A 57,239-nucleotide genomic window follows, 5' to 3' on the forward strand; every position below is an offset into this window, starting at 1 on the left:
GGAGTGGTTCAAACATGGGTCAAATCTCAGTGAAAATTTATGCCGCTACCGGGTCACTTCTCAGCGACAATCAACAGACTATGTCGGGCGGCCCACGAAATATAATACCCTCACGGGAAATACGTGGGGCGCGGTTCCCAGTGTTCACGCGTGATCAACCGTCCCGGCGCCAGTCGCCGGACGGTCGGAGGCAGGCAATGAACACTGTAACAAGCGACACCAAGGAATGCGGCTGGTGGGGCTGGCTCTGCCGTCCGCGAGGCCGCCGAATCACGACTACAGAACGAGCAGTCATTGCCGCCCACGGCAAGGCGCTGGCGGTCCTCACAACGGCGCTTCAGGGAGGAGGGCATCTCGACGCGGGGCGCTTCGCCGAAATGCTGGCGCTGTTCGGCGTCGTCGTAAGCGAAGACGACGGCCTTCAGGGTGCGATCCTCGCCAAGTGGGCGGAAACGATAGAGGAAAGCGTGGCGGCGGTCTCCGGGCCGACTGATCGTCGATAGGGCGAAGGATCGCTGCGCGCGCAGGCAAATGCTGGCGAATGCGTGGTGGCTAGGTGGTGTCTACGGTAATTCCGTCTCGCGTCCGAAGAGACTGCACCACAGACAAGCCACTGAATTCACAAGGAAAACTGGAGCGGGCGAAGGGATTCGAACCCTCGACCCCAACCTTGGCAAAATTGCAAAGCCCTACGCCAGAGTTTTCGATTCTTGTATAAACCACTATAAATCAAGAGTTTACGCCATTGCACTCCGCTGCTATTCTCCATAAATACCCGCCTCTTTTCGTGCGCGGTGGTGAATGGGTGGTGAACTGAAAATGCTCCAAAACACGCTAGAAACTGCCAAAATTTCCCTTACAAAGCGGACTGTAGATGCAGCTTCTCCCCGCGCCCAGCGGTATCATATTTGGGATAGTGAACTGGCCGGCTTCGGCCTTCGCGTAGAGCCGAGCGGCGTCAAATCCTTCATCGCGAAGTATCGCGCTGAAGGCGGCGGTCGGCGGGCACCCGAACGCCGCATCACCATCGGTCGTTACGGCACGCTGACCCCCGAACTGGCGCGCAAGGAGGCAAAGAAGATCCTTGGTGGCGCCGCGACCGGCGCCGATCCGGCCGCACTACTCCAGTCCAAGCGGAGGGAGATGCGGATCAGCGACCTGATCGATCTCTACGAGAAGGAAGGCTGCTACATTCAGCGCGGGAAGCGCCAAGGCGAGCCGATGAAGGCGGTGACCAAACAATACACTATTGCCCGACTGCGACACCACGTTGTGCCCCTGCTCGGCAATCGGCGAGCATCGGATGTCACTGCCGGGGACATTGAGCGATTCTTCCGAGACGTCGAAGCGGGCAAAACCGCTTGCGACAACAAGGTCGGCCCGCGGAAACGTATCATCGTTCGCGGCGGCGAAGGCGCCGCCCGCAAGGTCTTTCGTGACTTGTCCGCCGTGTTCAGCTTCGCCCGGCGGCGAGAGATCGTCACGCGGAATCCGTGCGAAACGGCTGCAGTTCGGAAGACCGACAACCACAAGGAACGCTATCTCACGTTGGAGGAGATCAAGCGCTTCGGCGACGCCTTGCGCGAACTGGAGGCGGAAGGAACAAACCGAAAAGCTCTCGACATTATGCGTTTATGGATGCTCACGGGCTGCCGACGGGAGGAAATTGCAAGCCTCAAATGGCAGGAGGTCGACTTCGACCATGGCTGTCTACGTCTCAGCGACACGAAAACGGGCAAAAGTGTGCGACCGATCGGCCAGGCGGTGATCGCGGTGCTGAAGAACATCGAACGTGACGACGCGTTCGAGTACGTTTTTCCGGCGGATCACGGTGAGGGCTACTTCCTTGGTTACAAGACTCCGTGGAAGAGGGTAGTCGAAAGAGCGGAGCTACCCGGCGTGACCCCGCACACGTTGCGGCATACGATGGGATCAACCGCGATATCTTCCGGAGAAGCCATTGCTTTCACCGGTGCAATCCTTGGACATTCCAATCCCCGATCCACGGCTATCTATGCCCATGTCCAGCATAGCCCGGCCCGCGACGCCGCAGATCGCGTAGCAGAGCGGATCGCCGCTGCACTCGACGGTATGACCGGTGCGGAAGCGGCCACACCACCAGCCGATGAGGATGAACTGTTGCTTCGCAGGGTGGCGGAAACCTTGATGCAAGGTGGTGCGGAAGCGGAGCGGCTGCGCATCGTCATCAACGCTCTCGCTCCAGCATAGAGGGCGGCGTGCTGATACGGGTGGGATCGTCGTCCTACCACTATGATTGCATTCGACCGGAGCAGCCTTCGCGAGCCGCCGAAGTTTCAGTTGCTGTTCGAATAAAACCTCAATCTGCTTCACGAGCGAGCGCCACCCAGCGGAATGGCATTCATTTGGCCCCGACCGATAGCGGAAGCGGCGTTACGCTGGATCGGCTTGCATCATGATGTCGGCACCCCGCGCGGGGATGCCGCACGTGGCGCAAGGGGGCCGATGATCACATGATCGATCGCTGGGCGGGCGCGTCCCGGTGATATGAAGGATCGAGGTTCGTGAACGATATTTGCCCAACAATGAGACGAGATCGTGTCATGCCGGTCGGACTTCCGCGATCCCGACATTGAAGCTCAAGGGAACGAGTATGGTGGAGATCAGTCTCGCCTGGCTTGCGTGCATGGAATCTCCTGGGGCTTTCACCTCGACGAAGCGTATCTCGCCATCCCGCCACAGCGTGAGGTCCGGCCAGCCCGCGCGCAGGTCATAGGGGGCCTGGGCAAACAGTTCGGCAACATCCCGTAAGCGGCGCGGCCCGAGTTGATCAAAAAGCGCGAAGACATGCTCTGCACGCACAGCGGGGTAGAAGGCGGGTGTTTCGCCCGCCGTGGCGGCGATAATCTTCCAGTTATGTTCGATCTGCGCGCGTGATGCACGAGAAACGGACCGCAGCAGGGTGCCGTGTTCGAACCGATCCTCGGGAAATGCGACATTTTGTGCATAGAGCGCCTCGATGAACGTGTCTGCATGACGTGCCGGCAGCGCATCGAACGATGCGGCCTTGAGCAGCGTCAGCATGAGCCCACCCTCCGCAGCGGCACCAGACCATCCCTGAGTGGCATAGTGATCGAGCGCGGCCATCTCGACGGGACCCATGGTACCACTCGGCAGCATTCGCCATTCCTTGCCGCTTCCTCGTTCCAGAGGGACGAGTTCGTGCTCGATGCCCAACCTGCGGGCTTGCTGTTCGAACCGGCTGACTTTCGCCGCAGGGGCCTTGCCTGTTTTCAGGCTCCTGACCTTTTGCAGTTTGGCCAGCCGTCGCGACACACCCACCTGCGGGTCGATCGTCAGCGCCTTCTCGTAGGAATCGATCGCTGCATCGACGTCGCCGGTCTGCTCCTGCATCTCGCCTTGGAGGCGAATCGCCCGAGCCTGCTTCCAAACTTCACCGCTCGCGATCGCTACGGAAAGACCGGCGAGGATCGCTTCGCGGAGCTGCGGGGCCAGCGCTGCCCCATCGACATCGATAGTCGGCCGAATAACATCGAGGTCACCCGCTGCGATTCGCTTGGCCTGCCATCCTCGCCGGTCGACCATTATGCCCTCGAAAGTATATCCAACGCGCTCGCCGTCCGTTCCGGTGAGGTACACGCACCGGTTTTCGGTATCGAAATCATAGGACTCCGCCCACCCCCGTTTCCTGGACCCAGCTGGCGATTTCCTGCCCCAGCGAAAGGTCGAAGAGAAAATAACGGCAACTGTCCGTGCTGCCGGGGGCGTTGGCCGTTTGGCAGACGGCATAGCCGCCATCGCGGGATAGACTTGTGCTTGCCATGTTCGCGCTGAATTCACGCTGGACCAGTTGCTGGCCATCCACGCCGTAGGCAATCAGGCGGCTCTTGAGACCATCGCCAAACAACCAGTCACTCAGGATAAACGTACCATCATCGGCAACATGGCCGTCTTGGGGGCGCTCCAGCCGGCCCTCGGCGAGCCTTTCACCGCCGTTCCCCATGAGAGCCCAGCTACCATGCCCCTCCTGGCGGTGCCCTCCAATCGTACCTTCCGGATTTCTGTCCAGCCAAATGAGATGGTATTGGCCATTCGGAGACGCTGCATGGGGACCAAAGAAATCGAGCTGCGGGATCCTGACAAGATTGTGACTGAAAGGTTCGATCACCAATCCGCCCGGCACGTAGACTGGCCGCCTTTTTTCGGAATCCGAATGTGTCCCGAGCAGCCTCTCGAAAAATCGCTTCATTCGCCCCCCTTATCCATCGACCTGTTTTAAGCGCCGTGGCCAAAACCACCGAGCTTCCGTTCATTGTTTGAGCCGCACGCGCTCGTCCATCAGCCAATCGAAACATTGGGCCGCATCCCAGCTCGGAAGGCTACCAGAAGCAGTCAGATCGGCGATCGCCTGTTGGTGCGCATCAGCTGGAGGGAGACCTCGGCCGTCGATCAACTGAGCCAGCTTCAGGGCGGCTTCGGATACGTGATCGCGGTGCTTCCAGAAATCGGCGGCAGCTTCCGACCAGTGCCGGCTTGCTGCGATCGCGGCCCGCAACTGTTCGTCGGAGACACGATGCCGCGCATGAGGCACTGCATTTCCGACAAGGGATCGAAGATGATCGGGCGAGAGATGGTCTTCGCTTCTGCCCTTACCCGAACGAAGCTTGCCGGCGTCGGTGAGAAGCAGTCGGCAATCCTGACAGATTGTCACTTGCCGCGCCGAGCGGAAGATCGGGGCCTCCTCACGATAAATCGAGCGGAATCGCAACGCCGTTGAGTCGCGTTCCACTTCATAATCGCTGATCTCGTGGATTTGTCCCGTCCATTTCCCTTTGCTCGAGATCCGCATGATTTCCCGCTTGCTGCGAAAACAGCAGGCGCATTGCCAATTGGCGCCAGCGCGGCGCCATGGCCCCGGCTTCTGCATCGCCTCATCATGAGCCGCGAACTCTTGCAGTGACGGCGCGCGCGCAGACGAGGTCGGTTTACTGGATTGCACCGAGCGATGGCCGTCAGCCGCGCAGGAACGCGCCCTGAGAGCTTCGGCCAAGTGGGGCAGCTCTCCACGAGCACCGACCTGTTCGCGCGCCAGATCGAGAAACATACGGGCATCCTCATCGCCCCGGACGAAATGCGAGCCGTTATGTTGCTCCCGGTCATGCAGACCGGCCCCCAGTCTTTCAGCCATCTGTTCGACAAAGCGCAGGCGTTCCCTGAATTCCGCATCCGCCTTCGCCCAGATTTCGCGGCCACGTACCAAATCCCGCTCGTGAGGACTGTGTGGCCGAGGTCTGACGAATGCCCCAATTTCGAGCGGACTGAAGCTGAAATCGCGATGCGCGCACGGCCCGAGTTCGGCCTTCATGGCGGCATCAGCCGCATTGCAGTCCACACAAACGAGCGTCTCGGCAAACCTCTCGATGAGGGGCAATACCGCGGCGCATGCGCGTTTGCGCTGACTTAACTGCGCATCGGGTACACCGTGCCATGCGCGCTCGCGCAATATTCTCATGGCGGCGTCGCCAAGGTGATCGTGATGCCACTCAAGCTGGCAAAGGACAAGCCCGCTGCCGGTCTTCCGTGCGATGTCTATTTTCGGACGCCGACAGGCGGGGCACATCCACTCGAGCGGCGTGTTCGCCCATGCCTCGTTTAAGTTCAGGCGATCGGTTTCGAAATGCTTGATCAGATACTGGGACAGGGCGCTCCAACGACCATCCCGTCGCCGAGCGATGGAATGCGCTTGCATCGCCTCGTCGTCCATTTTGAGAAACTCGGGCACGCGAAGAGTGATCTCAGGCATGTCACATCCGTGAGCCAACTATCTTATCAATTCAACCTGCTGGGGTGTGGTAGCCACTTTGCTTCGTTTCTATAAAATGACCGATATATCATCCACGGATGCCGCTGATGCCTGCCCTTGCGGTCATTTCAACTGGGCCAGGCGTCAGCCTGTAACCGTTTGAGCTTGGAAACAGGCAGAGTGCGGAACCTGCGCCACTCACCAGTCATTAATGTCCGGTGCCTATAAGAAGGATATAACCCGTGTGCAGAGGCCATGCGTGTCCGGAGATATCTTGAAACCGGCGCGCATATCGCGTACATGGGAATTGCAGGGAGACCTGTAAGGCGACTTTCCCGACCGCGTGTTTGGCGAGCGCCGTGGCTACCCAGGGCCGCAAATCCCTGGTTGCCGGCCACCATTCTCCCTCACCAGTTCCATGAGCCGCCCTTCGGGGCGGCTCTTTCTTTTAGAGAAGCTCGATCCCGAAACGATCGCGCAATCCCTGCGCATTGAGGTCCTCTGCGACAATCCATTTCCGCGCATAGGCAACGACATCCGCCAGTTGCAGCAACCGGGATGCCGCCGAATCCAGACGCGCGATCCGATTGACGCCCTTGAAGCGACCATCATCGTGGCGCGCTCGGTCCAGCTCCGTCTGAAACGCGGGATGGTCATTGTGGTGATTAACGTCGGTGATGACGTCGATATTGGCAATCGTGTTCTGGCCCAGAACCGTACGGAACCGCTTCAGCCCGATTTTCACCGTTTCCACGACAGCTTGCGCATAGAGGATCGGCGGATCGCCATCCTGCATGGCGAACTTCTGGTTGAGCAGGATGATGCGGTCCTGCGGCGCCTCGTTCCAGAGGCGATGCAGCAATCCCTGCAGATAGCCGTCGCTCATATTCGCCGCGTGGACCTCGTTGACATTGGCTTCGAGCAGATCGCTGAAGCATTTGTCGATCCGGCCCGCCTCACTGGCGAGCACGAACACCGCGCCGAGATGGAAGGGCGCTGTTCCCGCCGTTCCAAACTCGTCGATAAAGCAAAGCACCTTCTTGTTGAGACGAACCGCCACTCAGCCCTCTTCTGCCGACGTTGCAGCGATTTTCGTCCGGCGGCGAACGCCGGGGCGCGCTACGGCCTTGCGGACCGCGCGGGCTTCTTCAGCGGCTTCACGGAAGTCGGGTTCGATCTCGGCGAGGCGCTTTACAAGCCCCTGTAGGTCATATTCGTTTGAGATCTTGCCCCGGTGCGATGCGCGCCGTTCGATACGCTGGACGAAACCAGCTTCCTCCAGTTCAGCGATATAACGCTGGACTTGCCTCTCGCTGAGGCCAAGGCGCTGGGCCAGATCAGCCTTTTTGGGGAAAGGCTTGCGACCGGCGTCCCACCAGAAGTCCGCGAGCTGGATCAACACGGCGAGCTGTGTAGGGCTGAGGCCGAGGCGGCGCTGCGCACGGAGCAGCAGCGAGGGCAAAATGCAGAAGCCCAAGGCGATTACCTTGGCTCCCCATTTTTTCTCGGACGCTGCATTGCGCGCCGATTTTTTCGCAGCGGTCGCATTCACTTCGGATTGGGTCTTGTCAGTCACTGGCGTTCTCCATATCCTGCACATGCGGCGGAAAGAGCGCCAAAACAAGATCAGGCGATCGGACATATTCATCCGGTAGGGACTAGTCAATACCGACTGGTGGGTGGAGGCCTGAATGTCCTATCTTAATAAGGACCCAAGGAAACCGGATAAGTTGGGAAGCGGATTAACCGAGTAACAGGAACCACCCGTCCTGGATGTCCGGTCGGTTTTGACAAAATTGCTCCGAATCGGCGACCTCCGTCGTCGATCTGCACAGAACCCGCTAGCGGCAAAGGCGCAGGTACGCGTTCCATTGGCAGCAACCGCCCTCGCTATCGTTCAGAATGGGATGACGCCGGCGCGATACAAGGCAAGCACCTCATCCCGGTCGACGAAATCCCGTTGGGTTTCAACCGACCAATCGGCATATTCATCACGCAGAAACGTATCGACCAGCCCGCCGATCACGGGTTCACGATCCGGGAATTGATGGGCGGTCAGATCATAGACCAGATCCTCGACCATGACCCATAGATGATGCCCGTACTGGCGATTGGTGCCCTTGATGATCCTGACATTCTCAAGGCCGTACTTTTCTTCCAGCAGGATGGTGAGAATGAGTGACACGCTCTCGCAGCTATTCTGCGGGAACAGGCCGCAAAATGGGTAGCGCAAAAGCCGTTCGCTTCGATTCCGCTCAAGGAAGCCGAGCAGCGCCATGGCGGAACGATCAAGCTCCGCCTTCTTCGGCCGTCCGCGCTTTATCATCTCGCACATCGATCCCGCCTACGAGAGAATGACCTTGGGCGCTTTGCCGGCAGAGAGCGAAAAACGGCGTAATTCGATTGGCAGCGATTCCAAGGCTTTCTCCAGATCCGGCGGTAACGGCCCTTCCGGCAGAACCAATGTCCGCCTGATGCCTGTTGGCGCATCGGTGGAATGGCTGATCAGTTGGCCGATCGCGGTATAGATCGACTGCCTGTCAGTGCGTGTCTTGACCTCGTAGATTTCGGTCATGGTCTCGCCCTTGCGGACGTACAGATCGATTAGTTTGCTGTTGAGGACCCGCTCGCCATCGGCAGAGCGAGCCTTGCGCTCTTCGAACAAGCGTTCGACCACATCGCCGTGATAAGAGATATAATCGATCTCGGAACGCCGTTGCCCCCGCCGCCGCCCGGAGCCTTCGCTATTGAAATTCTCCCACTCCGCAATCGCTTGCCGCACGGCCGGGTCATCCAGATCCCCACGGGCGACGGCATCCTTGAAGCCTTTGACGAGTTGGACGAAATGCCAGAGGCGGCCAGCGATATCCTCAGAGTCGACACGGCCTATAATGATTCCAGCCCTGTCGCTACCATCGGCGGACCTGACATCCTCAAGCGATGCCTTGGACCAGGCAAGAAAAGCACTGCGGCCAACACCGGCTTTGCCGCCACCGATGCTGCCATCGTGCAAGAGATAGATTTCGCCGGTTGCCGCATCACGCGCGAAAAACCCGGCGACCCGTGCGGAGTTGGACGTGGTGGGGATATTGATTTCGACCGTTATGATCTGGGCATGTCGCTTCGGCTCGAAGACGCCAAAGGCATTCCAGCGACGGGGAACGGCGGCCTCGTCTGCTTTGCTGAAGGCCGCCCACAAGGAGCCCGAGCCGTTAGCGTAGAGGCGTTCATCGACATTCCCGCTCGGAAATCCGATATTCCGAACTCCCTGATCCCCGAGGTGCTGGCGAACGGACGTCTCCATCGCTTTTTGCGCATCGCGTTTTTCGCGTACATCCTCGACCATCAACAGCATTGCGCATCCCCTCCCTTTGGCGGGGATCGCGGTCCCCAATATGCCTTCACAATTCGGCGCGCTTTACGCAATGATGGAATCACCATGGACAATCTGAGCGTAATCATCCGAACCGCACCGGCGAGTTGCTGGTCATGCGGTGCCGACACAAGGATTGTTTCGTCGCTTCTTCTGACGTGCGCCCACGAAAACACCGAGTGCTCGGTCGCGGATTTTACGGACTATCCGGCGTTGGTTGGCGAATTGGACGAAGCCATCGCCGAAGTGCAGCATTTGGGAAAGATCAAGGCCCGGTTCAGTAAGACGCTGGCGCGAGCCTATATGAGCAATGGCTGCGCTCATTGCGATGCTCTGTTCGGCCAGCATTTCGAAATCCAGACCCGTTATGCCGAACAGGATTCAGCACAGCTCATCGTGCCCGTGTCAGGTGATTGGGCGGCATTATTCCGCAGCCTCCTCGCCGCCGAGGATGGTCATCTCTTCCATTTCTAACGGCGAAAGATCATCATTCGCGCGATGGACTGCGAATTCCGAGCTTAGGTTTTGCGGCCCGTGCCGGTGGCGCGGTCTCCAGCACAGGCGCCGCCTGCCGATGGACGATCTCAATAGGAGAGAATGCTGCGCGCAGCTTCGCATCGTTGAAGAATGGGCGAATGGCGTCGATATCGCGTTCGCTGACGGCCGGCTTGCGGTTACTGAGCGCAACATAGATCGACTGGACCGGCAGGGACACCGTATGCTCGGGATTATCGAGATCGCTTTCGAAGCCATCGGGCATCACGCCCATGGCGTCATCGTGCATCCGTGAGAGATCGATCGTCAGCGTAAGGACATCGGCGTCGTTACGCTCCACCCGCCATGACCTCAAAAGGCTCCACAGCAGGTAATCTTCATTATAGCGGACGATCTGCCGCTCCGATTTTTTGGCAGCTGCTTCGCCAACAAGAGCCTTGAGTTGCTCGACCGGGAGATGGGCGGAAACCGCAAGGGCCACGTTCCCGTCCTGCCCCCGGCGTGCGTGAAACAATGTACGCGACAGCGCATAGAGAATTGCAGCCTGCACTTCGCGATCCGCGTTGCGCGCACCGATGAGCATATCTGCAAGGATATTGAAGGTGTTCCGTCCCCGGTGCGCAAAATCCTTTGCACCCGTCCGCAGGAAGAAAGCCAACCACACCAGCCAGGGCGAGTCAGGAACCGCAGGCAATTTCCCATCAACTGCCTTGGCCAGTTGAATGAACAGATCGAAGCCGGCGAGCGGTACGCGGTATGCGCGAGCGCCGGACAAGGCATCGAACCATTTGAGGGCGCGTTCCCGCCGTTCCGCGTTCACATTCGCACCGGCGACCACAAACTCGATGACCTCGGGTGTCACTGCAGAGGTCAGGGTCTGGAGCCAATTGGCACCATAACCGCCGCGCTGGAGAAGGTCGGTTTCGATCAGATGCTCGGCCGCGAGAAACTCCTGGATCGAACGATGAAAATAGATCGTCTGCGCGCCTTTTTCGATGAGGCACCCTTGGATCAATTCCCGGCGCATTTCCTCCTTCTGGAGCGAATGGCTGATGTCGCGAGTCGCTTCGTCGCATAGCGATTGGGGGATGTCGTTCAGGGTCGTCGTCGATGCTCCCCCGCGTTCCCACAGCCACCAGGCAAGGCTCGCGTTGAACCGGCGCCTGACCTTGATTGGAAAATCCTTGTCACGCCCGCGTTTCTCCAGTTCGCGCAGCAGGAGATAATGCACGAAGCTGTCGAACAGCTCATAGACCGACATATCGGTGCGGAGCTGGGCGGGGTGCGCGGCGATCTCGCACAGCATCTGCGCATGGACAGGTCGTTCGAGAAGCTGGTCAAACCGGCCTGAGACGAGTTCGGCAACGCGCTGCTCGACCCATTTGGGATCGGTCGCGGGACCATCCTGTTCCTCCGCCGCTCGGATCGGGAAGTAGCGCTCGACATAAGACCGCGCTTCATCAGGTGTGAAGCCGCGAATCTCGACATGTCGATAGGCCCGCCGCCCCGGCGTCGGAATCGATCGACCTGCTGGAGTGGTCTGGACGCCATCTATGACGGCCTTGAATTCCACATCGTCATGAAAGGCGGTGTCGCGGCCGAGCACGAGGATGCGGGCGTCGCCCTGATCCAGCTTCATGAGTTCGGCGAGGACAGTCTGAAACTTCGATGGGGTCAGACCATGCTTCATCTCGTCGAAGCCATCGTAAATGACGAGAAAACGGCCGTTGCGATTGAGGGCGGCGAAGGTGTCGAAATGATAGCCAGGGACGCGGTGCTGGCTGGCGAATACCTTGCCCAGCAGGCCCTCCAGGGATTGCTCATCTGCAATCTCGCCGAGACGCACCAATATGGGGACGCGCGCCGTTGGATCTTCCAGTGCTCGTGCGGCCATAGTGGCAGCCAGATAGTTGGCGAATGTCGATTTGCCTTTGCCATAAGGGCCAAGGACGAAAAGCGGCGGTGCGTCCTGCTCGGCCTGCCATGCCTCGACATAGGCGGCCAGGTCCTCACCGGTGGCGGTCTCCGGCGGGACATAATATTCGGCAAGCCGGCTGCGCTGGTGCGCTTCGACAAGTGCCTTTAGATAAGGGTCGAGCCGCATCAGACGCCGCTGTAGTTCGGCGAACGTCATCGCCTGAAGCCCGCGTTGGCTCTGTGCGGCCTTCCGGCCTTCCGGCGTGATCGGGCCTTGCGAGACGAGCCATGCCTGATCGATCGTGTCGTTCGAGATCAACGGCCCATAATCATAGGCAAACTGGCTGCACTCCCCGAGCGTCAGACTGCCGGAATAGGCTTTCGTCTCGAAGGCGTAGCGCTGTTCGCCCGCTACCTCGTCGCGCAGCCAGACGGCGGATACGTCGGCATTCTTGTAGCCGAGTTGGACTTCCGTTTCCGTGTGCGAGAAGCCGGCAGCGCGCAGGAGTTGGGCAACGGCATCGCGAAATGCATTTCCCTTTTGCGTCGCACTCATCGCCGCGCCTCGCTCACAACCGCCACCAGGGATAAACGGGCCGACCATCGCGCGTGGACCGCATGGTAACGATCTCTTCTGAAATCCGGTCGTCGATCTGCGACAGCAATTCCTGCTCGCGGCCCAGAATATTCTGTCGCTGCTCGACACCGTGCTCCCACTGCAACTGCTCTCGGCAGTCCATGAGCGCGGCCCGTTCAACCATCACTGTCGGATGGTGGTAGAGCCAGTGCAGAAACGGCAGTGCATCGCCTGTAGCATGCCAGAGTTTTCCATAGTCTCGCGCATAGTCGTGTGCGACCTCGGGCATGGCGTGATTGGAGCCATGCCATATCGACAGCGGCTCAGGATCGGGATGTCCGCAGAGAATGTCGGCGATATAGAAGTTCGCGGTAAATGCCCGGCGTAACTGGGTGGCGGCAGCAACATATTTGTTTTGCCTGAAGCGCAAGAGGCCCAGATCATACGCGCAGGGCGGATAGTGTTCGGCCCAGCTTTCCAGCAGGAAACCGGCCCTTTCCGGTTCGCGGTTACGCAGATATTCCGATCCCAACAGGTAACGGACGCCCTGATTATCATCGGGATTGAGCGACAGCATGCGCTCCATCAGGGTAAGGCCCGCTTTGCGCTTCTTGAGGCGAAGCTGCGCCAGCGCCGCACCGTGCAGCGCGCGAAGGAAAGGCCGGTTGTCCAGTTCGTACCAGGAGAGAGTGCCGGAATAATCTACGGGAATAGCGGCTTCACCCACCGCGATCCCGCGCTCATAGGAGGATAAGGCGGCTCTGGTTTTCCCCGATGCGAGCAAGGCATGCCCCAAATGAGCATGGCCGTCGATATATTCGGGACTATCCGTCACGATCGCCTTGAGTTCGGCGATGTAGGCCGGATCAGAGAGCATCCTGGCGCTGTGCCGATCAAGCACATCGTCCAGCCGCTTTTCTGCCTGGTGGAGAAGGTCATCGACTGAGAAGCGGCCAACACCGTCTATGATCTGAAATCCAATCCCCATCCGTGTTCGGCCTCCTTGCGCATCAGTTCGCGATTCAACTGCCTGTCATATTCATCGAAGCGATTTTGACGATGTTGCCGTTCTCTGGCGATCTACTTCAAAACCGTCGTACCGACAGCGCGCTAGAGGCCACCAATGTGCGTCATTCGGCAATGGCCGTGTCGACCTTCTTGGGCGGTTAGCCAGTTTCATTATTCAATGATCTACTTCTCGCCCGAGATCGGCTGTCGAAAGCGGATCGGCACGACCCTCTGGTCGAGATAGCCTTCGGAGAGGCCAGCGATCGCTTCGACATCTCGCAAATTGAGGCCGAGAGAGGCTTCGATCTGGGCACGTGTATGCACGCCATGCTCTACCAGCATGCGCAGGCCTTCCGCGAGAACACCCGGCTGGTTAACCGGGAAAGCATCATCCAGCGGCTCAACTTTCCGAATGCGCTGAGCATTCATTTGACGAAACAGGTAAGAGAACTGGTTCTCGGATAGTATTCCGAGATCCCGGCTTCGGTAAGCCATCGCCGCAATGGCCACACCCCACCGCGCTTTGAGAGATTTGAAGAAGGCGAGGGAACTGCCGAGCACTTCCTGGCTGAAAGACTCGCGTGGAAGCAAGAACGCGCTCGCGAACCGGTTCGCCTGCTTTTCGATCATATCCAGGTTCGTGCCGTTTACCTCGACATCCGGATGGAGAACGAGGTGGCCTAGTTCATGAGCGAGATTAAACAGATCACGTGGCCCGCTAGTTATCTCCTTGGACAGGAGGACAATCGCGCGACCACCGATCCAACAGCTAACAGCATCCATATCCTGACAGCGGACAGGTTCACGAACGAGAAGAATCCCATTCGCTTCCATAACCGCTCCCAGGCTGCGAATTGGTCCCCGGCCCAGCCCCCAATGATCGCGCAATTTTTCGGCGGCACGCTCGATGTCATCTTCATCGCCGTTATCCGCGTCAAACTCGAACTCGGGGAAGTCCACCGCTGGCAAGTCGATGAACCGCTCCAGCAGCATGCCGATGTCCCCGGCCCACTGCATCCGCCGGACGATACGGCGACGGTGGTGCTGCTCCATGCGTTTCAGGCTTCGGAAAAATGGTGAACGTAGTTCGCCCGGTCGAACCGGCATGCTGGTGAAAAAGGAAATCGGCTGCCCGGTTTCCGCGATGATCTTACTCATCGTCTCGCCACCCGGTGATGCCTGGCCAGTTTCGAACTGGGCAACCGCCTGTCGGCTGACGCCTATGATCTCCGCAAGATTTTCTCCAGAAAGACCACGGGCTTCTCGGGCTTCCCTGATCCGCTCGGGAATCGGCTTGGCTCCCGCCGAGGCGGGAGCGTCTCGATCATTACTCATGTCGTCACCAATAATCAGGCGCTGTGATCGGAATCCGACTCTATATCGTCCTTCCGCAGCGCTTCCTCGATATGATCGCGAAAACGCAGAACGACAGCGGGCGTCGGAGTTTCCGACACTATTGTTTCGATCGCCGATCCCAGCCGGTTGATGATGTTCGTCCGGGCAAGCCAACTGTTACGGCCAGCTTCCGGCATACCCCAGCAAAGATGCGTCAGCTCGCGACCAGTCGCGCCAAAGGTGAGCCAGGCATACATTTCGGGAGTCGGGTCAGGGCGAATCGGGACTACGACCGGATCTCGCATGAACAAGTCCAGTTGGTTGCTCAAGCGCTGGTCTTGACGCGTCGGCGTTTCCTCCGGAAACGCGATAGGGTTGTCGGTGCGGCAGATATGGGCGCGGTAAGCTCCGGAGCGCAACTCAACCCAGTGACCGCCGCCAAGCGGCATTCTGGTCATTTCGGAGGCAAAGGGGAGATTGCCGGCCTGACAGCTTTCATGGACACTGAAGAGAACGGCGGCGCGGCGGATATGGCCACGGATATCGCCGCCGATCAGGGATGCAAGGAAGGACTCGTGATCCATTACGTCACTCGCCAGGATAATTGCCTGCGATATGATTCGGACGAGTGCGGCATCCGTGTTGGGCGGGAATGCCTCGTCCAGTTGGTCCTGAAAAATTGCCATGCCTTGCGCCTCGAAAAATTCTGCAAGTGCATTCCCGATTTATCGACCTCACGTCAAGTGAATTGTTGAAATCTTCATACGGTAGTCGACATGAAAGGACTGGAATGAAGATCGGGCTCGCCAATCTCGGTTAGCTTGCTCCGTGAAGGGGCGAACATACGCCGCACCGCTAGGCATCGCCACGCAGATGTGCCGAGACCAGCGAAACAGGGTTTGGTCGGAGCGCATGGGAGATAAAACGCCGGTTCCGAAGGGAAGCGCTTATACCCCAATGGAGAATGCAACATTAGGGTAGGTATTTAACATCACTGATGTGAGAATTCAGCGAGGAGAAGTATCGGTGATGCCGCTAGGATGGAAGAAGGCCGCCACGCCGGGGGAAGCGTGACGGCCTTTCCCGCCTGGCGGCGGTGAGCCGGGGGCTGCGGCCACCGCCGCAGCGGATCAGCGCAGGGAAGCGATCGACGTGACCGCGCTGTTCCCCACGGCCGATGCGGAGACACTGTTTCCGGTGATGCCAAGCCTGCTGGCGGTGAGAGGACCGGATACAGCCTGGAAGGTGGCGCCGCTCACCTGGGCGATGATCTGTCCGCTATTTGCCTGCACCGATCCGACCGCCGCCGGAGGCAAGGCGCCGAGCGACGCCAGCCTCATGCTGTTGGTCGCGCTGTTGCCAACCGCAGAGGCCAAAACATTATTGCCGTTGAGCACCAGTTGACTGCCATCGGCACCGATGCAGTTGAGCGCCACCTCATGGACGCTGTTCTCGCTGAGCGCTGTCACATCGCCGGTATTAAGCTGGCTGTTGGCCATCGCCGCCGCTGCCGAGACCATCCCGGAAGCCGTCAGCGAGGCGCTGGCCATGGGCCCGTCGAAGGCAGGCGTGCCAGCGAGAGTCAGGCTGTTCGAAGCGACATTGCCGCGCGCCCTCGCACTGGTCGTATTGCTGTCGATACGCGTCTGCGCATCGGACAAGGCGTCGCCAGCATATCCAAGCTGGGTCGCGGCGGTGGCCAGCACGCCGGCATGGCTTTCCTGGGTATTGGCCAGACCTGCGCTCGCGGCCCCACCCGATGCTGCAACCGCCGACAGGTCGTTGATCGCCTGGTTCGCTACCGCCTCAGCCACTGTGCTGTTGCCGTTCAGCACATAGCGCGAGCGGGCCAGGACGGCAGCATCATCGGGATTGCCAGCGAGGGTCAGCGCCGTCGCGGCGACGCGACCATCGGCCAACTGGTTGTTGGCCAGCACATGATCGCCAACAGCGAGGCCCGGCACGTCCGGATCGGTGAACAGCTCCGCATTGGCGCCGCTCAGTTCCCCGATCTGAACAGCATTGATGGCCATCTGGTTTGCGGCGTCGTTCATATGGGCAAGCGCCGTGTTACTGTTGCTCCCCACCCTGACCGAGCCGTCGACGACATAGCCGGTGGCGTCGATCACGAGATCGGAGGTGGCCGACAGGTCCGCGACGCCGATCTGGGTCGAGGACAGTGCCGATCCCGGCGCCCTGTCCATTGCGCCGCCCAGCGACGTCGCCTCGATGATCAGATCGTTCGACGCGAGATTGGCGAGCGCGGTCGCGGCCTGACTGTTTCCCTCGATATCGACTGACGAGCGGATGATGCTGTCGCCGACGCCGGCCAGGTGGCCGGCGATATCGGAGGAAATCTGCTGGATGCCGCCTTCTTCGCCTTCACCCGAACCTGTGCCCGAGCCTGCGCTCTGGTAATTCGCGAGCGCATAATCGGCCGAAGCAACGAGATCGTCATAGGGAAGGCCTGCCTCCGCATCATAGTGACCGCTGGCGCTGATGAGTTGATTGCCGGTCACGCCAAGGCTGTTCGAGACGCTGTTCGCGATCGCGACGCCTTGCGTGTCATTGCGCGCCACCGTCAGGCGGGATCCGACCACATCACCCTGCGCGAGGATGTAAGCCCCGGCCACGTCATCGACGTCGGCAATTGTCACCCGAACGTCACCGTCTCCGATCTGAGCGGAATTGAGGTCGGCGGCGGTAGCGATAGTGTTGGCGTCGAGCCAAAGGCCATTGTTGCCGCTGTTGCCCGTCGTCGCGACCCTGGTGGCATTGTCGAGCAGCGCAACGCTGGAATCGACGATCGCCGCCTCGGTCGTGACGCCTGTAGCATTCTCGAATGCCGTGGCTTCGACGGGCGCGGTGAACGTCTGGGCATTCTGGACGCTGAAGGGCGCCGTAACCGTCATCTCGCCATAGGGGGTATATCGCGCTGTTCCGACATATTCAGGCCATTCACCGCCTTCTTCGCCTCCGTAGCCATCGGGAGCGCTGATCGCGGTCGCTTCGACGGACAGGAGATTGGCGTCCGAACGGTTGGCAATCGCCGTCACCTGGACGCTGTTGCCGGCCACCGAGGGGCTCGAGCCCACCAGGTCGCTCGACAGATTCAGGGTCGTGCCGCCCAGCGCGTCGGCACTGGTCGCGCCGCCGGCAGCCTGGACGTTCGTCACATTGACGACGGCGCCATAGCCGGCGTCGATGCTGTTGGCCGTGAGCGCCACGGCATTCTTCGCATCGTTGCCATAGGCCGCCGCGGCAAGCGCGTTACCGTCGGCGCTCATGGAGGAGTCGACCACGGAATCAACCGCGACCGTTCGGAATCCTCCATCGGCATTCGCTCGCACGTCGCTGTCGGCCCGCTGATCGGAGAGAACGGCATAGGCCGCGTTCACCTCAGTGCCGCCATAGGGCGTGATGATCGATGGTGTTCCGCTGGCCGAGGCGTTCTCGATGCCCAGCACATCGGTCGAGAGCGCATTGTCCACTCTGTTCCCCGTGGCGATGGCCCGCTGGAGATTGCCGTCGATCGCGATGTCGCTGTCCACCACTTCCTGCGTGATGATGCGCGACAGCCCCGCCATATCGGCCGAGACATCCGATCCATAGCCAATCGATTGCCGGCTCGCGATGCCCGCGCCCGTGCTTCCGTCATTGCCCGACAGGCTGAGCGTACTGGCCGCATTATTACCGGCGGCGAGCGCTTCTTGTCGGTTATCGGCGATGGCCAGGCTGCTGTCCACGACACCATCGGCGGTCAGGCCGACATAGGTGAAGTCGGCATCGGCCATGACGGGTGCATAATCGGTGGTCTGCTGTGCGGCGATCACTGCGGGCGCATAGGCGGTGACGCCATTCGCATCTACGGCAAGATGGGTGTCGACCCAAACCGTAGAGAGGTCGAGTGTATCCGGCGCGAGCGTATTGTCTTGCCGGTTTGCGGTTGCGGATGCAGCGATGCTGTTGCCGGACAGGCTTGCACTCGCCTGCGTCGGCTCGACGACGGCCTCGATCACCGGATCGACGGCGGTTGCCTCGACGGCCCAATCGGTCGTCGACTGGTTGTTCGCGATGATCTGCGCACCTTCGGCATCGATCTCCGGCGACGAAGGGGAAACGGCCAGCGCCGGGGCGGCGAGAGCGGCGGAAAGCGCGGCGAAAGCGCTGCCGAAGAAGAGACGGCGCGAACGATGCGCGGTAGAACGATCATGTGTCATGGAATGAACCTTTCGTGAGAAAAATGGATGTGGTCAGGGGGCTGTGTCCGGTGGGCGCCTCCTCTTGGCTGGAGAGAAGCGTCAGCGACCGAGCCGCAGCACCGCGAGGCGTTGCAGACCGGGGCTATCGGGCACGATCGCGGGATCGGCAGGGCCAGGACGCCAGGACGTAGCAACCGTTTCTTGCGCGATACCGCGCCGCACGAGCGCCGCGACCAGCGTGGCTATTCGCCGATCGATCAGGGCATCGCGCGCGCCAGGGTCGAGATTTTCCGTGTCGCGAGCGACGATCGTCACCGTGGTGGAACCGCGAGCTGTCGCGGCAGCGATCCGATCGAGGAGAGCGGCGGCCGAACCGGAGAGATCGGCCGAGCCTATCTCGAAGGGAAGCCGGATGCTGTTGCCGCCAGCCGATTCACTTACCGTGCTCGGTCCGTTGAAGGCCGCCGATGTGCCGGCCGGACGTGCTGGCGCGGGCTGCGGCTCCACGGCAGGCAGTTCCGCCTGTCCCGTCTCGGCCTTCCAGGATGCCTGCGCCATACAGGGCGCCGGATTGATCCGTGCGACCGTGCTCACCAGTCGCAGGGTCGCTTCTTCCAGTGCCGTGCGTATCCCGAGCTGAAGCGGTTCCTGGCCTTTGGCGCCGACATTGATGTCGAACAGATTGGAACCGAAAAAGCGGAAGACGCCGAACCCGGTCTCGTAGCCGGTAAACTGCTTGGTGAGGCTGATCGTCCGCACCACCAGCAGCGAACGCGTATCGACGATGCGCAGGTCGATCGCGACGCTCTGAGTGTAGGTGCGAACCTTTGGGCCGACGCTGCCGACCGCTGCCTCCGCACCACCCGAGCGGATATCGTAATTGAGTTCGGTGATGCCCCCGACGATGTAATAATCGGAGGCCTGGATGCTGCCGCCGAAATAGGGAAGCCATGGCACGCTCTGCCGTCCCGACGAGGCGGGAATGTCATGCGCGTCACCGTCGCCGAGCTGGCGACGATCGAGATAGCCGAGTTCACGTTCGGCGATGGTCGGATCGAAGCGTTCGGCCAGGCGCACCGCGCCGCCCAGCTTGCCAAGCGCCGAGGACACCATGAGTGCGCCGCCCTGGGTGATGGCGTTGCCCTCGTTGACCGAATATTTGCCGGTATAGTCGCGCACGTCGCCAACCGCGACCACGAGGGGCGTTCCCCCGCGGCCCGCGATCTGGTGTGCAAGACAGGCGAGTGGCGCGTCCATTGGCGTCCGGTTGTCTCGCACCGCAGGCCCAAGAAGCACCGGCTCCTCCCCAGACGCGAGCCGTTGCTGCTGCATCGAGACGCAGCCAGGCAGAGCAAGTGCCGCAAGGGACACGCCGGCCAGCCGTCCCCAGCCGCCCACTCCCTTTCCGGTCCAAACCCGGGCGGTTGCACCGGCGCCCATCAGTTGAGCATCCCGAACATGCAGGCGGTCGACGCGTTGACGCTTGCCGACTGATCGCCGCTGTTGGTCTGAGTAGAATTGAGCGCCTGGGTGACAGTGCCCGAACCGGTGGCGGAGGTGTCGCCCCGGACGGAAGCGCTGACCATGCCGCTATTGGCCTGGTCGATGCCCGCTGATGCCCCCGAGCCGGTCGAAACATCGGTCTCGCTCAGATTTCCATTGGCGGTGGAGGTGGCGCCGGTGACCGTGGGCGAATTGGCCAGAGCCGTTTGCGAATCCGCGTTACCGGTCGCCGACGAGGTGATGTCGCAATTATACTGCCGTTGGATCGTCGTGTTATAGACGGGCGCCTGATAATAGCCCGACCGCCGTTTCGCGATGAGATCGGCGATCGCCGCCAGATTGACCCGGTCGGCCGAGGTGCGGAATTGCCAGGCGTAGCTTTCACCGTAATTGTTGGCATGGGCCGGCGTGAGCGTCATGCCGGACAGCAGCGCGATCGTAGCCGCTCCGGCACGCAGGAATCGACTTGTCATGAACATCATCCCCGTTGCCTCGGCACAGCGCCGGGGCTTCGGGGGCAATCAAGAGACGCACAAAATCACGGAGGGCAACAAGGATTTGATGCCCTCGCAGGCTGGCGAAGCAAGACAGGGAATAGCGTAAGCGGATCAGTGGCGGTGTATAGGGTTGCCGTGCCGATGGCATCCAGCACCGACCAACCACGGTGATCTCTTGCGTCAACCATGCGCAAGCATTATGTTCAACGGAAATAAAATTTGTTGGACAGAGCGTATGGGCAAACATCATTTGATCAGCGGCGCGAAGAGCGGAAGAACGGTACGTGGTGGCGCTGCCCGCGTCGTAAGGAGCGGCCAGATCGCCACCGTCAATGCCGGGCGTGTTGAGGCGGTAATGGCGGCTGCCGAGCGCTCCGGGCTTCTGGAAGAAAAGAGTGGTCGAATCGGCGGCCGGGTGAGCCAGACTCTTGTAAAGCGCGCCAAGGCGCTGACGGGCATTGAGACGGATACCGACCTTATAGAATTTGCGCTTGCCAATGTTGCGTTGGAAGATGGTTTCGCCGAACGTTTCAAGGCGGCGCGCGGCAAGGTGGAACCGGATATCGACCTCGGATTCTGACATGCCCGCTTTTGATATCCGCGCGGCCCTGCGCTGGTCGCGTTTCGACCCGCGCCGAACCCTCGCGCGCCGGCCGGATGATGCGCTTCCCTTTGCAAGCGTGGAGGAATTGGCGGGGCAACCGCTGCTGCTCGATACATGCGTCTATATCGATCAGCTTCAAGGGCGCGCCCCTTCGCTCGTCGAGGAATTGATCGACAAGCGGCAGGTCAACCATTCCACGGTGGCCATTCAGGAATTAACTCATACGATCGGCGTACTCGATCCTGTCGATGCGCGTACTGCACAGGTCATCGCCGTCATCCGGGACCAGATCGAGGCGATGCCGGACCATCGCACATTTGCCCCTGATGTCGATGTCTTGGGCAGGGCAGCGCTGCTCGCCGGAATGCTGAGTCGCCTGCAGGGCTATGCGAAGGATGCACGGATGAAAGCGCTGCACGATTGCATGCTCTTCCTTCAGGCCCACAAGCTTGGGTTTACCGTGCTCACGGCCAATCTGGCCGAGTTCGACCTGTTACTACAGTTAGTGCCTACCGGACGGGCGTTGTTCTATCGCCCCGATTGATCGCATATAATCCGTCAAGCCGGCTTTGAACGCGGTCATCCAAAACGCGGCATTAGCAAGGTCCGATCCGGATATTGGAAATCTCGAATTGCTGTCCGGGCTCTCCAGCAAACTGGCTAGGATTTTCCGGTCCTGCGTCGACGGATGAAAGCGCGATCACTCGCCATAAAGCGTTCAAGCATCGGAGCGATAAGGCGTTCGGGTGGAAGCGGCTCTGCAAGACCGGTGGTATTCGCATGTTCGCGCGCATAATCGGAGAGATCGCGAAACAACCGCCCAGACAGCTCCACAGTCAACTTGACCGGCTTCTCTTCGATGATTGGTCCCAGGCGCAGCTTGTTCATGACCGGTCTCCCTGCGTGACAGGCTCGAGCACAAGATCACGCGTGACGATTATCCGGAGGATATGACCCGGCCTGACCGTCAATGTCGGCGGCACTCTGATCTCGCGCTGAACGACCTGTCGTCCAGTCTGGTTGATGGTATCCTGAGTACCGTAACGCAGTGCTTCGACAAGCTTGTCATCTTTGTCCGTGGCCAGCTCCGTACCAACCCCGAGGAGCGTCGAAATCAGGGCTGCTTTGAGCATATTGCCCCAATGATAGTTCACGCCGTCCCTGATTCCCGCCCTGCCGGAAGCGTCCGCACCGGGTTGGCGATCGAGCAGGATCGAGCGGCCTCCGGGAAGGATGAGCCGGTCCCAGGCGAGCAGCACGCGACTTTGGCTCGCCGAAACCTCGCTGTCATACTCGCCGATGAGACGCGATCCCTGGGGGATGAGCAGGATACGTCCCGTCGGACTATCATAGACATTCTGGGTCACCTGGGCGGTGATCTGGCCGGGAAGGTCGGACTGAATGCCGGTGAGCAGCGCTGCTGCAATGATACTCCCCGCCTGCACGATGTTGGTCGAGGTCGGTGCTGTGATGCGTTCGCTGCTCACTGTGGTTCGGTTCGCCGCGACGTTCAGGAAGCCTCGCGCGCCGGTAGGCGCGGCAGGATCTTTCGCCGCGACAGGGGCTGCGGCGGGTGAAGGAGGTGGCTGCGTTGCAGGCTGCGCCGCATTCCCATCGCCCATGCTGGCAAGGAACAATCGGCTGGTTCGTGCAGAATCGCGCTCCTGAACGACACGCTGCCGTGCCTGTTCGGCTTGCGCAAGGCGTGGATCAACCGGGGCGGTCGCTGACCCCATCGGCGGCACGGGAACGGGCTGACCGTTCTGCTGCGCCGACAATATGGGGCGCCCAAGATCACCGGGCATCGGTTGGCCCAGTTGAGGCACCTGGCTATAATCCTTGGGCGCGCCTGTCACACTCTCGACGCGATTGCGGCTTTGCGTCTCCAGGAGATTAGGCCCCTCCCTATGCCGAGCGGGTTGCAGCGCATAGACCAGCGCTCCGCCGATGCTCAGGCAAGCAATGGCGCCTACCGATGCCAAAGTCTTGCGTGACAGGCGCATGACGCGTGGCGGATCACCGCGCAATCTGAACGCCTGTGGATCAGCGACGGCGGGTGCTGTGATCGAGGGATCATGCCCTTCCTCACCCGGCGCATCGATGCTTTCCGTGCCGCGCTCGCTCATGACCGGTCCTTCCTGCGCTTGCCCTCACGTTCGAGGCGGACGCTCACCGCACGCTTGCCTGATGCGAGCTTGAGTTCAGCCTGCCCGAATAGTCGGTCCACGATCATGTAGCGTCCAGCCACACGATAATTGACCAGTTCGGCCGCGCCCGTCTCGCCAATGACGAACAGTGGCGGCATGTCGCTACGCGATACATTTTCGGCAAATTCGATGAAGACCTGCCGGCCATCGTCGAACACGCGCACTGGTCGCCAGTCGGGCCGATCGCCACGAATCCTGTATCGGAAATCTAGCGCGGCTACATCGATGCCCGACGCCAGCGGCGCCGTGCGCTCGCGCTCGGCTGCGGCAGCACGCAAGGCGATCAGCGCATCCTGCGGATAGGCCCAGGAAACGGCGGCCATATAGGTTGCAGCCATTGCGCGCAGTTCGAGATGGTAGGTGCGTCGGTCGGTATTGATGACGAGATTGGTCGTGATGTCCGGCCGTGTCGGTTTGACGAGGATGTGGACACGCCGCGTTGCGCCCGTTCCGCTCACCGTATCCCCGATGATCCAGCGCACCGTATCGCCCGCCGCGACCGGACCGGGTCCTACGAGGGTCTCACCCTCCTGCAACATGATATCCGTAACCTGGCCCGGCGAGGTATAGATCTGGAACAGCGCCCCGTCCTCCCAGGCATATTGCTGAATGGCATTGCGATACCCGGCGCGGTCCGGTTGGACTCTCGCCGCCGCATTGGCGCGTCCGATGCGTTGACGCGGGTCGGCCGGTTCACCGTGTTGAGAAGCTTCGGCCTGACTGGTTCCTTGCGTCGAGGCAGCGTGCGCGCCTTGCGTCAGCAGGCTGGCCGAAGCGAGCAACAGAAAGGATCGCTGTACGGAGCGAGCAAGCGTGTTCATTGGCTGAGTTCCTTCGACCAGTTGAGTGCGGCTACAAAGACGCCCAGCGGGTTCTTGCGCAGTCCATCGGGCGTTCGCGGGGTCTGGACAGTGACGGTGAGGATCGCGGACCATCGCGAGGTCTCCGCGAGCGCACCGTCCTGGTAGCGGCGCTCGATCCAGGCGACACGGAAGCTGTCGTTCGACGCGCGGATCACGCTTGAGACATCGGTCGCGATCTGCACTTTGCCGACAAGTGCGAATGGATCGTTGTTGCGGGCATAGTCGTTGAGTGCCTGGCCGCCCTTGTCGGTGGTAAAGTCATATGCTCGCAGCCAATTCTGCCTGAGCACGATCGGATCGGCGGGCACCGAGCGCACGGACTCGATGAATCTCGCAAGATGGAACGCGATTTGCGGGTCGGTCGGACGATAGTCCGCTTCGGCGGGCGCGACGCTGCGCGCTTCGCCGAGCTTGTCGACTTCGACCACCCAGGGCGTGATATGGCCGCGTGCGGATTGCCAGACGAGGCCGGCGGAAAGACCTCCCGAGAGGGCGAGGCAGCCAAAGAAGGCCAGTCGCCAGTTGCGGGCCTGCACACGGGCCGAGCCAATGCGATCATCCCAGGCCTGTGCGGCGCGTTGATAGGGCGTGATGGGTTCGGGCGACTGGCCATAGCGAATGGAGGGACGATGAAACATGAGGCTAGTCCTTCTGACTGATGTCGGGGCCGGCGCCGCCGCCGTGGCTGTCGCCGCCCTTGAGCGTATGGGAGGCCATGGTGGCCCCCTGCGCGATCGCCTGTCGGCGCTTCATGGATTTCGCCCAACCGGGCGGCCCGTCCGATGCGGCTGACGGCGCACCACTGCTGATCGTACCGCCGGTGGCGCTGACGGCATCACGGGTTCCTTCGCGATAGCTCGCCTTGAGCGATGCGGCTGCTTTGCGCAGGGGTGATGCCGCAGCACTCGCCGCAGCCTGGCCCACAGCGCCAGCGCCTCCCGCTATTGCGGATGCGCCGGTCTTGCCGGCTGAGCCCAGGGCATAGGCGCCTTGCGCCGTTCCGGCCGCCGCCGCAGTCCCTCGGGCTGCACTGGCCATACCTCCGGCCGCTGCGCCTCCGGCAAGACGGAGGCCTGCCGCGCCGCCCGCCAGAGAAGCGCCCGCCATCAGTGCGGTCCCGGCGGCCGCGCCTGCGCCAAGCTGCGGGCCGCCAGTGACGATGCCGTTAGCGATGCCGGGACCGAAGATACCGAGGCCGAGCAGCGTCAGCGCCGCCAGCGCAATCGCCATCACCTGCTCAATATCGGGATCGACACCGACACTGGCGTTAGTGAACTGGCTGAACAGGGTCGTGCCGATACCGATGATGACCGCAAGAACCAACACCTTGATGCCACTCGAGACGATATGGCCCAGCACGCGCTCGGCCATGAAGGCGGTGCGTCCCCAAAAAGCGAACGGAAGCAGCACGAAACCCGCGAGCGTCACCAGCTTGAACTCGATGATCGTGACGAAGAGCTGGATCGCGAGAACGAAGAAGGCGAGCACCACGATCGCCCACGCCAGCAGGAGAATCAGGATTTGCGGGAAATTGGTGAAGAGGCCGACCGGTCCCACCAGATCCTCGGTCGCATCGAGAAGCGGCGCGCCGGCATCGAGGCCGGTCGCGGCGACCGTGCCGGGCTTCATGAAGTCGCCGAGCGCCATGCCGCTTCCTGACGCCTGGAGGCCGAGTCCCGCGAAGCTGTCGAAGACGATCGTGGCGAGGCTGGAGAAATTGCCGATGATCCAGGCGAAAACGCCGATGTAGAGCGTTTTCTTCACCAGGCGCTGAAGCACATCCTCATCTGTCCCCCACGCCCAGAAGAGTGCCGCGATGGTGACGTCGATCGCGATGAACGTAGAGGATAGGAAACCAACTTCGCCACCCAACAGGCCGAAGCCGCTGTCAATATAGCCGGTGAAGACGCCGAGGAAATCGTCGACGATGCCGGTATCGTTCATGGCCGCTCCTCCTTTCCGAAGAAGCGACGGCGCTCGGCCTCCCATGCGGCCTCGCAGCCTGCATCGGGCATGGTCAGGGTGCGGCAGCGCCGTAGATCGGGCTTGACTCGGTAATCCGCAGCTTCGCCCGCATGCACGGTCACGGTGTCCATACGCGGGCGCTCGGTCGCGGCCATGCCAATGGTCAGCGCCAGGAGCAGGCCGCCGAGGGCGGCTGCCGCCGCGATCTTCGCCGTACGTCCCATGTCAGTTCTTTCCCCTGAACCGACGGAAGCGTTCGCGCGCTTCGGCTTCGATGGCAGCATCGCGCGCCGCATCGAGCGCCTGCGCCCGGCCTTGTGCGGCAATGGCAGCAGTGAGATCGGCGAGCTGCTGCGATTGAAGCGCGAGGAGCTGATTGCCCGCCTGCGTCGCCGCGAGTGCGCCACTCGCTGACTGGCTTGCGCCGACCAGCGTGTCGATGCTGGTGCGCGTGCTGTCGATATTGCCAACGACGCCGGCCTGGACGCGCAGAGCATCCTCCAGCGCACCAACGCTGTCCTCCCAGCGTGCATTGGCATTCGCGACCATCTGGGCGTGGTTCCCGGTCAGCGCCGTCCCCTTGTAGCGGCCATCGAATGCCTGCTGGATGCTCTGAACATCATAGGCGATGCGTTGTGCCTGACTCAGCAATTGCCGCGTCTGGTTCACCTGCGCCTGAAGCGTCGTCAGCGTCGAAACCGGCAGGCTTGCAAGGTTCTTCGCCTCGTTGACGAGGCTGCTCGCCTGGTTCTGTATCTGGGTGATCTGATTGTTGATCTGTTCCAGCGCGCGGGCGGCCTGCAGCACATTGGAGGCATAGTTGGTGGGGTCGTAGACGATGCCCCCCAGACCGAACTGCGCTCGCGCCGGACTGGCCACGAAAGTGCCGGAAAGTCCGGTAGACAGGGCCACGGCGGCGAGAAGTGCGCCGCGCAAGGTACGGGGGGTCATCCTATTATCTCCTCATCGGGATTGAGGCCGCCGCCGTCCTGGCGGGCTGAAGGGGAAGATTGCTCCGGAACGGGAAGAAGCTCTGCGGCCCATTCGAGACCGCGATGTCTGAGCCAGGCTCGTGCGAACCCCTCAGGGCCATCGGCCGCCAGCAGTTCACCGATGCGGATCTGATCGGATTTCGATGATGCGGCGGTAAAGGCGAGTGCGACTTCGCCCAGACCGAGTTCGAACAGCCGGTTGCCACGACGCGACTGGCAATAATAATCGCGCTTCGGCGTCGCCCGGCTCAGAATGTCGATCTGGCGCGCATTGAGCCCGAAACGTTCATAGACTCTGGCGATCTGCGGTTCGGCCGCGCGTTCGTTGGGCAGGAAGATGCGGGTCGGACAGCTTTCGATGATCGCGGGCGCGATGCTCGACGTCTCGATGTCGGCAAGGCTCTGGGTCGCGAAGATAACGCTGGCGTTCTTCTTGCGCAGGGTTTTCAGCCATTCGCGCAGCTGTGCCGCGAACGCCGGACTGTCGAGCACAAGCCAACCCTCGTCGATGATGATGAGTGTCGGGCGACCGTCGAGTCGCCCTTCTATGCGGTGAAAGAGATAAGCCAGCACGGCCGCAGCCGAGGCGGCGCCAATCAGACCCTCGGTCTCGAAAGCTTGAACCGCAGCCTCGCCGAGATGCTCGGTCTCGGCATCGAGCAGCCGGCCCCACGGTCCGCCAATGCAATAGGGGGCAAGGGCCTGCTTCAGCTCCTGGGATTGTAGCAGGACGGCAAGGCCGGTCAGGGTACGTTCTGCCGCAGGCGCTGAAGCCAGCGAGCCGAGGGCTGACCACAGATGCTCCTTTTCGGCAGCCCCGAACGATACCCCTTCGCCGGCGAAGATTGCGGCCAACCAGTCGGCCGCCCAGCTGCGCTCGCCGGCTTCGTCGATGCGGGCAAGAGGCTGCAGCGTAACGCCCGCCTCTCCATCATCGTCATGCAGCACGCCGCCGAGATCCTGCCAGTCGCCGCCCATGGCGATCGTGGCGGCGCGGATCGAACCACCAAAATCGAAAGCGAAGACCTGATTGTTGGCATAACGCCTGAACTGCATAGCCATGAGCGCGAGCAGCACGGATTTGCCTGCACCGGTTGGTCCAGCGATTAGCGTGTGACCGACATCGCCGACATGAAGCGACAGACGGAACGGCGTCGATCCCTCGGTTTTGCCGTGGAAAAGACAAGGCGCATTGAAATGCGCATCCCGCTGCGCGCCCGCCCATACTGCCGACACCGGGATCATATGGGCGAGATTGAGCGTAGAAATCGGCGGTTGCCGAACATTGGCATAGACATGGCCCGGCACGCTTCCGAGCCATGCCTCAAGTGCGTTCATGCCTTCGATGGTGCAGGTGAAGTCGCGACCCTGGATCACCTTTTCCGCGAGCCGCAACTTCTCCGCCGCGATACCGGCATCCCGGTCCCATACGCAAATAGTGGCGGTTACATAGGCGATACCGGCATGATCAGCGCCTAGCTCCTGTAGCGCGAGATCCGCATCGGCTGCCTTGTTGGAAGCGTCGGTGTCGGTGAGCACCGATGCCTCGTTGGTCATGACTTCCTTGAGGATGGCGGCAACCGACTTGCGCTTGGCGAACCATTGCCGCCGGATTTTCGTCAGCAGCTTCGTCGCATCTGTCTTGTCGAGCATGATCGCGCGCGTCGACCAGCGATAGGGAAATGGGAGGCGGTTGAGTTCGTCCAACAGTCCCGGAAAGGTCGCGGTTGGAAAGCCGGTGATGGTAGCGATACGCAGATGACAGTCACCCAATTTGGGCTCCAGTCCTCCGGTCAGCCCTTCATCGGTGAGCAGAGCGTCGAGATAGGAAGGCGTCTCGGGAACACGGACCCGCTGGCGTTTGGTCGACACGCAGCCATGAAGGAAGGTCAGCGTCTCGCCGTCATCGAGCCAGTGTGCTGCGGGCATGAAGCCTTCGATCAGATTGAGGATGCGGTTCGTCCGATCGATAAAGCCCGTCAACAGTTCATGGGCATCGACGCCCGATCCGCTCCGCCCTTCGTAGAGCCAGCTTTCCGTGCGGGCGGCATTCTCGGCAGGCGGCATCCAGAGCAGCGTGAGATAATAGAAGCTTTCGAAATGCGCGCCGGCCTCGCGAAACTGTTCGCGTCGTTCCATTTCGACCAGTTCGGATACCGGATCGGGAAAGTCGCATTCGGGATAGTCGAGCGCGGGGACACGCTGCGCTTCAACGAACACCGCCCAACCGGACCCGAGACGGCGGAGCGCGCTGTTCAGGCGCGCTGTGACGGCAACCAGTTCGGCAGGCGTTGCACTGTCGAGGTCGGGACCGCGAAAGCGCAGGGAACGCTGGAACGACCCATCCTTGTTGAGGATCACGCCCGGCGCCACGAGTGCGGCCCAGGGTAGAAAGTCGGCGAGGCAAGCAGCGCTTCCGCGATATTCGGAGAGGTTCATCATGGCCGCATCCAGACCGGATATTTGAGATGGCGGCGGGCGACATCGACGAATTGCGGATCGCGACGTGCGGCCCAGACCGAAAGGGTGTGGCCGATGGCCCAGAGCGCAAGTCCGGCAATCCAGAGACGCAAGCCGAGACCGAGGGCGCCGGCAAGCGTCCCATTGACGATGGCGAGGCTGCGTGGGGCTCCGCCCAGCAGGATCGGTTCGCTGAGCGCACGATGCACCGGTGCGAAATAGCCCGGAAGCTCGTCCCCGCCGGTCATCATACCAGCGCCCCGCCGCCGAAGCTGAAGAAGGACAGGAAGAAGGAACTGGCGGCAAAGGCGATCGACAGACCGAATACGATCTGGATCAGTCTTCGGAAGCCGCCCGACGTGTCGCCGAAGGCCAGGCTGAGCCCCGTGACGATGATGATGATGACCGCGACAATCTTCGCCACCGGCCCTTCGACCGACTCCAGGATACTTTCGAGTGGTCCTTCCCAGGGCATGGACGATCCGCCGGCATGGGCTGGTGATGCGGCCAACAATGTGACGAGAGTCGCTGTAGCAGCGAACGTGACGCGACTGGCGCCGCGCCGGACGGCATGGATCATGATAGGTCTCCTGGAGGGGCTGTAAGGGCTGTAAGGCGATAGTCGCCGGAGGCGGGATCGAGGCCGTCCACGCGCATGAGTTCGGACATCCGCCGGCCGTGCCCATTGCGGACCAGAACCGCGATCAGGTCTATGGTTTCGGCAATCAATGCGCGGGGCACTGTCACCACCGCTTCCTGGATGAGTTGTTCCATCCGGCGGAGTGCTCCGAGCGCACTGCCGGCATGGATCGTGCCGACCCCGCCTGGATGGCCGGTGCCCCATGCCTTAAGAAGATCGAGTGCTTCGCTTCCGCGTACTTCCCCGATCGGGATGCGGTCGGGGCGGAGGCGCAGTGAGGAACGGACCAGGTCGGAAAGCGATGCAACGCCGTCCTTGGTCCGCATCGCGACGAGGTTGGGTGCGGCGCATTGGAGTTCGCGCGTGTCTTCGATTAGCACGACCCGGTCGGTGGTCTTGGATATCTCGGCAAGCAGCGCGTTAGTGAGCGTCGTCTTGCCGGTTCCCGTACCGCCAGCGACGAGGATATTCATGCGTTGAGCGATGCCTGCACGCAGCAACTCGGCCGCTTCGGCGGACATGATGTCAGCAGTCACATAATCGGTCAGCGTGAATACGGCGACGGCCGGTTTACGGATCGCGAAGGCCGGCGCCGTGACGACCGGCGGAAGCAGTCCTTCAAAACGTTCGCCACTCTCCGGCAGTTCGGCCGATACACGTGGGCTGCGGGCGTGAACTTCAACGCCGACATGGTGTGCGACCAAGCGTATGATCCGTTCGCCGTCAGCCGGCGACAACCACTCGCCACTATCGCTGATCCCTTTGCCCAATCGGTCGACCCACAGCCGCCCGTCCGGGTTCAGCATCACCTCGATAATCGCAGGATCAGCTAGCCAGGCGGAGATCGCTTCTCCCAGCGCCGTGCGCAGCATCCGCGCGCCCCGTCGACTGCCTTCCTGTTGCTGTAGCGTGGCGGCCATGGCGATCCCCGTTTCGGTTGCCGGACAGGGCGTCCGACGCATTGGGGACGATTAAGAGGCGCAGAAGACGGCTCGTTTCAACAGGCCTTTTGGGGCATCGAAAGATGGCGAAGAAAGACAGGGAATAGCGTAGATGCAGAGGCTTCCGCTTCACTGGACAATCGCCGCCTCGGCCGAGGATCAACGGCTCGCGACGTACTTTTGCTTCGACAAGCGCTGGGCCGACCCCGTATCGGTTTTGATCCTTCTCTTGGTCTATTGAATCAGTCGCTGAATGACATTCAGAACACGAGCGAGCGACCATTTTGTCACCAAGTCGTCGATAGCGTGAACCGTGCAACTTGCGATCGGCAAGAACATGAGCACCGCGATCAAGGCGCATTCAATGCGCATGCCGAGCGAAGTCCGTTCTTCTTTTGGCCGCTTCATACGCTGTTCCGGCCAGGATAGCGGTGAAGCAGCGCTCTCAGGAATGGAGAAAGTGCTGGATTGGGATTGTCTTCCCGCCAGCATGCAAAGCTGGTCACATAGTCTGGACCTGCGGCACCTGACAGTTCGCGGACAACGGTTCCTGAAAAGCTGTGGACCAGTATCGATTCCAAACACAGACAAATCCCGTGTCCAACGCCGACCATATGCATGATCGCCGGGCCACCAACATAATGGACCTTCACGTTAGGCAACGCGCCTACAGAAGAAAATCGCTCTTCAATCAGCTTTTGAATGGCCGTGCTTGGATCGTATCCGGAAATAAGAAAAGTCTCATTGATCAAATCTGACCATTGCAGAAATGATCGAGCTGCAAGAGGATGGCTTTCCGGGAGAATGACAAGAATGCGTTCGGTCCATAACGGTGCCGTCTTGTCGGAGAGCGTGACTGGGTTACCGCGTACAATTGCTACGTCGATGATACCGCTTATCAACGCTTCATCCATCGTATTATGGGTCAATTCAAACGGAATATGGCGGATATCCGGATAGCCTGGATCGGGATTCAGGAGGATGTCGTACAACTCTTCGTGCGCAAACGTTCCATGATAGCCGATGACAATTTGTCCCGCTCTGCCATCGGCCATACGGCGGACGCTCTCGACCAAAGCATGGAAGCTTTTCAGAATTTCGGCACAGCGCCGCAGGAAGATCAGCCCGGATCGCGTTGGAACGAGACGACGCCTCTGCCGCTCGAATATTTGCGTGCCCAGTTGAAATTCGAGATCGCGAATGCGGCGATTGACGGTGGCCGACTTCATGTTCAGAGCCTCGGCGGTTTTCCGAAAATTCCCATGAAGATGAACGGCCAGCGCGGTTTCCAGATGAATTCTGTCAATTCCGGTTCGAACTTTGACAGGGTCGATAGGCGAGTGACTTGCGGAAAAATTTGCAGTGTCTTCGAATATTCTTCGTATAGACAAATATATGCTCCCAATGCGAGGAAGCAAATCAACTACCTCAAGTGTTTTGAATTTGATTCAATAAAGTTTTATAAATTTATAATAAATTCAATTAAACATTCGACATTCTCAGATCTAACCCGATAGCTATGAAGCCCAGTCTCAACCATGCTTCCAGAGTATCCGAATTCGTCAAGGCAATCTCTAATATGGCATATGTAAACCTTGATTGCATCACTGGTAGGAGATCGCAATTCGGCAGCATTTGCTAGTTCTCTATGCGATATATATTGGTCGGGATCGTCTAGAAGGCGGAGCAAAATTTTTACCCCCTTTTCTCCTGTTTTCGGAATACGGGGGAGGGATTGTTGTGTAATAAGACCCAGATAACGTCCTCTGATCAATTCTTGTTTCAACGTCGTCAACGAAGTCTCATCGAGAGGTACGGCTCTCTGGGCGTGGATCTGGCGCGACATCAACATCCGGGCTTGGGCGACCGCGTCCATGGCAAGGTCCAATAATGCCTTGACCTGGGTATCAATCAAATTTTCCTCTGGCATACTGACCATCATCGATTTCTTTCGAAATAATTCGACCCAAAATCAGACTGTATTGAATTGATCGGTGCGCAAGTCAGGGGATTATCCGCGATGGCAGCGCGAAAACCGAAATACGCCGAAATACCCGAAAGAGAAACAATCATTACTAAGAGAAACGATATATTGATCAATTTTCTCCGTTGTGAAAATTTGTTACTTTGCAAATATTGTATTTCAAACATTGATTGCCGCACCGTTCGACGTGTGGACGATACATATCCATCCATCATGACACGCAAATCCGAGACTATCGCGCTCCGTGTCGCGGCGGCGTCTTCTGCGAGTACGTCGGCTATCAGTTTCTCTGTGCGGCAGGGAGGAACGCCTGCTGCTTTTAGCAGGCGGCCCAAGCCAGCATATTCGAGATCCGATCGAGACGTCGAGTCCATCGCGAACCGTCCAGCTTAGTTCAATTTGAGCATTTTAATGCGAGCCGCCGGTCGAGGAGCTGCGAGCGCTGCTCGACTGACAGGTCCCGGCCATGGGTCACATCGATCTCGCTATAGACATCGCAGGCTTGCCCGGTGTTTTCCGGACTTATCGCAGCGAGCGATTCACCAAGCGCGAAGAGGTTAGCGACGGCGAAGGGTGCCTCTGGATGCTGTTGATAGAGGTCCAGGAATATTTGCGCAGCCTGAGCGGGCTTGCCCTGGCCCTTGAACGCACGCCCAAGTTGGTAGCGGGCTTCAGGAAGCCTGGGATCGGAGGGATAGCTGACAATGAAAGTGTCGAATGCGAATTCAGCCTTCGGCCAGTCGTGCCGATCGGCATAGCCCATCGCCTGCTTGAACCGTGCATCGGCGTCGAGGGGAGCCGCGGGCGGCTCGGCGATGATGTCCGTAGCTGCGGCGGCGGGCGCCGACGGCGGTTGGTTCTCGACGGTATCGAGCCTTGCCTCGACATCGCGCTTCATCCGCTGCAATTGCTCCACGGTGGTGGTCAATTCGCGATGATCGCGCTCCTGGGACGCAACCAGGTTGGAAATAGCACGCTCCAGTGCAGCAAGGCGGCGATCAAGCTGCAGGTAGACGTCATCGCGAGAATCAGAGGAGCGTGAACTCCGATCGGTTTGTCGCTGAAGCTCGCGGGCCACTTTTTCGAGTCGATCGAGGCGCTGCTCGACAGCCCCGAGCGTTTGGGCCTGCGCGAGATTCGCAAGACCCAGGCTGCTGACCCCGATCAGGGCCAGTACCCAACGCCTGGGTCGGAAAACACCTCCGATAGCTACTGGAGTCGGCATCGTCAGAACCGGAAGCCCACGCCGGCGCCAATGATCACCGAGCGCATCTCGTGGGAGAAGGTCTGGCTGCCGCCATCTTCCACCCGGAATTTCGAATTGCTCCCGAGGTACTTGGCATCGACATTGACGTAGAACTGATCGTTCAGAGCGATGTCGGCCCCGACCTGGGCAACCGGCGCAAGGCCGCCCTTGAGGTGTGTAGAGTAGGACTGTGTGAAGGGATTGTCGCGATCGGTAAGGATTTCGCCGGCCTTCTCGCTGTAGAAGTTGGCGTAGGCGACACCTACACCGACATAGGGCCGGAAGAATTTGGAGTCCGGCAGAAGGTGATATTGGAGCGTCGCAGATGGCGTGATGAGACCCGCTGAAGACAGCGTCCGCCCTGCCCCGTCCTTCAGGTCATAAGAAGTCACTCCGAACCCGATCTCGGTAGCAATGTGATCGGTCATGAAGAAGGTTAGGCTCGCCTCGCCCCCAATAGCGGCTTTGGGTTTGGCGGTTACGGTTGTGTCGTCGACATCGATGGTGACGCGGCTGCTTCCCGGATGCAGGACGTATCCGCCGCGAACCTTGATCAGAATATCGCCCGGCGCCGCATAAGCGGGACTGCCGGCGGCCATGACCGCGACTGCGGCACAACCTATTATGAGAGCACGCATTGATTACCCTTTCTCAATGTCCTGACACACTGGGCGCGCCGATAAGGACGGTCTCGCCGCGGCGGTTCGATTTCTGGCTCGCTTCATCGAGGCCAACCGCGGCCGGACGCTGCTTGCCGAACGAAATGATGGTGAGGCGCTCTGCCTCGATGCCGCGCGCGGCCAAATGGAATTTCATGGCTGTCGCGCGTCTCTCGCCAAGCGCGAGCTGATGCTCGCGCGTTCCGAAGGCGTCGGCGTGACCCTGGAGCGATGCGCGAACATCGGGATGTTCACGCAGCCATTCGGCCTGCGCGTCGAGCGTCTTGCGCCCTTCGTCCGTGAGGGTCGCGCTGTTGCGTTCGAAATAGATCCGTGAAATTTGCGCGAAGCGATCGAAATCAGCTGTCGTCGCATCATCTCGCAGCGAAGGCCGCAAGACGGCTTGACTACGCTCTGGCTGCGGGGGTTGGGGTGCCCCCATGTCGAAGATCGGCGCGGGCGGCAGCATCTGGGTGGGTCGCTGACAGGCCGCGAGCACGCCGCACAGCGCCAGGAAGGAGAGGCGCAGCAGGTGACCGTTAATCGGGCTGGTTCCGGATGGTTTGTGTCTCATGGCCGTTTCCCCGACCAGGCCGGATCGGAGGCCGATCCCTGCGTGCGAACCTGATGCTGCGCCTTGCCTGTCAGATCGGTGATCCAAAGCGATGGACGGGAGCCGCCGGCGGTTGTCCGCTGAAAGGCGATGGCCCGGCCGCTCAATGCCCAGGACGGATCCTCATCATGGGCTCCGTTCGTGATAATCCGTCGACCGGAGCCGTCGGGCTTCATGACACCGATACGCAGCCGCCCGCTCTCGATGTGAGTATAGGCGATCATGTCGTCACGCGGGCTCCAGCTCGGCGATCCGTAGGCGCCCGCTCCGAAGCTGATGCGGCGCTGGCCGCTGCCATTGGCTGCCATCACATAGAGTTGCTGCTCACCTGAACGGTCGGATTCAAAAACGATCGACGTGCCGTCTGGCGAGTAACTGGGGCTGGTGTCGGCGCCGGCCTCATTGGTGAGTTGGCGGACCGACCCGCTGGCAAGCTCGATCGCGTAAATATCCGAGTCTCCTCCCCGCGTGAGCGCGAAGACCACGGAGCGGCCATCGGGCGAGAAGCGGGGCGCGAATGGCACGCCATCGGGCGTATTGAGGGTAGTCGCCTGGCCGCTATCGAGGTCGGCCACGACCAGCTTTGGCTGGGCATCCTGATAGGACATGAAGACGATGCGTCGGATATCGGGTGCGAAAGCAGGCATCGCGACGAGCTGAAGGCCGCGTGTCAGCGACGTGGCATTCGCTCCGTCATAATCCGTCGCGACGAGATGGGTGCCTTGGTCCGGTGGCTGTCCATCCTCCGCGACGTACAGCAGGCGCGTGTCGAAGTGACCCGGGTCGCCCGTCGTGAACGAAAACACCATATCCGCGCATTTGTGGGCCGCTCGCCGCCACTGCGCCGTCGAGACAAGGATCCGCTGAGAAGCTTCCACCTTTCCGCCGAAAACGTCGTAGAGCAGGCATTCATAGGCAAGGCGTCCGTCTTCGGCGGCTTGCGCGCGGCCGATGACCAGCGCCTGTGCGCCAGCGCGCATGAAGGGCGCGAGCACGACTTCCTGATCGGCCGCAAGGCGTCCCTCGACGGCGACGAGGCGATAGAGCCCCGCCGAAAGCAGGTCATCACGAACGATATGTGAAAGGGCCACGCCCATGTCGCCGACATCCGGCACCCCCGCCAGCGGCCCGCTGCTCACCTCCGGTATCGCGATCGGCAACGGCGATGCCACGCCTTGGGTGATGTCAACGTGGAGCGGCCCTTGCGCCGCGGCCGGCGTCCCGATCAGAGCCAGGCAAGCGAGGATCGACCGACGGTCCAATCTCTTCATGATACATCCTTCGGGTCGAAGTTCAGCTCGACGCTGGACCAGGCGTCATAGAGTTCTGCCGGCAGCTTGAGAGGCGAACATCGCAGGACGGCCCGGCGCACGCTGCCAGACAGCGCATTGGCATAGGCGGTGTTGGTCGCCGTCCGTCCGGTCAGACGCGAGACGCTGGGTGTCCCGATGACCGTGCCGCCGCGGTCTAGGTCGATCCGCATCACGACGGTGACGTGTCCGCTGTTTTCCTCGGCGACGGGCGGGTTCCAGCATGGCGTGATCTGCGAGCGGATCATGTCGACGAGGTTCGCGCGCTGACGCACGGTCAAGCCTGCCGCGCCCTTGGGAACGGCTTGGCCGATGGCAGATCCGATAGTTGCCGAATTCAATCGGCTCCGCGGCGCCGTGCTCGTCTTCGCGGCGAGCGACTGCGACAAGGCCGACGTGTTCAGTCGACGGGCCGGTGGCGCGGGTGCGGGCCGGGCCGGTGGAACAACCGCGACCGTTGCGAGCCTGGACTTCGGTGGCGTGTCTGCGAAGACGGGCACGGGCGTCACCGGCTTGACCGGTGCTGGCGCGAGTTCGGGCGCCGCATCAACTTTCGGCGCGGCCGTCACCACCGGCGGGGATGGCGCCGGCGCTGCGGGCTGCAGCGTCGGCCTCAATTGCTGCGGCGCCGGCTCCGGGCGCGGTGCTGGCATATCCGTCTGCTCGGGCGTTCCGGCATCTGCGGGCGTAAACTGTGCTGCTTCCGTAAGGCTTTCGTTGACGTCGGAATCCGTAGGCACAACAGGCTCGGGCAGAGGCACGACATCTGCAAAGTCCGTGATCTCGATTTCCATGGGGGCTGGCGGCGGCACGTCGTTCTGCGACCGCAGCGTGATCAACGACATCATCGCCAGTAAGGCGATATGCAGGATCAGCGAGGTGGCCGAAGAAAGCCGAGCGTTCACGGGATGGTCTGCTCGAGGTCGCGCATTCGCGAGTCCGACAGGAACGCGACCTTGATGAACCCGGCGTTCGCGATCTGCGACACGACGCCCATGACCACGCCATAGTCGATCGAACGATCGGCCCCGACGAACACGCGCATCTGCGTAGGATCGCCCGATGCCTGAGCGAGCTGCTGTAGCGTAGTGGGAAATTCGTCCGGCGCGACCAGGGCTTCGCCGACATAGATTTGGCCGGCAGCGTCGATGGAAATCTCGATCGGCTCCATGTCGGCGGCGAGCTGCTGGGTCCGGGCCTGGGGAAGATCGACCTTGATCCCGGTCGCCATCATCGGGGCGGTGATCATGAAGATGACGAGCAGAACCAGCATGACGTCAACGAAGGGCGTGACGTTGATGTCGCTGAGATATTGCGGCTTGGACGCCCCCTTGCCGCCGCTGAGGAAATTAGATGTGGAGGCCATGGTCGTTCCGATCACAGGACAGCTGGATGCGGCGATTACCGCAGCGGATGGTCGCTGCCGGCATCACCGCCGGCCCCGCCCGCTGAAATGCCGGGAAATGGCGACCTCGAGCAGCCCCGCGGTCGACCGCCACTCGGCATCGACTTCGGCGATACCTTGCTGCAACCGGTTATAGCCGATGACGGCCGGGATCGCGCAGAAGAGGCCGATGGCGGTCGCCAGCAGCGCTTCGGCGATACCGGGCGCCACGACGGCGAGCGAGGTGTCCTGGCTCAACCCGATGGCGAGAAAGCTTCGCATGATACCCCAGACCGTCCCAAACAGCCCGATGAAGGGTGCGGTCGATCCGATCGTGGCGAGCCAGGCAGTTCGGCCAGAAAGCCGCCGGCCCTCTCGTGTGACTGCCATCTCGGCGATCGAGAGGATGCGTTCGCGTGCCTGGTCGTAGTCGTGCTGCGGGTTTTCGCTGGACCAACGCCATTCAGCGCCAATCGCGCTCAGGATGGGAACGATCTGACCGCGTTCCTGCTCGATCAGCTGATCCAGTTCGTCGCGCGTACCGACCGATGTCAGCGCACGCCTTGCGTTGCGAACATGACGCCGCTCACGCAGGATGGTCCAGCTGCGATTGATTATCAGCGACCAGGACGCGATCGACGCCAAAATGAGGAGGATGATAATGCTCTGGACGAGCCAGTCCGCGCTCATGAAGATGTGCAACGGTGACGCTGTCGATGCGGACCCGGCATTCATATGATTATCCCCCTCGTTATTTCGTGTCGAAGCCCGGCGCCCGCATCAGCGTTTGATGACCGCGCGAATGAACGTGTCGATGTCGGGCAAGCCAGTCACCGGAATGGATTCCTTTCGCTGGAATTCCTTTAGCGCCGCCACGAGAAGCGCGCTTGCGAGGCCATCGGCCCGTCCGCTGAAGGCCCTCTTTGCAATGAGTGCGGTCTGAAGCGTACGCAGGGCTTCCTGATGGATTTTAACCGCCTTGCCATCGGCTTGAACCTCGACGAGCGGCGAAGCGCTGGCCTGCCGCATCGGAGCCAGCGCGGTAATGGCTGAATGGGCCGCCTGTTCAACGCTCGCCTTGCCATTGCTCTTGCAGATGGCCGCGACGATGTTGGGAAAATCTGTCCCTGCTTCGGTAGGGATGAAATCGTAGGTGTTCGGCTCGGTCCGGTTGCGCGCGCTCGCATAACCCAGGAGCCAGCTGGCGTAGCGGGCGTTGTCTTCCGGCTTGCCAGCGGCCGCGAGATAGGCAGCGCAGCTTTGCGAGCCAGGACCTCGAATGGAAAACTTGCCGGAGCCGTCGGCTGCCTGCCCCGCGCTCGCCGTGACGAGCAGACCCATGATCACGACGGGCTTGAGAGCGTAACGAAGAATGGGACAGGGCATGTCAGCGACGGATCTTTCTGAGGCTCCCGGAAGCCCCCCTGCCTTGGGGTGAGGCAGGGGGATACCCGGATTTTAGTGGTCGGGGCGCGACCACCAATTGTTAGGGGGTTCCCGGGCATTCCGGCACCCTTAGGGCAGGGTGCCGGAACTCTGCTTACGGGATAAGGTGCGACACCGTGACGTTCACGTTGTTCCCACCAACGGTGAGCGTGTTCGTCGCGCTGTTGCCGTAAGCCGCCGCCGACAAGGCATTGCCGTTGATCGACAGGCTGCTCTGGCTGACGGGACCGTTGTTGCCGGCACCAGTGCTGTTCGCATTGATGTTCAGCGATCCAGCCAGTGCACCGGTAGCCGCCGTGACGTTGCCGGTATTGAGCTGGTTGCTGGCGATGGCCGTCGTGGTCGGCACAACGCCCGCAACCGGGCTGTTGAGCGCGGCAAACGTCAACTGGTTGGTGGCAGCGTTGCCGTAAGCCACCGATGCCGCGCTGTTGCCATTCAGCGCCACCGCAGAGTTGGTCACAGTCGGCGCATCGCCCAGGGTATTGAACCCAGCACCATAGGTGACGTTGGCTGCCGCGTTGATCGGACCGCTGTTGGCCTGCTCGTTCAGCACCGCAAAGGTGGCGCTTACGCTGTCAGCACGATCCGCATCGAGGCTCGTGCTGCCACCTGCGCTGTTGTTGGCAAACGCCGTCGCAGCCGCAGAAAGCGAGTTGGTCGAAGTGTTGCCACCCGCCCGTGCCGTGGTCGCATTGCCGGCAACCGTCAGCGCGCTGCTGTCGATTGGCGACGGGTCGGTGACACCGCCTTCATAACCGGACACTTCGACACCAGCGGTGGTTGTCGCGGTTGCCGTTACCCCGGCCGCGCTTTCCTGCTGGTTAAGCACGCCAGCCGAGGCACTGGTGCTGTTTGCGGACAGCGCCAGAGAATTGACCGAGCGATTCGAGGTGGCGTTGGCCTGTGTGGCGTTGCCATTCACGGTGACCGTGCTCTGCTGGATCCCATCCGTCACGAACTGAGCCGGATCGGTACCACCATCATTGTTCAAGATGTCGGTGGTGGCTGTCGCGGCAACGGTCCCGGCGTCAACTGCCTGGAAGTTGTTCACGACATAATCAGCGGCAGCGACATAATCGCTCGTCGCATCACCCGAGAGGCTGGCATTGGCGCCTTCCGTCGCGGGTGGCCCGGCATCGACCGTGGTCGAAGCAAGGTTGGTCGCGGCAGCAACCGTCATGCTGTTTTCAGCGGCATTGACGGTCGACGAAGCGCTGTTGGCGTTTCCGTTGAGAGCCAGCGTCGACAGTTCATTCGCAGCAGGTGCAGCGACGGACATCGTCGAGGTGGCCGTGGCGGAGTCAGCCCCACTGGTCTGAACCGACAGCAGAGCGCCGTTGGTGGCGATGCTGCCACCGCTGATGCCCACGACGTTGGCCGCGGTGTTACCCGTGGTCATTGCCGACTGGACATTGTCCGAAACGGACAACGTGCTGCTGGCGATGTCGCTCGTGTCGTCGTCGAGACCCGGAGCGCCAGCACCCAGCGTCGAGATGCCATATCCGGCAGTGACATTGGTTACGAGCGTGCCGGCACCGAGACCCTGAACGTTGGTCAGCGCATGATCGGCCGCGGCAACCCGATCCGAATCCAGAATACCGGCGGACGGATCGGCGGTCGCACCGACCGTCGTATCGCCAGCCGCAAGCGTGCTGGACCCAGCCACCGCCAGCGTGTTTGCGGCATCGTTGCCGGTGGTTGCGCCGCTGATGGCATTGCCGTCGACAAGTACCGAGCTGCTGGTCACATCGCGGCCAATAACGGCGAAGGCGCCAGTGAAATCGGCAACCTGGGCGCTCAGAACGCCATCCATCTGCTGACTGCTGGCCAGTGCCGATGTGTTCGACAGATTGGTCGCGCTCAGGCCGACGGAATTGGCGACCGCGTTGCCGGTGACTGCCGAGTCCAGCGTGTTTTCGGACACGGAGAGCGTGCTGTCACTGACATCGCTCAGATCGTCGGGGGCGGTAACGCCTTCCGCCGTGATGCCGAATACTCCGCCAACGTTGCTCGTCAGTTCAGCGGTTTCGCCGACCGACTGGGTGTTTGCCACCGCCAGATCGGCGATCGCCTGGACGGTGCCACCGCCGACTGTCGACGATGCTGCTGTCATTGCGCTTCCGCCAGACAGATCGGTCGCGTCAGCGACGATGCGGTTGGTCCCGCTGTTGCCCATGACCGAACCGTCTGTCGCATTGCCATTCACCGCAACGCTGCTGTTGGTGATGTCATTGCCGACAGTGACAATCACGCCACCGCTCGCCGGTGATCCCGCGCTGCCTAGCGTGGCGTACGCGGCGTCAAAAGTAGAGATGTCACTCAACTGATTGTCCGCGACAATCGTGATGACGCCAGTATCATAAGTGAATGAAAGCGTCGGGTAGGCTGCTGCAAGGGCGTCACGATCTCCCGCACTGCCAGCCGCAGTACCGGTGAAGGTATAGTTACCATCTGCGCCAGTACTGCTTCCCGCGAAGGTAAACGGAACCGAACCAGCCGGCACAGCCGCCGTGCCTTCCGAACCGATCGCCGCAGCCAGATCGCCATCCATCGACTGGACATTGGCAACAGCAGCATTGGTCGCGATGTTCGTGCCCGACAGAGTGACGGCATTGCCGCCGGTCAGGCTCTGATTGCCCGCAACCGATGCGGTCAGCGTATTGCCGAGCGACGCCACGCTGGAATCGATCACGCTTCCATCAATGTCCGTGCTGATGGATGTGCCGGCTGCGGGAGCCGCGACATCATCGACCAGACCGGCCGTGATCGTCGTTCCTTCAGACACCGTCTGCTGGCTCGCCACGGCAAAGGCCGCATTGGCGTTACCGTCGAACGCCGTTCCAATTTCCGAACCGCTGGTGTCGATCGTGGTGGCGGAAGCAGAAATCGCGTTTCCGCCACGGTTGCCGACCGCATTCGCCAGCACGCTGTTGTCAGACGCAGTGATGGCGGAATTCGCGCCGAGATCGCCGGTGATCACGTTCGAAACCATCGGACCATCGGTACCAGCACCGGTTACCGCGGCGTCGATCGCCACAGTGCCCGTGACGCTCTGCTGCGATGCGATCGCGGCGACCGTGCCGGATGCCGGGGCAGCCAGCGAACCAGTCGCGATGCTGTTCGCGTCGATGCTGGTCGCATTCACAACTTCGTTACCGCGAGCCAAAGCGTTCGCGGCATTGCGATCATTGTTGAGGGTCGAACCCACAACATCGCCGTCGATGGTGGCAAGGTAGCCGCCCACACCAGCCGCATCGCTAATCGTGGAGCTGACACCAGCGGCCGTTGCACCGGAGAGTTCCTGGTTGGACGCGGTTGCGTAACCACCCATGGCGCTTGCAGCGCCACCGACCTGGGCATTGCCGGTCGCCTCGTCGGCAAGCGTCAGGTCATTGCCAGCCACGCTCTGCTGATTCGATCCCGAATTCGCCACGGCGGTTGCCGTCTGGCTGTTATCCGTCAATTCGGCCGTGCTGTCGTTCAACGCGACGCCCGACGTGCCCGAACCGGTTTCGAGCTTGTTCAGTGAGGACACCGACACCGCGAGAGTGGAATCGACGCTCGACTGCGACGAACCGATACCCGAAGAACCGCTGCTGTTGTTGGCGCTGGCGTCGATCAAAGTCGAACCGGAGTTGAGGACGCCCGTAGCGGCGTTCCGGTTGCCAGCGATCGTGACCGTGCTGTCCGTCGCGCCATTGTCGATCGTGACGCCAAGGTCGGTGCCGTTGGAGACAGTTGCGGCCGTGCTGACATTCTGCTGGGTCAGCGCGACGCCAATGTCCGTGGTTGCGTTGACGGTCGCACCGGTCGTGGCGCCATTGGACGACGCATTTTCGGTCGCAAAGCCCGAACCCGCCACATTGTTCAGATCGGCATTGACGGTAAGGTCAGCAGTGTTCGCATAGCCCGTTGCTGACGAGCTGTTACCTGTGGTGGGCGAGGAGCCGACAGTTACGGTGCTGTTTTCGAGGGCAAAATTGTCTTCATCATTGTTGGTGATGTCGGCGTTGATCGAGCCCTGCGTGTTGCCATTCAGCTCCTGACCCGCTGTAGGCGTGTTGAAGTCATTGAACTGCTGTTGGACAGTGATGGAGTTGGTTGAGGTTTGATCTTCGGATGGTGCCGCAGCTACAGGCGAGGCCGCCAATCCGGTGATGAGAGCCGTACCTGCGCCCGCAAGCAATGCAGAGCGCATTCTCCTGGATTTATTACTCATTAAGATTCCTTTCGGTGGATATCAGTGAAATGATCTAATCTGTACGTGTGCAACTTCCGGGGGCTGTCCCCCCTGTGCTCTTCCTCCTATTTTCTGACCTGAATCTTCGCGATTTCCTGAAACCCCGGACCATCGCGATGAATGGATGTGTCGGACTTGTCGGGCCGCCAGGCGACCGTGATGCCGCCAATGGGCACACCGCGATTGGCGAGTGCTGAAACCACCGCTGCGATGCGCTGATCGAGCAGGCTGTCACGTTTCGCCGGATCCCAGTTTTCCGTGTCGCGCGCGACGATCATGAGATCGGTCGGACCGGTTGCCGCCCGTTGCGCCACGCGATCGAGCACGGACTGGCCAGCACCGGTCAACGTAGCATCACCAAACTCAAATCCAATCTGGAGCCCTGCGTCGCTTGCTGGTCCCGACGACCCGCCTCGATCAGTTCCAGTCGGTTGATTGAGCGAAGCCCCGGCCGGGGTCGAAGAACTAGTCTGACCAGCGGGAGCGGACGGAATTGCTACCTCGGCATTGGCAGGCTGGCGCAACGCCCGCCCTCGTAACTTGTCTGCAGGCAAATCTGGAATGGTTTCCAGCCGCTGACCCATGCAAGCCGCCGGATCGACTTTTGCAACCGCTGCCACCAGCCGCATGGTCGCTTCCTCAAGCGCTGTACGGATACCAAGCTGCAAAGGCTCCTGACCCTTTGCACCAATATTGATGTCGAAAAGGTCGGTGCCGAAGAAGCGGAATACATCCGCTCCAATTTCATAGCCGCTAAACTGTTTTGTAAGACTGACTGTCTTTATTACCAACAAGGAGCGGGAATCAACTATACGAAGATCAACTGCCACACTTTGAGTAAAAACTCGGGCCTTAGGTCCGATATTATTAATCTGAATTTCGCCACCGCCCGAACGAATATTGTAGTTTAGTTCCGTGATTCCTCCAACGATATAATAGTCGGACTGAGTTATGGTCCCTCCGAAATATGGAAGCCACGGAACCCTGTTGCCATTGACCTCATGAGCATTGCCATCACCAAGCTGCCGCCGGTCCGTATAGGCAAGCTCCCGCTCGGCAACGGTCGGATCAAAGCGCTCGGCAATCCTCAGCGGACCACCGATTTTGCCGAGCGCTGAATAGACCATTAACGCGCCGCCTTGGGTGATCGCGTTACCTTCGTTGATGGAATACTTGCCTGTATAGTCCTTGACGTCGCCCACGGCGATGACGCGCTGAGGACCGCGACTGGCAATCAGTTGGTCGCCGAAGCACGCGAGCGCCGCTTCCATGGGGGAACGGTTATCGCGGACCGGCGGGCCAAGCGGAGTGGGCACCTCGCCGGGCGCAAGGCGCTGTGTGTCCAGCCCCGGATGCATGACCGCGCAGCCAGATACGCTTACCGCCGCTAAAGCGAGGACACTGGCGCGCACAAGCCGCCGGGGAAGGTTCGGTTTGCGTAACATTGTCTTGAATGCCTCTGACATCAGTTGAGGGCGCCGTATTGGCAGGCGGTCGAGCCTGACACCGAGGCCGTCTGATCACCCGAGTTGATTTGATCGGTGTTCAGCGCCTGCTGATTGTTGCCGCGCACGCTGGTCGACTGATCGCCCGACGTGCTGGCATCGACCGAACCGGAGTTGTTCTGATCGGCCGAGGTGGACCCTGAACCCGAACCAAACCCACTGCTGGTAGAAGTGGAGTTCGCATTGCCGGTCGACGTCGACGAATGGCCGCTGGTCGATGGCGAGTTGGCGATGGCACTGGATGACGATGAGTTACCGACCGCGCTTGCCGCGACGGAACAATTATATTGGCGATCGATGTAAGTATTATAGACGGGTGCGGCGTAGGTGCCGTTCTGCTTCTTCTGCCTCAGATCTTCCAGATAGGCCTTGTTGACCTTGTCTGCGGACGTGTCGAATTGCCACGCGCCGTTCTCGCCAACATTGTTGGCAAGAAGTGGCGATGACGAAAGCAGCGCGACGACGAGCGCACCCGAAATTATGGGTGACGTTTTCATGCAAGAATACTCCGGGGATCCGCTTTGAGGAGACGGAACTGATCGTTACAGGGCGGCGCGCACCATGGTGACGCGATGGAAACAGGAACGAGCCCCGCAGACGGTGCTGCGAGCGACTTGGGCGAGTGCGTTCCGGTGATAGGATATGGCGTGCGCGGCGCTTCTTTCGACGTCCTACGCACGCCACTCCAGCATCCTCTCCAGGAAGCTGTCAGGTGATCGCCGCGTCCGGCGATCGACGGGTTCGGCGAGACGCACCACCGTAGGGGTCGCGCTTTTGTTGCGCTGGTCGGTGTTGCGCCTCGCCTCCCCAGGGTGCGACCCGAGGGAACCGGCAAGAAAGGGGGACAGCCGGGCTCGATCAGCGCCGTGAGGCCTGCGTTGCGGCCGTTCGGCGCCGTGGGCGCCGAAGCGTTCGGACGATGCGCCTTGCTCATTGGAACAGCCACCACACGGCCCAGGCGATCACCACCCAGAATGGAAGGCCGATCATTCCAAAGGCGACGACCCATGCAGCGAGAAGGGAGGGCCCATCGTCGCGTGGGGGCTGGACGACAGCCATCGTCCATTCTTCACAGTGGCCGGAGGAGCCGGTGTTGACCCAGCACACATAGGCCCCCGATCCATCAATTGAGGACGGACGCTGCGCCGCGTCGGTCCCCACGGGGATTTCACGCAGGCCGTTCATATCATTGCGCTCGCGACCTGGAGGATCAGCCACCACAGGATCGCACTCAACGGTATCGCGATCATGCAGCCTTTCATGAAGCGGCGGCCGTCAGGCGAGGGTATTATCTCGTCATCATTCCTGATCTCGCTACGCTGGAATCGCGCGTACCCTTCACTCCCCCGCCTGATCATGGCCGTCGCGCCTCCGTTGAAAGCTCGGCATTTCGGGTGACTGCGACCGCCGAATTGCCCGCCAGCAAGGAAGGATGCACAGACATCGACACCACGCCGCGGCTCAGGAAACGCGCGTTGATCATGAGGCGATCTCCGCCGGCAGCGCGAATGTGCATGGAGTTCGGCGATCCATTTTGCCGCCGTCGATCGGCAGCAGGAGACAGGTCGTCTGACGGCGCGCGAGCGGCTCGATCAGGTCGATCGCGAACTGGACGTGTGGAGCGGCAAGATCAGCCGCACCGCCTGTAAGCATCCGCTGTGAGAGCTGGAGCGTCTTGAGCGCCTGGTGGAGCGGATGCGCCGCTTCGCCCCCATGGCCCGTCATCTCTTCGACAGCCTTCATGACGGCCGGCCCGAGATGGGGGAGTTTACTGGCAGCTCCCTGAAACCGCGTGAAGACCCGCTGGCGACGCTCTCGGGTTCCCACCGCCAGGTCCGGGTCAGCCCAGGCCGCCCGTGACGACAACCCTGCTGCCACATTGCGCCCGCCTCGAGTGCGAGTTTGCACTGCTCGTCGCTCTCGACGCCTTCGACGACCACGATGGAGGCCAGCGCATCGGCCAGCCCTACCAGATGCATGAAGGCGGCCCGGTCCCGTGGGGATTGTCCAGCGCGCGCGAGGAAGAAACGATCGATCTTCGCAATGTCGGGCTTCAAAGCCAGAAGCTGCCTTACCGAAGCAAACCCGGTGCCGAAGTCGTCGACCGCAATCATGCAGCCCAGCGTGCGCATCCGCGATGCGAACGTCGCCGCCGCCGAGATGTTCGGGAAAGCGGTCGTCTCCGTGATCTCGATAACAAGGCGCTGCGCGACCGAACGGTCCGCCGCCAGACGCAGCTCGATATCCTGCCACCAGCCATCAAGTTGCGCGCTCTGCGCGGAGATATTGGCACCGAGCGTGACGCCTGGATTATTCTCGAGCTCCGCGATGACGGATGAGAGAATGTAGTGATCAAGGGCACGGACGAGCCCCAACCGCTCCAGGCCCTCGATCAGACCGCCCGGCGGATGGCTGTTGCCCTCATCGTCGACCAGACGGATCAGACATTCATGATACAGTACTCCATTCGCATCCCCCGCGCCGCGAACAGGCTGCCAGGCAAGCGCGACCTGGCGGCCCTCGCGTCGAGGCAGCGTGGAGCCCTCCTGGCCGTCGATTGCTGCGAAAAGAGCAGCCATTTGCTCGACATCGATCGCGCCGAACAATTCGGCCGCGGCAGCCATGTCGCCGCGATAGCGCACGGACCAGACCTCGCCATAATCGGGCGCATCGCCGGGAAAGCGGACACGCTCAAGAGCATGCAGGGCACAGGAGGCCAGTGCATCGGGTCCATCGTTAACCTCCGCTTCCACGCCGGCCCATGCTCCGGAGACAGCAAGGTGCAGTTGCTCGCCCGCGCATTCGAGGGGCACCATCGCGATAGCGGCACAAAAGGAGTGTATCCAGCGTTCGCAGGCCTTTTCGAGCGGCAGCCCGCCAAGCAGGGCACGGTTCCACAGGAGCACTTCGAGCCGCCCGTCCGGCTCGGGCGTCACAAGGCCGTCGTCGCGGAAAAAATCCGCCAGGATTCCGTTGAGTTGACCAACCGCCGATCGCGCTACTTCCGGCCCATAAGCGCGCAGGATATGAGGGTAATTATCGATCCGAAAAACGAAGTGGATGCTCTGGACATCAGGGCGCCGGGCGCGAGGCCGCAGAAAGTGGATGCTTGCGCCCTTCTCCTCCGTTCTCCCTTCCATAGTCGCCCCCTTTGATCGAGCGAGAACATCGCCTGATTCTGCGACCGAATACCCAATTCTGTATCAGCGCCCGGTCATGACGCCGATGCAGGTCAAGCCGGCGGTGATCGCATAAAATTTAGAGGCGTCTCGAAAGCGGGGCCGATGACACCGTCGACGATCTACGATCGTGAAGGACAGCGAAAATATTTAACTCCAGCTGAAATGGATAATTTCCTGACAGCGGCCGAAGAAGAGGAGCTATCCGTACGCAGCTTTTGCTGGATGCTCGCTGTTACCGGCTGCCGTATTTCCGAAGCCCTCGCGATGACTGTCCGTAACGTCGACTTTGAAGCGAAGCATGTCATCATCCAGAGCCTGAAGAAGCGCGGAAAGCTGGTTTTCCGGGCTGTTCCGCTGCCCGCGAAGTTCCTCAAGGAGCTTGAAAAATGGTTCAGCGCCAGACCTTTGGACGACGCACGTCTTTGGCCCTGGTCACGGATGACCGGTTATCGGCGCATCTGCGAAGTAATGCAGAAGGCGCGGATATTCGGGAGCTACGCCAGCCCAAAGGGGTTGCGCCACGGCTTTGGCGTGAGGGCCATTCAGGCCAGTGTGCCGCTTACCCTCGTGCAGAAATGGCTCGGACACGCAGACATAAAGACCACCGCAATCTACACTTGCGCTATGGGTCCCGAAGAGCGTGAGATCGCGGCGCGCATGTGGCGCAGCTCCCGCGTCGGTTCGCACCCCGAACCCAAAAACGCGGTCCAGGCGGCCGATTGGACGGCAATCGAACCTGGTCTTAAAATGACCGAAAAAGATCGCGAGGAGCGGCGCTCCGACTCAAAAAAACCTCGCAGAACTGCGAGTTTCGCAGCGGCGCAGGGGTCTCCCGAAGCACCTGATGTCGCACGATTTTTACGCCTGGCGTTCAACTTCTATTGCCCTCTGATACAGAATTGGGTACAGTGTCACGCGGTTTCCCTTTAGGTTTCATATACTTATCCTTCCATTCGCGGCAAGCTGCACATGCCGACGTTGTCATCGATTGCCGATGACCGGCACATTAAGGGAACGCATGCGTCCAGCCCATCGACGCTGCACCTGATTGTCGCAAATGACGTGGATTACCGCCGGTTTTAGCGGTTTTTGGCCGTCGCCAAGCCAAGCGCACCGTGAGACAAGGCGTGTGTGGGACAAGGTGGGACAATGACGTGCATGAAGCGCACGATTTTTCGGGTGCTGCAAGCCGTCAGGCGCGCAGCGCGTTGTACATTTGGCCAGTCAGTTCATGCGATCAGCCGACAGGCTTTGGACAGGTGCGTCGGACCCCGATCTGAAGCGCTTGAGGCAACCGCCATCGGAGTTCATCGGAAAGAAAATTTGCGCAGGTGCGAACATCAGCAGGCGCATGCGGTGGAACCGGGCCGGTCAGGCCGGCCCGGAACTCTCGAGGGTAATTCTACGCCCGCCGGAACCTGAAAGAGGAAAGGCGGGCTCCACATCTCGCGATGCGTACGAGTTGCGCAGCGCCGGGATCCAGCCTCGCTGGCCCCAGCTTGCGACTGCGTGGAGGGAGAGCGCGCGCTTTACGATCCGGCGGATGATCGCATGGCGCCTGCGAGAGTGGTAATTTCGTGGTGCGACATTTCCAGGTTTCCGTTGTTCTCCAACTTGTTCGCCGCGGCGTGCACGATTTCGCTATCGAGCACTCCCGATGCGACGAGCATCGAAAGGGTGGTTTGGGCTAGTGCAAAAGCAACACGGCCCGCGTCAATTTCGGCGGCCATGACAGGCTCCTCATTTCAAATTTTTGACGGAACGACAGTGCCTTACGCCCAGGCGGCGTTTACACGGCAATGTCCTTTGCTAGCGTCTACCGCTTTTCGAGCGATGTCACGGCCCAATCGGTAAAGGACCGCGAGGCTGCGTTGAACGTCCCGGAAGATCGAAGAGATTAGACCGAGCGCGCTGTCTGACCGACGATTCGAAGTTATTCAATGGCATGGGTCGCGCTTCGACAAGCATCCGCTCCCGATCGACCTTTGTCGCGGTCGAATGCTACCCGCACCGGCTTGCCGACAATGAGGACCTGCCTCGCACGTTCGCTGCAAGTCACAAAAGAACCCGACCAAGAGCCGTCCCATTTGCTACGGAAGGCTCGGCCGTCCGCGCGAAGCCGTCGAGTTGCTCGGCGTCATGCCAAGGAGAATCGGCGCTCGGGTTCCTCCGAGCGACAGGCGTGATGGAAGAGTTCCCCGACATGGTTGTTGAGCACTCTGGCGAGTCTCAGCAGCGACCCAGTCTTGCGGGCGGCTTGCGGAAGAAAGGTGTCGGTGGGTGTCTGATCATGCCCGGTGACTGGCAGGACGACAGCCGTGCCCACATCGGCAGAGGGCACGCGAGGCACCACCACGATGCGCTTGCGTCTGGGTTGCCGCTGAGGCCCCCTTTTGGTTTCGGACCGCCACATGCGCGAGGCGAACTGACGCTCTTCAGGCCCCATCGCATCGGTATAGATCGTCGTCGTCTTGATATCGGCATGGCCGAGCCAGCGCTGGATCAGGTTTAACGGAATGTTCGACTGGATCGCGCTGACGCCAAAGGCATGGCGCAGGCCTTTCGGCGAAGCATGAGCGCCGGTGACCCGGGCGGCCTGCATAACCTCGCAGACCCGGCGATAGCCGGTCATGCGCGACCAGGGCCAGAGACGGTCCGGACCCAAAATCCCCTCATCAAGGGCATCTCGCAGCAGGCGCAGCAATAGCGGTGACAGGGGAATCGTGCGGAAGACCTGCTTGCCCCGCTTTTTCAGGCTCTCGACGATCACATGGCCAGCTTCAAAATCGATGCTGTCCTCGGACAGCGCAAGGGCTTCGGAAATGCGGCAGCCGGTCGCTGCCAGCATCCAGCAAAAGCTGCGGACACATTTCTCACGTCCCGCAGCGGCATGGAGGAACGACTCGCGTTCCCGCTCAGTCAAATATTTTCTCCGACCTGCCCTATCGTTAACTGTCCAAGACGACAAATTTCCGGCCCCCTCTACTGTTTTAGCTGCCGCGACGTAGGGGTAATTTAGTTTACAAAACCTTCATCTTGACCGGGTTGACCGCGAATTATCCGGTCTCGTTCGAAAACCTGTCGCGGGGTAGTGAAGGATACAGTGCCATTTCCGAGGCCATTTCGGCAGCGGGTGCGCAACGTCTCGCGCGATGCTGCCGCAGAGCCCGACAGGTCGACCATATGGAAGACGCTTCGCCGGATCTCACCCGTTTACGCCACACGACTTGCGGAACGCGAACGCACTCGAAAGCGCCTATACCTGTTATGCCTCCGACTGTCAGCGGGCGACCGCATAGATGTTGTAGAATAGATATTACTTTCGATCCTCGGACAATTCGTTCTTCAATCTTGGGCCAATTTCCATTCGTCGGGTCAGTGTGTCGATAAAACGCTCCCATCGCTCCCGTCCCTGCGCCCTTGTGGCCTGATCAGCGCTAGAGGGTATAAGGGGCGTCGCGCTGAGCCAGTTGCGGACAAACAGGGCGAGCGTCTCATTGGATAATTCAACATGCCATTCGACGCGTCCAAGATCGCGGGTCAACCGGTCCAGACGACGGGCAAGCGCCGCTTCAAGACGGTCGGAGGCATCGGGCGACAGAAAGGTATCTAAAGCGGCCTCTATGATGGCGGCTTGGGTAGTGCGCCGCGCGTCGGCATGGTTGGCGAGCCTGCGGGCGAGATCACCGCGCAGGCGGATGCTGCGTTTGACGTGGCCATCAGTCATAGCACGATTCCGTCATCGGGATCGAGTGAAGCATTCCGGGCGTTGTGGCGCATAGTGTGATCAATCTGACGTTTTGTGCGCGCGGCCTCCTCATCTTGGCCGTCGTCGGTTGAAGAGCTGTCATTATCTGCTGACTCTGGAGGGCGTGCAATTTCTTCATGTTCGCCTAGTTCGGGCTCTCGGCGGATACCGGAATTGGCCGGGTCACTATCGGAGTCGTTCTCGCTGGATGATCGCCGCGCGCCGCCGAATGGGCCGGGCTCTTCTTCAGTTTTGAACTTCCCGACCGTTGTCTCGTCCTTGGAAGGATCCGACATGGGTGTCGCTGTGACCGGTTCCAGTCCGGACCAGTCATCCTTCGGGCGCAAAGCGGGTTGGAGTGGCACCGGTTCCGGTGGTGGTAGAAGCCGGGCACGGAAACGGGCATCGAGATAGTACCGCGCCTTCGTCGCGCGAATGGGTGGTGTACTCGCCACAAAGACGATCTCCTCGTCGGGCGAGAACTGTTGAACTTCGCCTGGAGTCATCAGGGGACGTGCGGTCTCGGTACGCGAGATCATGACATGACCGAGCCAGGGCGAGAGCCTGTGACCCGCATAGTTCTTCATCGACCGCTGCTCGGTAGCTGTACCGAGCGCATCGGATACACGCTTGGCAGTACGATCGTCGTTGGCGGCGAAGGCCACGCGCACATGACAATTGTCGAGGATCGAGTTGTTCTGCCCGTAAGCCTTCTCGATCTGATTGAGGCTCTGGGCGATGAGGAACGTCTTGATCCCGTAGCCGGCGACATAGGCCAGCGCGCTTTCGAAGAAGTCGAGCCGTCCCAGCGCCGGAAATTCGTCGAGCATGAACAGTAGCCGCTGGCGTTGGTCCTTCACCGTCAGTTCCTCGGTCAAGCGCCGGCCGATCTGGTTGAGCATCAGGCGGACCAGCGGCTTGGTCCGGCTGATATCGGACGGTGGAATAACGAGATAGAGCGAGACCGGCACGGGCGAATGGACGAGATCGTCGATGCGCCAATCCGATGCACCCGTCACCTTCGCGATCACGGGATCGCGATAGAGGCCAAGGAACGACATCGCGGTCGAAAGCACGCCCGATCGTTCGTTATCGGACTTGTTGAGCAGTTCCTGCGCGGCGGCGGCCACCACAGGATGGACGCCCGCCTCTCCCAGATGGGGGGTCGCTTTCATCCTGTGCAGCGTAGTCTCTATCGAACGCCGAGGGTCGGAGAGGAAGGCGGCGACACCGGCGAGCGTCTTGTTCGGCTCCGCATAAAGGACATGGAGGATGGCGCCGACCAGCAGAGCGTGACTGGTCTTTTCCCAATGGTTGCGCTTCTCCAGTGATCCTTCGGGATCAATTAGCACATCGGCGACATTCTGGACGTCGCGCACCTCCCATTCGCCTTTCCGTACCTCCAGCAACGGGTTGTAGCGATTGGAGGCTGGATTGGTGGGATCGAACAGCAACACCCGTCCATGCCGGGCTCGAAACCCAGCAGTTAGCTGCCAGTTCTCGCCCTTGATGTCATGGATAATGCAGCTTCCCGGCCAAGTGAGCAGCGAGGGGATAACGAGTCCGACACCTTTGCCAGACCGCGTCGGCGCGAAGCACAGCACGTGCTCGGGGCCATCGTGGCGCAAGTAGCGCTTCTCGTGCCATCCGATCACTACACCGTCGTCTGCATAAAGACCCGCCTTGCGTATTTCCTTGACGTTAGCCCAACGCGCTGAACCGTAGGTCTCGGATTTCTTTTCTTCGCGCGCGCGCCAGACTGACATGGCGATCGCGACCACAACGGCGGACATGGCTCCCGACACCGCGATAAACGCGCCGGTCTCGAAGATCGTGGGCGCATAGGCATCATAAGCAAACCACCACCAGAAGAAGGCTGGCGGCGGATAAATTGGCCATGGTCCGAGCCAGAACCAGGGGTCACCCAGTTCGGGTTGATAGGCGAGCGCATGGGCAGTCCATTGGGTTGCAGCCCAAATGCCCGCAAGCGTGATACCGAAGACGGCAATGACCTGGCCCCAGAGAATGCGGGTCGCGTTCATGAGACGAAGCTCCTTGTTATGATGATTTGAAAGATCACAGGCCCAGTCCCCGGCCGCGGCCGAGCGACCAGTCGACACTGCCGCCGGGGGTCATCGTGCCGCTAATGTGCCGGCCCAGATGCTGATCGAGCGCCGGGCGCCAGGGGACGAGTTGGAACCCTAAGCCGTCGTCGATCATCGCGAACCGCCCCGAGGCGAGGGTCACCCGCTCGCGATAGACGCCGCTCACATAGTCGCCGGCTGACGACGGTTTATGCGAAAGACCGGTGCGCTGGCCGATCGCCTCGATCTCAGCGTTCACCTCGTTGTCCTTGAGTGTATTGATCAGGTCGCGGGCGAAGAGGAAACCGGCGCCGCGGCGCTGCGCGAGGCCAGCAGCTTCGAGGTGCAGGGACCGTGCTTCCATCGCGTCCCGGATCTCAACTCCGAACCCGCCGCCGGTCGCGAGCGGTTCGCGGGAAATGAGTTGGCGGTCTAGCCAGGTCGCGCCGGGCGCCTTGACTTGCTCGGCGAGGGAGAGGTCTGAACGCGTGGCCAGCGACAGCCGCGTGTTGCCCCTGGTATCTTTCCAGCTCCGCGTCTCGACGATCGCACCGGCTTTGGCATCTCCGGTCATCTCCATATCGTCGAAGCGTAGATGATGCGTTTGCCCCTCCGCGCCTTCGATAACGGCATAGGCGGTGCCGGCGAGTTCATCATGAAGGCCGCGCTCGAGCAGCCGACCTATGATTGGGTTTGCGGGGGTCTTGCCGTGCAGCGCGAAACTGGCCGGATCGATCGGTCGTCCCCCATCGCTCATTGCTCGATGCATTGTCTTGATGATGTCGCCTCGAATGGAGAGATGGCGCAGTGTCCGCTCAGCTTCCGGCTTCACCGACCAGATCGCCGGACCTTCCTTGTCGGCCAGTCCGAGCCGCTCCAGCTTGCCAGCGCGGCCCAACAACAGGCGGCGCATTTCTGGATCATCATCGCTGCCCGGACGCAGATCGACCAGACCGGTCACTTCATCGGTCAGTCCCACCAGTCGCCGGTCGAGGCTGGTCCAACGATCGGCATCCACCTCCCTTTCGAGCGCGGTGTGGATTTCCTGCTCGGTGCGCAGCCCCAGCTCGGCGGTGATGCGCTCCTCAGCACGGCCGCGCATCCCTTCACGGATGTAGTCGCGATCGATGACTAGATCGCCGCCGCTCTCGTCAACGCCGCGAACAAGAATATGAATATGGGGATTGTCAGTGTTCCAGTGATCGACCGCCACCCAGTCGAGCCGGGTGCCAAGGTCGCGCGCCATGTCGTCCATCAGTTCGTGCGTGAAAGCACGAAGATCCGACATCTGCGCGGCATCCTCAGGCGACACGATAAAACGGAAATGGTGCCGGTCATCCTCGCAGCGCTCGGCGAAGGCATCGCCATCGGCCTGATCCGTGCGGGCATCGAACATCGAGGCCTCGCGTCCATCGCGGGTGACGCCGTCGCGCTTGAGATAGGCGAGGTGACGGGCCAGGGGCGCCGAGCGAAACTTCGCCCCCTTATGCCGAACCACACGGGCCTTGATGACGACGCGACGGGCGTTGGCCGGAACCCGGGTGCGCAGCCGTGCGATGCGACCGCGGCCATGGTGCCCGGTGCCCCGGCCGCGCGCTGGCCCCCGGCGGCTATGGCCCGCCTTCGCCGCAGCCCGGCGAACCTGGGCCGCGAGGCTGTGGACCTTGCGTCCCGATCCCCGGCCCGCGTCGCGGCTCCTTCCCGGTTGAACCCGGAAATCATCCTCGTCGCTGGTCATTGCAGCCCCGGAATCCGGGTTGCCACCCGCCAATATATTGATGTCACGCGATAATCATAAAATCGCGCCACCGGACCAAATCCGGTGCCACCCGAAAACCTCCCAGACTTACAACCACATGAAGCTCCGCAGGTGGCATCCCTTTTATCTCGCCATCCATTTTTTCTTTCGATTGCAGTTGGTTGCTTCCTACTCAAACGCTGCAAATCCCACGCCTGACAACGCCAGCGATCGCCATGGCCGCTCATCGTTCACTCCGTCCGGAAATCGGGACGAAGAGACCGTGCGAACCAGACGATGAAGGACGCGGCGGCTCGCTTGACGGTGATGGGACGGGCGCGGAAGGAATGCCGCCCGGCTGCGCGGTGGGTGCAGGATCGACAGCTGGTTGGTCGCGATCCAGCGTGCCCTCATCGCGCTGCACGAACAACGTCGCGTCTTGCCAGGATGGCGCAACCGGACGCGGAGGGGCAGGCACGATAGCAGGCGAAGCGATGCTGGCTGTGCCGAGCATCGGCGCAACCTTCGTAACATAGGCGATCGTTTCGGGGGGGAGCGGAAGACCGCGCCGACGCCAGTTATCGACGCGACTCGGCCCCGCATTATAGGCAGCCAGCGCGGCGGTAAGATCGCCATAGCGATCGAACATCGCACGCAGATAGGCCGCACCGGCATGGATGTTCGCGCGTACATCCCATGGATTGTCACCGAGACC

Annotated in this window: 54 protein-coding genes (1 of these 54 running past the window's edge); 6 read left to right on the plus strand and 48 right to left on the minus strand. The window is 60.9% G+C overall.

Annotation, left to right across the window (positions count from 1 at the left end):
* The first annotated feature begins 197 nt into the window (after window positions 1-197).
* The gene (locus L3X40_RS08145; protein ID WP_237365144.1) at window positions 198-503 is read left to right on the plus strand and encodes a hypothetical protein; all 306 of its coding nucleotides are present in this window, start codon (window positions 198-200) and stop codon (window positions 501-503) included.
* Between the two features lie 316 nt (window positions 504-819).
* Window positions 820-2,229, plus strand: a complete 1,410-nt coding sequence (locus L3X40_RS08150) for a tyrosine-type recombinase/integrase (RefSeq protein ID WP_237365145.1) — start codon at window positions 820-822, stop codon at window positions 2,227-2,229.
* Window positions 2,230-2,580: 351 nt separating this feature from the next.
* Here the strand turns inward: L3X40_RS08150 and L3X40_RS08155 are convergent, their stop codons facing one another.
* The 7 genes from L3X40_RS08155 to L3X40_RS08185 all read right to left on the minus strand — a co-directional run bounded on the left by L3X40_RS08155 (window position 2,581) and on the right by L3X40_RS08185 (window position 9,158).
* A complete protein-coding gene (locus L3X40_RS08155; RefSeq protein ID WP_237365146.1) occupies window positions 2,581-3,585 on the minus strand; it encodes a VRR-NUC domain-containing protein in 1,005 nt (334 codons plus the stop codon).
* A gap of 76 nt (window positions 3,586-3,661) precedes the next feature.
* Complete coding sequence (locus L3X40_RS08160; RefSeq protein WP_237365147.1) at window positions 3,662-4,249, minus strand: hypothetical protein; 588 nt, start codon at window positions 4,247-4,249, stop codon at window positions 3,662-3,664.
* A 60-nt stretch (window positions 4,250-4,309) separates the two neighbouring features.
* On the minus strand, window positions 4,310-5,803 hold the full coding sequence (locus tag L3X40_RS08165) for a hypothetical protein (RefSeq protein WP_237365148.1): 1,494 nt from the start codon (window positions 5,801-5,803) through the stop codon (window positions 4,310-4,312).
* A gap of 448 nt (window positions 5,804-6,251) precedes the next feature.
* Window positions 6,252-6,863, minus strand: coding sequence for a DUF3800 domain-containing protein (locus L3X40_RS08170; protein WP_237365149.1), 612 nt, complete (start codon window positions 6,861-6,863; stop codon window positions 6,252-6,254).
* Entirely contained in the window at window positions 6,864-7,379 is a 516-nt protein-coding gene (locus tag L3X40_RS08175; RefSeq protein ID WP_237365150.1) for a helix-turn-helix domain-containing protein, read from the minus strand.
* Between the two features lie 321 nt (window positions 7,380-7,700).
* A complete protein-coding gene (locus tag L3X40_RS08180; protein WP_237365151.1) occupies window positions 7,701-8,138 on the minus strand; it encodes a hypothetical protein in 438 nt (145 codons plus the stop codon).
* 9 nt (window positions 8,139-8,147) lie between these two features.
* Window positions 8,148-9,158, minus strand: coding sequence for a hypothetical protein (locus tag L3X40_RS08185; RefSeq protein ID WP_237365152.1), 1,011 nt, complete (start codon window positions 9,156-9,158; stop codon window positions 8,148-8,150).
* A gap of 84 nt (window positions 9,159-9,242) precedes the next feature.
* On the opposite strand from L3X40_RS08185, the gene L3X40_RS08190 reads away from it, so the two are divergent.
* A complete protein-coding gene (locus L3X40_RS08190; protein ID WP_237365153.1) occupies window positions 9,243-9,650 on the plus strand; it encodes a hypothetical protein in 408 nt (135 codons plus the stop codon).
* Between the two features lie 13 nt (window positions 9,651-9,663).
* Here the strand turns inward: L3X40_RS08190 and L3X40_RS08195 are convergent, their stop codons facing one another.
* The 7 genes from L3X40_RS08195 to L3X40_RS08225 all read right to left on the minus strand — a co-directional run bounded on the left by L3X40_RS08195 (window position 9,664) and on the right by L3X40_RS08225 (window position 20,686).
* Window positions 9,664-12,144: an NACHT domain-containing protein gene (locus L3X40_RS08195; protein ID WP_237365154.1), complete on the minus strand. Its 2,481-nt coding sequence runs from the start codon at window positions 12,142-12,144 to the stop codon at window positions 9,664-9,666.
* A gap of 13 nt (window positions 12,145-12,157) precedes the next feature.
* A complete protein-coding gene (locus L3X40_RS08200) occupies window positions 12,158-13,153 on the minus strand; it encodes a tetratricopeptide repeat protein (RefSeq protein WP_237365155.1) in 996 nt (331 codons plus the stop codon).
* A 203-nt stretch (window positions 13,154-13,356) separates the two neighbouring features.
* On the minus strand, window positions 13,357-14,508 hold the full coding sequence (locus L3X40_RS08205; RefSeq protein WP_237365210.1) for an ImmA/IrrE family metallo-endopeptidase: 1,152 nt from the start codon (window positions 14,506-14,508) through the stop codon (window positions 13,357-13,359).
* Window positions 14,509-14,522: 14 nt separating this feature from the next.
* Complete coding sequence (locus L3X40_RS08210) at window positions 14,523-15,194, minus strand: hypothetical protein (RefSeq protein WP_237365156.1); 672 nt, start codon at window positions 15,192-15,194, stop codon at window positions 14,523-14,525.
* A 444-nt stretch (window positions 15,195-15,638) separates the two neighbouring features.
* Window positions 15,639-18,728, minus strand: a complete 3,090-nt coding sequence (locus tag L3X40_RS08215; RefSeq protein WP_237365157.1) for a beta strand repeat-containing protein — start codon at window positions 18,726-18,728, stop codon at window positions 15,639-15,641.
* Window positions 18,729-18,809: 81 nt separating this feature from the next.
* Window positions 18,810-20,150 (minus strand): CsgG/HfaB family protein, encoded by a 1,341-nt coding sequence (locus tag L3X40_RS08220; protein ID WP_237365158.1) that lies wholly within the window; start codon window positions 20,148-20,150, stop codon window positions 18,810-18,812.
* Window positions 20,150-20,686 (minus strand): hypothetical protein, encoded by a 537-nt coding sequence (locus tag L3X40_RS08225; protein ID WP_237365159.1) that lies wholly within the window; start codon window positions 20,684-20,686, stop codon window positions 20,150-20,152. The genes L3X40_RS08220 and L3X40_RS08225 overlap by 1 nt, the downstream gene beginning before the upstream one ends.
* 259 nt (window positions 20,687-20,945) lie before the next feature.
* On the opposite strand from L3X40_RS08225, the gene L3X40_RS08230 reads away from it, so the two are divergent.
* Entirely contained in the window at window positions 20,946-21,290 is a 345-nt protein-coding gene (locus L3X40_RS08230; RefSeq protein ID WP_237365160.1) for a hypothetical protein, read from the plus strand.
* A gap of 1 nt (window position 21,291) precedes the next feature.
* The gene (locus L3X40_RS08235) at window positions 21,292-21,858 is read left to right on the plus strand and encodes a type II toxin-antitoxin system VapC family toxin (RefSeq protein WP_237365161.1); all 567 of its coding nucleotides are present in this window, start codon (window positions 21,292-21,294) and stop codon (window positions 21,856-21,858) included.
* Window positions 21,859-21,974: 116 nt separating this feature from the next.
* On the opposite strand, the gene L3X40_RS08240 is transcribed toward L3X40_RS08235, so the two are convergent.
* The 28 genes from L3X40_RS08240 to L3X40_RS08370 form a co-directional block, all read right to left on the minus strand.
* A complete protein-coding gene (locus L3X40_RS08240) occupies window positions 21,975-22,202 on the minus strand; it encodes a DUF2274 domain-containing protein (protein ID WP_237365162.1) in 228 nt (75 codons plus the stop codon).
* The gene (locus L3X40_RS08245; protein WP_237365163.1) at window positions 22,199-23,440 is read right to left on the minus strand and encodes a TrbI/VirB10 family protein; all 1,242 of its coding nucleotides are present in this window, start codon (window positions 23,438-23,440) and stop codon (window positions 22,199-22,201) included. Before L3X40_RS08245 ends, L3X40_RS08240 begins: the two co-directional genes overlap by 4 nt.
* The gene (gene trbG, locus L3X40_RS08250; RefSeq protein WP_237365164.1) at window positions 23,437-24,342 is read right to left on the minus strand and encodes a P-type conjugative transfer protein TrbG; all 906 of its coding nucleotides are present in this window, start codon (window positions 24,340-24,342) and stop codon (window positions 23,437-23,439) included. The genes L3X40_RS08245 and trbG overlap by 4 nt, the downstream gene beginning before the upstream one ends.
* Window positions 24,339-25,022 (minus strand): conjugal transfer protein TrbF, encoded by a 684-nt coding sequence (trbF, locus tag L3X40_RS08255; RefSeq protein ID WP_237365165.1) that lies wholly within the window; start codon window positions 25,020-25,022, stop codon window positions 24,339-24,341. Before trbF ends, trbG begins: the two co-directional genes overlap by 4 nt.
* Before the next feature lie 4 nt (window positions 25,023-25,026).
* Window positions 25,027-26,328, minus strand: a complete 1,302-nt coding sequence (gene trbL / locus L3X40_RS08260; protein ID WP_237365166.1) for a P-type conjugative transfer protein TrbL — start codon at window positions 26,326-26,328, stop codon at window positions 25,027-25,029.
* Window positions 26,325-26,573 carry a putative entry exclusion protein TrbK-alt gene (gene trbK-alt / locus L3X40_RS08265; protein WP_237365167.1) on the minus strand — a complete coding sequence of 83 codons (249 nt, stop codon included), beginning with the start codon at window positions 26,571-26,573 and terminating at the stop codon, window positions 26,325-26,327. The genes trbL and trbK-alt overlap by 4 nt, the downstream gene beginning before the upstream one ends.
* A 1-nt stretch (window position 26,574) precedes the next feature.
* Entirely contained in the window at window positions 26,575-27,300 is a 726-nt protein-coding gene (gene trbJ / locus L3X40_RS08270; RefSeq protein WP_237365168.1) for a P-type conjugative transfer protein TrbJ, read from the minus strand.
* Window positions 27,297-29,783: a conjugal transfer protein TrbE gene (gene trbE, locus L3X40_RS08275; protein WP_237365169.1), complete on the minus strand. Its 2,487-nt coding sequence runs from the start codon at window positions 29,781-29,783 to the stop codon at window positions 27,297-27,299. Before trbE ends, trbJ begins: the two co-directional genes overlap by 4 nt.
* Window positions 29,780-30,049, minus strand: a complete 270-nt coding sequence (locus L3X40_RS08280) for a VirB3 family type IV secretion system protein (RefSeq protein WP_237365211.1) — start codon at window positions 30,047-30,049, stop codon at window positions 29,780-29,782. The genes trbE and L3X40_RS08280 overlap by 4 nt, the downstream gene beginning before the upstream one ends.
* Entirely contained in the window at window positions 30,049-30,381 is a 333-nt protein-coding gene (locus L3X40_RS08285; protein ID WP_237365170.1) for a TrbC/VirB2 family protein, read from the minus strand. The genes L3X40_RS08280 and L3X40_RS08285 overlap by 1 nt, the downstream gene beginning before the upstream one ends.
* The gene (gene trbB, locus L3X40_RS08290; RefSeq protein WP_237365171.1) at window positions 30,378-31,361 is read right to left on the minus strand and encodes a P-type conjugative transfer ATPase TrbB; all 984 of its coding nucleotides are present in this window, start codon (window positions 31,359-31,361) and stop codon (window positions 30,378-30,380) included. Before trbB ends, L3X40_RS08285 begins: the two co-directional genes overlap by 4 nt.
* A 425-nt stretch (window positions 31,362-31,786) precedes the next feature.
* Window positions 31,787-32,800 carry a LysR family transcriptional regulator gene (locus L3X40_RS08295; protein ID WP_338331133.1) on the minus strand — a complete coding sequence of 338 codons (1,014 nt, stop codon included), beginning with the start codon at window positions 32,798-32,800 and terminating at the stop codon, window positions 31,787-31,789.
* Between the two features lie 41 nt (window positions 32,801-32,841).
* Window positions 32,842-33,312, minus strand: a complete 471-nt coding sequence (locus L3X40_RS08300; protein ID WP_237365173.1) for a hypothetical protein — start codon at window positions 33,310-33,312, stop codon at window positions 32,842-32,844.
* Between the two features lie 448 nt (window positions 33,313-33,760).
* A complete protein-coding gene (locus tag L3X40_RS08305; RefSeq protein ID WP_237365174.1) occupies window positions 33,761-34,591 on the minus strand; it encodes a tetratricopeptide repeat protein in 831 nt (276 codons plus the stop codon).
* A gap of 2 nt (window positions 34,592-34,593) precedes the next feature.
* Window positions 34,594-35,250, minus strand: a complete 657-nt coding sequence (locus L3X40_RS08310) for an OmpW/AlkL family protein (protein ID WP_272907931.1) — start codon at window positions 35,248-35,250, stop codon at window positions 34,594-34,596.
* A 13-nt stretch (window positions 35,251-35,263) separates the two neighbouring features.
* The gene (locus tag L3X40_RS08315; protein ID WP_237365176.1) at window positions 35,264-35,845 is read right to left on the minus strand and encodes an OmpA family protein; all 582 of its coding nucleotides are present in this window, start codon (window positions 35,843-35,845) and stop codon (window positions 35,264-35,266) included.
* A complete protein-coding gene (tolB, locus tag L3X40_RS08320) occupies window positions 35,842-37,155 on the minus strand; it encodes a Tol-Pal system beta propeller repeat protein TolB (RefSeq protein WP_237365177.1) in 1,314 nt (437 codons plus the stop codon). The genes L3X40_RS08315 and tolB overlap by 4 nt, the downstream gene beginning before the upstream one ends.
* Entirely contained in the window at window positions 37,152-38,099 is a 948-nt protein-coding gene (locus L3X40_RS08325) for a TonB C-terminal domain-containing protein (protein ID WP_237365178.1), read from the minus strand. The genes tolB and L3X40_RS08325 overlap by 4 nt, the downstream gene beginning before the upstream one ends.
* Window positions 38,096-38,560, minus strand: coding sequence for an ExbD/TolR family protein (locus tag L3X40_RS08330; protein WP_237365179.1), 465 nt, complete (start codon window positions 38,558-38,560; stop codon window positions 38,096-38,098). Before L3X40_RS08330 ends, L3X40_RS08325 begins: the two co-directional genes overlap by 4 nt.
* A 63-nt stretch (window positions 38,561-38,623) precedes the next feature.
* Window positions 38,624-39,313, minus strand: a complete 690-nt coding sequence (locus L3X40_RS08335) for a MotA/TolQ/ExbB proton channel family protein (RefSeq protein WP_237365180.1) — start codon at window positions 39,311-39,313, stop codon at window positions 38,624-38,626.
* A 45-nt stretch (window positions 39,314-39,358) separates the two neighbouring features.
* Window positions 39,359-39,964 (minus strand): peptidoglycan-binding protein, encoded by a 606-nt coding sequence (locus L3X40_RS08340; protein WP_237365181.1) that lies wholly within the window; start codon window positions 39,962-39,964, stop codon window positions 39,359-39,361.
* Between the two features lie 154 nt (window positions 39,965-40,118).
* The gene (locus L3X40_RS08345) at window positions 40,119-44,246 is read right to left on the minus strand and encodes a beta strand repeat-containing protein (protein ID WP_237365182.1); all 4,128 of its coding nucleotides are present in this window, start codon (window positions 44,244-44,246) and stop codon (window positions 40,119-40,121) included.
* An 86-nt stretch (window positions 44,247-44,332) separates the two neighbouring features.
* Window positions 44,333-45,469 carry a CsgG/HfaB family protein gene (locus tag L3X40_RS08350; RefSeq protein WP_237365183.1) on the minus strand — a complete coding sequence of 379 codons (1,137 nt, stop codon included), beginning with the start codon at window positions 45,467-45,469 and terminating at the stop codon, window positions 44,333-44,335.
* 263 nt (window positions 45,470-45,732) lie between these two features.
* On the minus strand, window positions 45,733-46,269 hold the full coding sequence (locus tag L3X40_RS08355) for a hypothetical protein (protein ID WP_237365184.1): 537 nt from the start codon (window positions 46,267-46,269) through the stop codon (window positions 45,733-45,735).
* 433 nt (window positions 46,270-46,702) lie between these two features.
* Entirely contained in the window at window positions 46,703-46,990 is a 288-nt protein-coding gene (locus L3X40_RS08360; protein WP_237365185.1) for a hypothetical protein, read from the minus strand.
* Between the two features lie 136 nt (window positions 46,991-47,126).
* Window positions 47,127-47,255: a hypothetical protein gene (locus L3X40_RS22310; protein ID WP_272907933.1), complete on the minus strand. Its 129-nt coding sequence runs from the start codon at window positions 47,253-47,255 to the stop codon at window positions 47,127-47,129.
* Window positions 47,252-47,515: a hypothetical protein gene (locus tag L3X40_RS08365; protein ID WP_237365186.1), complete on the minus strand. Its 264-nt coding sequence runs from the start codon at window positions 47,513-47,515 to the stop codon at window positions 47,252-47,254. Before L3X40_RS08365 ends, L3X40_RS22310 begins: the two co-directional genes overlap by 4 nt.
* Complete coding sequence (locus tag L3X40_RS08370) at window positions 47,512-48,912, minus strand: EAL domain-containing protein (RefSeq protein ID WP_237365187.1); 1,401 nt, start codon at window positions 48,910-48,912, stop codon at window positions 47,512-47,514. The genes L3X40_RS08365 and L3X40_RS08370 overlap by 4 nt, the downstream gene beginning before the upstream one ends.
* A 144-nt stretch (window positions 48,913-49,056) precedes the next feature.
* Here L3X40_RS08370 and L3X40_RS08375 point away from each other — a divergent pair, with 144 nt between their 5' ends.
* Window positions 49,057-49,884: a tyrosine-type recombinase/integrase gene (locus tag L3X40_RS08375; RefSeq protein WP_237365188.1), complete on the plus strand. Its 828-nt coding sequence runs from the start codon at window positions 49,057-49,059 to the stop codon at window positions 49,882-49,884.
* A gap of 599 nt (window positions 49,885-50,483) precedes the next feature.
* On the opposite strand, the gene L3X40_RS08380 is transcribed toward L3X40_RS08375, so the two are convergent.
* The 6 genes from L3X40_RS08380 to L3X40_RS08405 all read right to left on the minus strand — a co-directional run.
* Window positions 50,484-50,684, minus strand: coding sequence for a hypothetical protein (locus L3X40_RS08380; protein ID WP_237365189.1), 201 nt, complete (start codon window positions 50,682-50,684; stop codon window positions 50,484-50,486).
* A 407-nt stretch (window positions 50,685-51,091) separates the two neighbouring features.
* Window positions 51,092-51,877, minus strand: coding sequence for a tyrosine-type recombinase/integrase (locus tag L3X40_RS08385; RefSeq protein WP_237365190.1), 786 nt, complete (start codon window positions 51,875-51,877; stop codon window positions 51,092-51,094).
* A 393-nt stretch (window positions 51,878-52,270) separates the two neighbouring features.
* Window positions 52,271-52,681, minus strand: coding sequence for a CopG family transcriptional regulator (locus L3X40_RS08390; RefSeq protein ID WP_237365191.1), 411 nt, complete (start codon window positions 52,679-52,681; stop codon window positions 52,271-52,273).
* Window positions 52,678-54,744 (minus strand): conjugal transfer protein TraG, encoded by a 2,067-nt coding sequence (locus L3X40_RS08395; protein ID WP_237365192.1) that lies wholly within the window; start codon window positions 54,742-54,744, stop codon window positions 52,678-52,680. The genes L3X40_RS08390 and L3X40_RS08395 overlap by 4 nt, the downstream gene beginning before the upstream one ends.
* A 34-nt stretch (window positions 54,745-54,778) precedes the next feature.
* Complete coding sequence (locus L3X40_RS08400; RefSeq protein WP_237365193.1) at window positions 54,779-56,524, minus strand: DUF3363 domain-containing protein; 1,746 nt, start codon at window positions 56,522-56,524, stop codon at window positions 54,779-54,781.
* Between the two features lie 244 nt (window positions 56,525-56,768).
* A protein-coding gene (locus L3X40_RS08405; RefSeq protein WP_338331135.1) for a lytic transglycosylase domain-containing protein crosses the window boundary here: on the minus strand, window positions 56,769-57,239 show its 3' portion. 252 nt of this gene lie beyond the right edge of the window; 471 of the gene's 723 nt are visible here — the last part of the coding sequence; its start codon lies off the right edge, out of view; the stop codon is at window positions 56,769-56,771.

The sequence above is a fragment of the Rhizorhapis sp. SPR117 genome (assembly GCF_021742065.1).

What these genes read in the sequence shown, in the direction of transcription:
- L3X40_RS08390 (WP_237365191.1), bottom strand. Translation starts at nt 52,681, where the DNA reads ATGACTGATGGCCACGTCAAACGCAGCATCCGCCTGCGCGGTGATCTC.
- trbL (WP_237365166.1), bottom strand. Translation starts at nt 26,328, where the DNA reads ATGAACGATACCGGCATCGTCGACGATTTCCTCGGCGTCTTCACCGGC.
- L3X40_RS08205 (WP_237365210.1), bottom strand. Translation starts at nt 14,508, where the DNA reads ATGAGTAATGATCGAGACGCTCCCGCCTCGGCGGGAGCCAAGCCGATT.
- L3X40_RS08240 (WP_237365162.1), bottom strand. Translation starts at nt 22,202, where the DNA reads ATGAACAAGCTGCGCCTGGGACCAATCATCGAAGAGAAGCCGGTCAAG.
- L3X40_RS08230 (WP_237365160.1), top strand. Translation starts at nt 20,946, where the DNA reads ATGGGCAAACATCATTTGATCAGCGGCGCGAAGAGCGGAAGAACGGTA.
- L3X40_RS08400 (WP_237365193.1), bottom strand. Translation starts at nt 56,524, where the DNA reads ATGACCAGCGACGAGGATGATTTCCGGGTTCAACCGGGAAGGAGCCGC.
- L3X40_RS08355 (WP_237365184.1), bottom strand. Translation starts at nt 46,269, where the DNA reads ATGAAAACGTCACCCATAATTTCGGGTGCGCTCGTCGTCGCGCTGCTT.
- L3X40_RS08300 (WP_237365173.1), bottom strand. Translation starts at nt 33,312, where the DNA reads ATGCCAGAGGAAAATTTGATTGATACCCAGGTCAAGGCATTATTGGAC.
- L3X40_RS08315 (WP_237365176.1), bottom strand. Translation starts at nt 35,845, where the DNA reads ATGAGACACAAACCATCCGGAACCAGCCCGATTAACGGTCACCTGCTG.
- L3X40_RS08310 (WP_272907931.1), bottom strand. Translation starts at nt 35,250, where the DNA reads ATGCGTGCTCTCATAATAGGTTGTGCCGCAGTCGCGGTCATGGCCGCC.
- L3X40_RS08195 (WP_237365154.1), bottom strand. Translation starts at nt 12,144, where the DNA reads ATGAGTGCGACGCAAAAGGGAAATGCATTTCGCGATGCCGTTGCCCAA.
- L3X40_RS08365 (WP_237365186.1), bottom strand. Translation starts at nt 47,515, where the DNA reads ATGAAGGCTGTCGAAGAGATGACGGGCCATGGGGGCGAAGCGGCGCAT.
- L3X40_RS08280 (WP_237365211.1), bottom strand. Translation starts at nt 30,049, where the DNA reads ATGACCGGCGGGGACGAGCTTCCGGGCTATTTCGCACCGGTGCATCGT.
- L3X40_RS08220 (WP_237365158.1), bottom strand. Translation starts at nt 20,150, where the DNA reads ATGGGCGCCGGTGCAACCGCCCGGGTTTGGACCGGAAAGGGAGTGGGC.
- trbE (WP_237365169.1), bottom strand. Translation starts at nt 29,783, where the DNA reads ATGATGAACCTCTCCGAATATCGCGGAAGCGCTGCTTGCCTCGCCGAC.
- L3X40_RS08200 (WP_237365155.1), bottom strand. Translation starts at nt 13,153, where the DNA reads ATGGGGATTGGATTTCAGATCATAGACGGTGTTGGCCGCTTCTCAGTC.
- L3X40_RS08380 (WP_237365189.1), bottom strand. Translation starts at nt 50,684, where the DNA reads ATGGCCGCCGAAATTGACGCGGGCCGTGTTGCTTTTGCACTAGCCCAA.
- L3X40_RS08180 (WP_237365151.1), bottom strand. Translation starts at nt 8,138, where the DNA reads ATGTGCGAGATGATAAAGCGCGGACGGCCGAAGAAGGCGGAGCTTGAT.
- L3X40_RS08330 (WP_237365179.1), bottom strand. Translation starts at nt 38,560, where the DNA reads ATGGCCTCCACATCTAATTTCCTCAGCGGCGGCAAGGGGGCGTCCAAG.
- L3X40_RS08335 (WP_237365180.1), bottom strand. Translation starts at nt 39,313, where the DNA reads ATGAATGCCGGGTCCGCATCGACAGCGTCACCGTTGCACATCTTCATG.
- L3X40_RS08225 (WP_237365159.1), bottom strand. Translation starts at nt 20,686, where the DNA reads ATGACAAGTCGATTCCTGCGTGCCGGAGCGGCTACGATCGCGCTGCTG.
- L3X40_RS08395 (WP_237365192.1), bottom strand. Translation starts at nt 54,744, where the DNA reads ATGAACGCGACCCGCATTCTCTGGGGCCAGGTCATTGCCGTCTTCGGT.
- L3X40_RS08145 (WP_237365144.1), top strand. Translation starts at nt 198, where the DNA reads ATGAACACTGTAACAAGCGACACCAAGGAATGCGGCTGGTGGGGCTGG.
- L3X40_RS08190 (WP_237365153.1), top strand. Translation starts at nt 9,243, where the DNA reads ATGGACAATCTGAGCGTAATCATCCGAACCGCACCGGCGAGTTGCTGG.
- tolB (WP_237365177.1), bottom strand. Translation starts at nt 37,155, where the DNA reads ATGAAGAGATTGGACCGTCGGTCGATCCTCGCTTGCCTGGCTCTGATC.
- L3X40_RS08345 (WP_237365182.1), bottom strand. Translation starts at nt 44,246, where the DNA reads ATGAGTAATAAATCCAGGAGAATGCGCTCTGCATTGCTTGCGGGCGCA.
- L3X40_RS08235 (WP_237365161.1), top strand. Translation starts at nt 21,292, where the DNA reads ATGCCCGCTTTTGATATCCGCGCGGCCCTGCGCTGGTCGCGTTTCGAC.
- trbB (WP_237365171.1), bottom strand. Translation starts at nt 31,361, where the DNA reads ATGGCCGCCACGCTACAGCAACAGGAAGGCAGTCGACGGGGCGCGCGG.
- L3X40_RS08245 (WP_237365163.1), bottom strand. Translation starts at nt 23,440, where the DNA reads ATGAGCGAGCGCGGCACGGAAAGCATCGATGCGCCGGGTGAGGAAGGG.
- L3X40_RS08285 (WP_237365170.1), bottom strand. Translation starts at nt 30,381, where the DNA reads ATGATCCATGCCGTCCGGCGCGGCGCCAGTCGCGTCACGTTCGCTGCT.
- L3X40_RS08155 (WP_237365146.1), bottom strand. Translation starts at nt 3,585, where the DNA reads ATGGTCGACCGGCGAGGATGGCAGGCCAAGCGAATCGCAGCGGGTGAC.
- L3X40_RS22310 (WP_272907933.1), bottom strand. Translation starts at nt 47,255, where the DNA reads ATGATCAACGCGCGTTTCCTGAGCCGCGGCGTGGTGTCGATGTCTGTG.
- trbJ (WP_237365168.1), bottom strand. Translation starts at nt 27,300, where the DNA reads ATGACCCCCCGTACCTTGCGCGGCGCACTTCTCGCCGCCGTGGCCCTG.
- L3X40_RS08340 (WP_237365181.1), bottom strand. Translation starts at nt 39,964, where the DNA reads ATGCCCTGTCCCATTCTTCGTTACGCTCTCAAGCCCGTCGTGATCATG.
- trbK-alt (WP_237365167.1), bottom strand. Translation starts at nt 26,573, where the DNA reads ATGGGACGTACGGCGAAGATCGCGGCGGCAGCCGCCCTCGGCGGCCTG.
- L3X40_RS08165 (WP_237365148.1), bottom strand. Translation starts at nt 5,803, where the DNA reads ATGCCTGAGATCACTCTTCGCGTGCCCGAGTTTCTCAAAATGGACGAC.
- L3X40_RS08215 (WP_237365157.1), bottom strand. Translation starts at nt 18,728, where the DNA reads ATGACACATGATCGTTCTACCGCGCATCGTTCGCGCCGTCTCTTCTTC.
- L3X40_RS08185 (WP_237365152.1), bottom strand. Translation starts at nt 9,158, where the DNA reads ATGCTGTTGATGGTCGAGGATGTACGCGAAAAACGCGATGCGCAAAAA.
- L3X40_RS08150 (WP_237365145.1), top strand. Translation starts at nt 820, where the DNA reads ATGCTCCAAAACACGCTAGAAACTGCCAAAATTTCCCTTACAAAGCGG.
- L3X40_RS08210 (WP_237365156.1), bottom strand. Translation starts at nt 15,194, where the DNA reads ATGGCAATTTTTCAGGACCAACTGGACGAGGCATTCCCGCCCAACACG.
- L3X40_RS08160 (WP_237365147.1), bottom strand. Translation starts at nt 4,249, where the DNA reads ATGAAGCGATTTTTCGAGAGGCTGCTCGGGACACATTCGGATTCCGAA.
- L3X40_RS08375 (WP_237365188.1), top strand. Translation starts at nt 49,057, where the DNA reads ATGACACCGTCGACGATCTACGATCGTGAAGGACAGCGAAAATATTTA.
- trbG (WP_237365164.1), bottom strand. Translation starts at nt 24,342, where the DNA reads ATGAACACGCTTGCTCGCTCCGTACAGCGATCCTTTCTGTTGCTCGCT.
- L3X40_RS08305 (WP_237365174.1), bottom strand. Translation starts at nt 34,591, where the DNA reads ATGCCGACTCCAGTAGCTATCGGAGGTGTTTTCCGACCCAGGCGTTGG.
- L3X40_RS08370 (WP_237365187.1), bottom strand. Translation starts at nt 48,912, where the DNA reads ATGGAAGGGAGAACGGAGGAGAAGGGCGCAAGCATCCACTTTCTGCGG.
- trbF (WP_237365165.1), bottom strand. Translation starts at nt 25,022, where the DNA reads ATGTTTCATCGTCCCTCCATTCGCTATGGCCAGTCGCCCGAACCCATC.